At 68.7% G+C, this 54,023-nt stretch carries 55 protein-coding genes (2 of these 55 cut by a window edge); 40 read left to right on the top strand and 15 right to left on the bottom strand.

From position 1 onward, the window contains the following. On the bottom strand, positions 1-671 hold the 5' portion of the coding sequence (locus tag GGQ59_RS01255; RefSeq protein ID WP_183815104.1) for a TerC family protein. Its footprint begins 76 nt before the window's first position; the window shows 671 of its 747 coding nt (coding positions 1-671); the start codon lies at positions 669-671; its stop codon lies off the left edge, out of view. Between the two features lie 123 nt (positions 672-794). Between GGQ59_RS01255 and GGQ59_RS01250 the strand changes: the two genes are divergently transcribed. Further along, a complete protein-coding gene (locus GGQ59_RS01250; protein WP_183815102.1) occupies positions 795-1,628 on the top strand; it encodes a class II aldolase/adducin family protein in 834 nt (277 codons plus the stop codon). A gap of 54 nt (positions 1,629-1,682) precedes the next feature. On the opposite strand, the gene GGQ59_RS01245 is transcribed toward GGQ59_RS01250, so the two are convergent. After that, complete coding sequence (locus tag GGQ59_RS01245) at positions 1,683-2,405, bottom strand: Bax inhibitor-1/YccA family protein (protein ID WP_183815100.1); 723 nt, start codon at positions 2,403-2,405, stop codon at positions 1,683-1,685. A gap of 115 nt (positions 2,406-2,520) precedes the next feature. Here GGQ59_RS01245 and GGQ59_RS01240 point away from each other — a divergent pair, with 115 nt between their 5' ends. Genes GGQ59_RS01240 through GGQ59_RS01225 form a run of 4 tightly spaced genes read left to right on the top strand, consistent with a single transcriptional unit; the run spans position 2,521 to position 6,264 of the window. Next, a complete protein-coding gene (locus tag GGQ59_RS01240; protein WP_183815098.1) occupies positions 2,521-3,675 on the top strand; it encodes a chorismate-binding protein in 1,155 nt (384 codons plus the stop codon). Then, positions 3,672-4,238: an anthranilate synthase component II gene (locus tag GGQ59_RS01235; protein ID WP_183815096.1), complete on the top strand. Its 567-nt coding sequence runs from the start codon at positions 3,672-3,674 to the stop codon at positions 4,236-4,238. Before GGQ59_RS01240 ends, GGQ59_RS01235 begins: the two co-directional genes overlap by 4 nt. Beyond that, on the top strand, positions 4,235-5,047 hold the full coding sequence (locus GGQ59_RS01230; RefSeq protein WP_183815094.1) for an aminotransferase class IV: 813 nt from the start codon (positions 4,235-4,237) through the stop codon (positions 5,045-5,047). Before GGQ59_RS01235 ends, GGQ59_RS01230 begins: the two co-directional genes overlap by 4 nt. Further along, on the top strand, positions 5,044-6,264 hold the full coding sequence (locus GGQ59_RS01225; protein ID WP_183815092.1) for an acyl-CoA synthetase family protein: 1,221 nt from the start codon (positions 5,044-5,046) through the stop codon (positions 6,262-6,264). Before GGQ59_RS01230 ends, GGQ59_RS01225 begins: the two co-directional genes overlap by 4 nt. On the opposite strand, the gene GGQ59_RS01220 is transcribed toward GGQ59_RS01225, so the two are convergent. After that, complete coding sequence (locus GGQ59_RS01220; protein ID WP_183815090.1) at positions 6,174-6,725, bottom strand: pilus assembly protein N-terminal domain-containing protein; 552 nt, start codon at positions 6,723-6,725, stop codon at positions 6,174-6,176. The two genes, GGQ59_RS01225 and GGQ59_RS01220, sit on opposite strands and share 91 nt — an antisense overlap. Positions 6,726-6,899: 174 nt before the next feature. Between GGQ59_RS01220 and GGQ59_RS01215 the strand changes: the two genes are divergently transcribed. The 11 genes from GGQ59_RS01215 (at position 6,900) to GGQ59_RS01165 (ending at position 16,874) form a co-directional block, all read left to right on the top strand. After that, positions 6,900-7,574, top strand: coding sequence for a Crp/Fnr family transcriptional regulator (locus GGQ59_RS01215; RefSeq protein WP_183815088.1), 675 nt, complete (start codon positions 6,900-6,902; stop codon positions 7,572-7,574). A 136-nt stretch (positions 7,575-7,710) separates the two neighbouring features. Further along, on the top strand, positions 7,711-7,902 hold the full coding sequence (locus GGQ59_RS01210) for a Flp family type IVb pilin (RefSeq protein ID WP_183815086.1): 192 nt from the start codon (positions 7,711-7,713) through the stop codon (positions 7,900-7,902). Positions 7,903-8,020: 118 nt separating this feature from the next. Beyond that, positions 8,021-8,221, top strand: a complete 201-nt coding sequence (locus GGQ59_RS01205) for a Flp family type IVb pilin (RefSeq protein WP_183815084.1) — start codon at positions 8,021-8,023, stop codon at positions 8,219-8,221. 76 nt (positions 8,222-8,297) lie between these two features. Next, positions 8,298-8,783 (top strand): A24 family peptidase, encoded by a 486-nt coding sequence (locus tag GGQ59_RS01200; RefSeq protein WP_183815082.1) that lies wholly within the window; start codon positions 8,298-8,300, stop codon positions 8,781-8,783. A gap of 99 nt (positions 8,784-8,882) precedes the next feature. Then, positions 8,883-9,632 carry a Flp pilus assembly protein CpaB gene (gene cpaB / locus GGQ59_RS01195; RefSeq protein ID WP_183815080.1) on the top strand — a complete coding sequence of 250 codons (750 nt, stop codon included), beginning with the start codon at positions 8,883-8,885 and terminating at the stop codon, positions 9,630-9,632. 50 nt (positions 9,633-9,682) lie between these two features. Beyond that, the gene (locus GGQ59_RS01190; protein ID WP_183815078.1) at positions 9,683-11,155 is read left to right on the top strand and encodes a type II and III secretion system protein family protein; all 1,473 of its coding nucleotides are present in this window, start codon (positions 9,683-9,685) and stop codon (positions 11,153-11,155) included. Between the two features lie 14 nt (positions 11,156-11,169). Continuing rightward, positions 11,170-11,781, top strand: a complete 612-nt coding sequence (locus GGQ59_RS01185) for a CpaD family pilus assembly lipoprotein (protein WP_183815076.1) — start codon at positions 11,170-11,172, stop codon at positions 11,779-11,781. Between the two features lie 58 nt (positions 11,782-11,839). Beyond that, a complete protein-coding gene (locus GGQ59_RS01180) occupies positions 11,840-13,324 on the top strand; it encodes a CpaE/TadZ family protein (protein ID WP_221400818.1) in 1,485 nt (494 codons plus the stop codon). A 9-nt stretch (positions 13,325-13,333) separates the two neighbouring features. Beyond that, positions 13,334-14,833: a TadA family conjugal transfer-associated ATPase gene (locus GGQ59_RS01175; RefSeq protein WP_183815074.1), complete on the top strand. Its 1,500-nt coding sequence runs from the start codon at positions 13,334-13,336 to the stop codon at positions 14,831-14,833. Between the two features lie 3 nt (positions 14,834-14,836). Then, positions 14,837-15,823 (top strand): type II secretion system F family protein, encoded by a 987-nt coding sequence (locus GGQ59_RS01170; protein WP_183815072.1) that lies wholly within the window; start codon positions 14,837-14,839, stop codon positions 15,821-15,823. A 46-nt stretch (positions 15,824-15,869) separates the two neighbouring features. Continuing rightward, the gene (locus GGQ59_RS01165; RefSeq protein WP_183815070.1) at positions 15,870-16,874 is read left to right on the top strand and encodes a type II secretion system F family protein; all 1,005 of its coding nucleotides are present in this window, start codon (positions 15,870-15,872) and stop codon (positions 16,872-16,874) included. Positions 16,875-17,228: 354 nt separating this feature from the next. Here the strand turns inward: GGQ59_RS01165 and GGQ59_RS01160 are convergent, their stop codons facing one another. Then, the gene (locus GGQ59_RS01160) at positions 17,229-18,242 is read right to left on the bottom strand and encodes a tetratricopeptide repeat protein (protein ID WP_183815068.1); all 1,014 of its coding nucleotides are present in this window, start codon (positions 18,240-18,242) and stop codon (positions 17,229-17,231) included. Between the two features lie 90 nt (positions 18,243-18,332). On the opposite strand from GGQ59_RS01160, the gene GGQ59_RS01155 reads away from it, so the two are divergent. The 3 genes from GGQ59_RS01155 (at position 18,333) to GGQ59_RS01145 (ending at position 23,299) form a co-directional block, all read left to right on the top strand. Further along, a complete protein-coding gene (locus tag GGQ59_RS01155) occupies positions 18,333-19,655 on the top strand; it encodes a leucyl aminopeptidase family protein (protein WP_246408227.1) in 1,323 nt (440 codons plus the stop codon). A gap of 177 nt (positions 19,656-19,832) precedes the next feature. Continuing rightward, a complete protein-coding gene (locus GGQ59_RS01150; RefSeq protein ID WP_183815064.1) occupies positions 19,833-22,472 on the top strand; it encodes a PAS domain-containing sensor histidine kinase in 2,640 nt (879 codons plus the stop codon). 371 nt (positions 22,473-22,843) lie between these two features. After that, the gene (locus GGQ59_RS01145) at positions 22,844-23,299 is read left to right on the top strand and encodes a hypothetical protein (protein ID WP_183815062.1); all 456 of its coding nucleotides are present in this window, start codon (positions 22,844-22,846) and stop codon (positions 23,297-23,299) included. A gap of 3 nt (positions 23,300-23,302) precedes the next feature. On the opposite strand, the gene GGQ59_RS01140 is transcribed toward GGQ59_RS01145, so the two are convergent. Beyond that, complete coding sequence (locus GGQ59_RS01140; protein WP_183815060.1) at positions 23,303-24,103, bottom strand: DUF1338 domain-containing protein; 801 nt, start codon at positions 24,101-24,103, stop codon at positions 23,303-23,305. A 1-nt stretch (position 24,104) separates the two neighbouring features. After that, positions 24,105-27,149, bottom strand: coding sequence for a helicase-related protein (locus GGQ59_RS01135; protein WP_183815058.1), 3,045 nt, complete (start codon positions 27,147-27,149; stop codon positions 24,105-24,107). 159 nt (positions 27,150-27,308) lie between these two features. On the opposite strand from GGQ59_RS01135, the gene GGQ59_RS01130 reads away from it, so the two are divergent. Together GGQ59_RS01130 and GGQ59_RS01125 are read left to right on the top strand one after the other, a co-directional pair. Next, the gene (locus GGQ59_RS01130) at positions 27,309-28,412 is read left to right on the top strand and encodes a sensor histidine kinase (RefSeq protein WP_183815056.1); all 1,104 of its coding nucleotides are present in this window, start codon (positions 27,309-27,311) and stop codon (positions 28,410-28,412) included. 47 nt (positions 28,413-28,459) lie between these two features. Further along, positions 28,460-29,188, top strand: coding sequence for an alpha/beta hydrolase (locus GGQ59_RS01125; RefSeq protein ID WP_183815054.1), 729 nt, complete (start codon positions 28,460-28,462; stop codon positions 29,186-29,188). Between the two features lie 9 nt (positions 29,189-29,197). Here the strand turns inward: GGQ59_RS01125 and sciP are convergent, their stop codons facing one another. Further along, positions 29,198-29,488: a CtrA inhibitor SciP gene (sciP, locus tag GGQ59_RS01120; protein ID WP_183815052.1), complete on the bottom strand. Its 291-nt coding sequence runs from the start codon at positions 29,486-29,488 to the stop codon at positions 29,198-29,200. Between the two features lie 289 nt (positions 29,489-29,777). On the opposite strand from sciP, the gene aspS reads away from it, so the two are divergent. Both aspS and GGQ59_RS01110 read left to right on the top strand, forming a co-directional pair. Next, a complete protein-coding gene (aspS, locus tag GGQ59_RS01115; RefSeq protein WP_183815050.1) occupies positions 29,778-31,601 on the top strand; it encodes an aspartate--tRNA ligase in 1,824 nt (607 codons plus the stop codon). Positions 31,602-31,745: 144 nt separating this feature from the next. Next, the gene (locus tag GGQ59_RS01110) at positions 31,746-32,435 is read left to right on the top strand and encodes a hypothetical protein (RefSeq protein WP_183815048.1); all 690 of its coding nucleotides are present in this window, start codon (positions 31,746-31,748) and stop codon (positions 32,433-32,435) included. An 88-nt stretch (positions 32,436-32,523) separates the two neighbouring features. Here the strand turns inward: GGQ59_RS01110 and GGQ59_RS01105 are convergent, their stop codons facing one another. Together GGQ59_RS01105 and fdxA are read right to left on the bottom strand one after the other, a co-directional pair. Continuing rightward, entirely contained in the window at positions 32,524-33,399 is an 876-nt protein-coding gene (locus GGQ59_RS01105; RefSeq protein WP_183815046.1) for a CarD family transcriptional regulator, read from the bottom strand. 256 nt (positions 33,400-33,655) lie between these two features. Further along, the gene (fdxA, locus tag GGQ59_RS01100) at positions 33,656-33,994 is read right to left on the bottom strand and encodes a ferredoxin FdxA (protein ID WP_183815044.1); all 339 of its coding nucleotides are present in this window, start codon (positions 33,992-33,994) and stop codon (positions 33,656-33,658) included. 108 nt (positions 33,995-34,102) lie between these two features. Between fdxA and GGQ59_RS01095 the strand changes: the two genes are divergently transcribed. From GGQ59_RS01095 to scpB, 7 genes are all read left to right on the top strand, one after another. Continuing rightward, the gene (locus GGQ59_RS01095; protein ID WP_183815042.1) at positions 34,103-34,381 is read left to right on the top strand and encodes a succinate dehydrogenase assembly factor 2; all 279 of its coding nucleotides are present in this window, start codon (positions 34,103-34,105) and stop codon (positions 34,379-34,381) included. 98 nt (positions 34,382-34,479) lie between these two features. Further along, complete coding sequence (locus GGQ59_RS01090) at positions 34,480-35,055, top strand: outer membrane beta-barrel protein (protein ID WP_183815040.1); 576 nt, start codon at positions 34,480-34,482, stop codon at positions 35,053-35,055. 59 nt (positions 35,056-35,114) lie between these two features. Beyond that, positions 35,115-36,335 (top strand): deoxyguanosinetriphosphate triphosphohydrolase, encoded by a 1,221-nt coding sequence (locus tag GGQ59_RS01085; RefSeq protein ID WP_183815038.1) that lies wholly within the window; start codon positions 35,115-35,117, stop codon positions 36,333-36,335. Positions 36,336-36,437: 102 nt separating this feature from the next. Continuing rightward, the gene (locus GGQ59_RS01080; RefSeq protein WP_183815036.1) at positions 36,438-37,238 is read left to right on the top strand and encodes an SPOR domain-containing protein; all 801 of its coding nucleotides are present in this window, start codon (positions 36,438-36,440) and stop codon (positions 37,236-37,238) included. Continuing rightward, a complete protein-coding gene (nagZ, locus tag GGQ59_RS01075; RefSeq protein ID WP_183815034.1) occupies positions 37,238-38,257 on the top strand; it encodes a beta-N-acetylhexosaminidase in 1,020 nt (339 codons plus the stop codon). The genes GGQ59_RS01080 and nagZ overlap by 1 nt, the downstream gene beginning before the upstream one ends. Continuing rightward, complete coding sequence (locus GGQ59_RS01070; protein WP_183815032.1) at positions 38,257-39,033, top strand: segregation and condensation protein A; 777 nt, start codon at positions 38,257-38,259, stop codon at positions 39,031-39,033. Before nagZ ends, GGQ59_RS01070 begins: the two co-directional genes overlap by 1 nt. Continuing rightward, the gene (gene scpB / locus GGQ59_RS01065) at positions 39,026-39,730 is read left to right on the top strand and encodes an SMC-Scp complex subunit ScpB (protein ID WP_183815030.1); all 705 of its coding nucleotides are present in this window, start codon (positions 39,026-39,028) and stop codon (positions 39,728-39,730) included. The genes GGQ59_RS01070 and scpB overlap by 8 nt, the downstream gene beginning before the upstream one ends. Here the strand turns inward: scpB and GGQ59_RS01060 are convergent. Together GGQ59_RS01060 and GGQ59_RS01055 are read right to left on the bottom strand one after the other, a co-directional pair. Beyond that, positions 39,709-40,659, bottom strand: a complete 951-nt coding sequence (locus GGQ59_RS01060) for a DUF3137 domain-containing protein (RefSeq protein WP_183815028.1) — start codon at positions 40,657-40,659, stop codon at positions 39,709-39,711. The genes scpB and GGQ59_RS01060 overlap by 22 nt on opposite strands. After that, on the bottom strand, positions 40,656-41,228 hold the full coding sequence (locus GGQ59_RS01055; protein WP_183815026.1) for a LemA family protein: 573 nt from the start codon (positions 41,226-41,228) through the stop codon (positions 40,656-40,658). The genes GGQ59_RS01060 and GGQ59_RS01055 overlap by 4 nt, the downstream gene beginning before the upstream one ends. A 169-nt stretch (positions 41,229-41,397) precedes the next feature. Here GGQ59_RS01055 and GGQ59_RS01050 point away from each other — a divergent pair, with 169 nt between their 5' ends. From GGQ59_RS01050 to tatC, 3 genes are read left to right on the top strand one after another with little or no spacing between them, the layout of a single operon-like run. Further along, positions 41,398-41,637, top strand: a complete 240-nt coding sequence (locus GGQ59_RS01050) for a twin-arginine translocase TatA/TatE family subunit (RefSeq protein ID WP_183815024.1) — start codon at positions 41,398-41,400, stop codon at positions 41,635-41,637. Between the two features lie 6 nt (positions 41,638-41,643). Further along, on the top strand, positions 41,644-41,964 hold the full coding sequence (gene tatB / locus GGQ59_RS01045; RefSeq protein ID WP_183815021.1) for a Sec-independent protein translocase protein TatB: 321 nt from the start codon (positions 41,644-41,646) through the stop codon (positions 41,962-41,964). Between the two features lies 1 nt (position 41,965). Beyond that, entirely contained in the window at positions 41,966-42,790 is an 825-nt protein-coding gene (tatC, locus tag GGQ59_RS01040; RefSeq protein ID WP_221400817.1) for a twin-arginine translocase subunit TatC, read from the top strand. Between the two features lie 16 nt (positions 42,791-42,806). On the opposite strand, the gene GGQ59_RS01035 is transcribed toward tatC, so the two are convergent. After that, positions 42,807-43,271, bottom strand: coding sequence for a Ros/MucR family transcriptional regulator (locus GGQ59_RS01035; RefSeq protein ID WP_281373691.1), 465 nt, complete (start codon positions 43,269-43,271; stop codon positions 42,807-42,809). A gap of 299 nt (positions 43,272-43,570) precedes the next feature. Here GGQ59_RS01035 and glyA point away from each other — a divergent pair, with 299 nt between their 5' ends. From glyA to thiL, 5 genes are read left to right on the top strand one after another with little or no spacing between them, the layout of a single operon-like run. Continuing rightward, the gene (gene glyA, locus GGQ59_RS01030; protein ID WP_183815019.1) at positions 43,571-44,860 is read left to right on the top strand and encodes a serine hydroxymethyltransferase; all 1,290 of its coding nucleotides are present in this window, start codon (positions 43,571-43,573) and stop codon (positions 44,858-44,860) included. Positions 44,861-44,870: 10 nt separating this feature from the next. Beyond that, entirely contained in the window at positions 44,871-45,656 is a 786-nt protein-coding gene (locus GGQ59_RS01025) for a DUF481 domain-containing protein (RefSeq protein WP_183815017.1), read from the top strand. A gap of 41 nt (positions 45,657-45,697) precedes the next feature. Further along, positions 45,698-46,159, top strand: a complete 462-nt coding sequence (gene nrdR / locus GGQ59_RS01020) for a transcriptional regulator NrdR (RefSeq protein WP_183815015.1) — start codon at positions 45,698-45,700, stop codon at positions 46,157-46,159. After that, positions 46,156-46,647, top strand: coding sequence for a transcription antitermination factor NusB (gene nusB / locus GGQ59_RS01015; protein ID WP_183815013.1), 492 nt, complete (start codon positions 46,156-46,158; stop codon positions 46,645-46,647). Before nrdR ends, nusB begins: the two co-directional genes overlap by 4 nt. Continuing rightward, complete coding sequence (gene thiL / locus GGQ59_RS01010; protein WP_183816638.1) at positions 46,644-47,594, top strand: thiamine-phosphate kinase; 951 nt, start codon at positions 46,644-46,646, stop codon at positions 47,592-47,594. Before nusB ends, thiL begins: the two co-directional genes overlap by 4 nt. A 16-nt stretch (positions 47,595-47,610) precedes the next feature. Here the strand turns inward: thiL and gltA are convergent, their stop codons facing one another. Further along, positions 47,611-48,900, bottom strand: a complete 1,290-nt coding sequence (gene gltA / locus GGQ59_RS01005) for a citrate synthase (RefSeq protein WP_183815010.1) — start codon at positions 48,898-48,900, stop codon at positions 47,611-47,613. Positions 48,901-48,994: 94 nt separating this feature from the next. Next, positions 48,995-50,383 (bottom strand): glutamate--tRNA ligase, encoded by a 1,389-nt coding sequence (gene gltX, locus GGQ59_RS01000; RefSeq protein WP_183815008.1) that lies wholly within the window; start codon positions 50,381-50,383, stop codon positions 48,995-48,997. 46 nt (positions 50,384-50,429) lie between these two features. Here gltX and GGQ59_RS00995 point away from each other — a divergent pair, with 46 nt between their 5' ends. Further along, complete coding sequence (locus tag GGQ59_RS00995; RefSeq protein ID WP_183815005.1) at positions 50,430-52,529, top strand: ComEC/Rec2 family competence protein; 2,100 nt, start codon at positions 50,430-50,432, stop codon at positions 52,527-52,529. A 7-nt stretch (positions 52,530-52,536) separates the two neighbouring features. On the opposite strand, the gene ubiG is transcribed toward GGQ59_RS00995, so the two are convergent. Further along, positions 52,537-53,322: a bifunctional 2-polyprenyl-6-hydroxyphenol methylase/3-demethylubiquinol 3-O-methyltransferase UbiG gene (ubiG, locus tag GGQ59_RS00990; protein WP_246408223.1), complete on the bottom strand. Its 786-nt coding sequence runs from the start codon at positions 53,320-53,322 to the stop codon at positions 52,537-52,539. Positions 53,323-53,413: 91 nt separating this feature from the next. Here ubiG and GGQ59_RS00985 point away from each other — a divergent pair, with 91 nt between their 5' ends. After that, positions 53,414-54,023, top strand: the beginning of a protein-coding gene (locus tag GGQ59_RS00985; RefSeq protein WP_183815003.1) for an aspartate kinase. 677 nt of this gene lie beyond the right edge of the window; only the first 610 of its 1,287 coding nucleotides appear in the window; it begins with the start codon at positions 53,414-53,416; the stop codon falls past the right edge of the window.

Raw genomic sequence — 54,023 nt, 5'->3', positions numbered from 1 at the left:
AAGGCCATGGCGGCGTAGATGTAGCCCTTGGGCACGTGGAAGCCGAAGCCGTCCGCGATCAGCGTCATGCCGATCATCAGGAGGAAGCCGAGCGCCAGCATGACGACAGTCGGGTTGCGGGCGATGAAGTTTCCGAGCGGGTCGGCCGCGAAGAACATGACGCCCACGGCGACGATCACGGCGATGAACATGACGGGGACGAAGTCTGTCATGCCGATCGCGGTCAGGATGGAGTCGATCGAGAATACCATGTCGAGCAGCAGGATCTGAACCACCGCCGCGCTGACGCTCATCGTGGCCGTGGTCTTCGCGACGCCCGCCGTGTGCTCGGTCTCAGGCTCCATCGATTCATGAATCTCGCGCGTGGCCTTCCAGACGAGGAACAGGCCGCCCGCGATCAAGATAAGGTCCCGCACCGAGAAGCCGTGGCCGAACGCCTCGAACAGGTCCTCTTCGAGCGCAATGATGACGGTGATGAGGGAGAGAAGGGCGAGGCGCAGGATCAGCGCGGCACCGATGCCGATCCTGCGCGCGGGGCGCCGCTTCTCCTCCGGCAGTTTGTTGGTGAGGACCGAGATGAAGACGAGGTTGTCGATGCCGAGCACGACCTCCATCACGATCAGCGTGGCAAGCGCCGCCCAGGCGGCCGGGTTGGTGAGAAGGTCGAGCATGGCGTCCCTTGCGTCAGAAGCTCGCGAACGGCCCCATCGCCGGGCCGGTTCCGTCCGCAGCGAGAGGCGTTTGGCGAGGCCCGACGGCAGGCGTAGCGTTTCTCGAAAAAGGAGGACGCGATCATGGAACACCACGCCGCCAACGTGCTCGCCGGGGTCGGGGCCGGCTTCGACCTGCCGGACCCTGCGAGCCTGCCGAGCCTGAATGGGAAGGTCTCGGACCATGAGTGGCAGATCCGGTGCGAGCTCGCCGCGACCTACCGCCTCGCCGCGCTCTATGGTTGGGACGACCTCGTCTTCACGCACATCTCGGCCCGCCTGCCGGACGAGGACGGGGAAGCGCGGTTCCTGATCAACCCCTACGGCGCCCTGTTCGAGGAGATGACGGCCTCGTCGCTCGTCAAGATCGACATGGAAGGCCGGAAGGTCGTGGACAGCCCGTACTTCACGAACCCGGCGGGCTTCGTGGTTCACTCCGCCGTTCACCTGCACCGGCACGATGCGGGCTGCGTCCTCCACCTCCACAGTCCCTACGGCGTCGCGGTGTCGGCGCAGAAGGGCGGGCTTCACCGCTACACGCAGTTCGCGATGATCGTGATCGGGGACCTTGCTTATCACGACTACGAAGGCATCGCCCTGGAGAGTGAGGAGCGCGAGCGGCTCGTCCGGGACCTCGGGCAGCGGCACATGATGATGCTGCGCAACCACGGCACGCTGACGCTGGGCGAGAACTGCGCGCTCGCCTTCTTGCGCATGTACATCCTCGAGCAGGCCTGCCGGACGCAGATCCTGGCGCAAGCGGCGGGGGACGACGCGCTCCTCGAGGATACGGAGGAGATGGCGGACCTCGTCGGGCGGCAGGGCGCGCCGGGCTTCACGAAGGGCCTCGGCGACAACCTCACCTGGCCCGCCCTGATGCGGAAGCTCTCGCGGCAGAACCCAGGCTGGGACCGCTGAAACGAAGAAGCCCCCGCCGGGGCGGGGGCTTCGATCGCAGTAGAGGGCCGACGCTTAGTCGCGCATGATGCCGAGGATGTTCAGCACGTGCACGAAGAGGCTGATGAAGGAGCCGTAGAGCGCGAAGGCGCCGAAGATCGAGGAGCGCTCGTTCATCTCGCCCGCGCCCTCGACGTAGAGGTTGCGGATCATCTGCGTCTCGAAGGCGGTGATCGCCGACATCAGGAGGACGACGCCGAACGAGATGAGCAGGCTGAACATGGTCGAGGCGAGGAAGAAGTTCACCACGATCGCGACCAGGAAGCCGATCGACGCCATGAACAAGAACCGGCCCCAGCCCGACAGGTCCTTCTTGGTCGTGTAGCCGTAGAGGCTCATCGCCGCGAAGATCGAGGCCGAGATGAAGAAGGCCTGCGCCACGAGGCCGGCCATGCCCATGCCGATGTACCCGGCGACGAAGGGTCCGATCAGAACGCCCCAGAGCGCGACGTAGGCCCAGTAGGCGCCGTGCGCGGTCGCCTTCGAGCCGTTCATGATCAGACGCGGGGCGAACCAGCCAAGCGCGATCAGCGCGATGAAGGGAATGAACGACAGGCCCGCGACGGTCTGCATGGCCGCCGGGCTCATCAGGAAGCCGAAGGCGATCAGCGCGGTCGCGGCGACGCCGAGCGCCATGTAGTTGTAGACGCCGATCATGTAGCGGCGGAGGCCCTCGTCGAAGGCGACGACGCCCGCGGTGCCGGCGTTCTTCTTGTAAAGACGATCCGTCTCTGACATCTCAAACTCCCTTGGTTCGGCGGTTTACCTGGAGACGCCGAACGGTTCCGCGACGAATGTAGCGATGACTTGCCGCCATTCAATCGCCTCAGACCGCGAAAGCTGAGGGGAAAACGTGAACGATTCTTTCTCGAGCGTTCTTCTGGGGCCAGGCTTCCTGGGGGCGTGGCGGCGAGGCGAAGGACTTCTGGCGGTCAGCCGCGGCGAGGGCGGCGTGTTCGCCCCGCTGCGCGAGGCGGTCCGCGCCTGTCCCGATGACGGGCTCGTCGCGGGCTATATCGGCTACGAAGCGGCGGCAGAAACGGAGCCGTCCCTGACGCTGCCGCCCCCGCCGCTCCATGAGGGCCGGTCCCTGCCGCGCGCCTGGATCGGCACCTTCGAAAGGGTGACGCCCGCCGAGCCGCCGAAGACGGCGGCCGCGCCCGTCCCGCTCGGAAAGAGCGGAACGGACGCGCGCGACGGGTATGAGCGCAAGGTCGCCGAGGTGATCCGGCGCATCCGGGCGGGCGACCTCTTCCAGGCGAACCTGTCCCGACGCCTCAGCGCCTCGTTCGCGAAGGAAGAGCGCCTCGCCGACGCGCTCTTCGCGCGCCTCTGCGACGCACGCGCCGCCGACTACGCCGCCCTCCTGCAGACCGAGGAGGGGGCGGTCCTGTCCAACTCGCCCGAGCTCTTCTTGAGGGTCGAGGGTTCTCGCGTGACGGCCGAGCCGATCAAGGGCACGCGGCCGCGCGGCGGCACCGACGACGAGGACCGGGCGCTCGCAGCAGCGCTCGCCTCGGACCCCAAGGACCGGGCCGAGAACGTCATGATCGCCGACCTTCTGCGCAACGACCTCTCGAAGGTCGCGCGAGACCGGAGCGTCGAGGCGGGGCCGGTTTGCGCCCTGCGGACGCTGCCGCACGTCCATCACCTCTACAGCCGTATCACGGCGGAGCTTCGCCCGGGACTGGGCCCCGTAGACGCGCTCGAAGCCGCCTTCCCCTGCGGCTCGGTCACGGGGGCGCCGAAGCCCGAGGCGCTGAGCGTCATCGCCGCGCTCGAAGGCGAGGGGCGGGGACCTTACTGCGGGACGGTCTTCGCGATCAGCAAAGACCGCGCCGTCTTCTCCGTGCCGATCCGCACCGGCGTTCTGACCTATGGCGCGCGGATGGCCCGGCTCGACGTGCGCGCGGGCGGCGGGGTGACGGTGCTCTCGGACCCTGCGGCCGAGTGGGCGGAGACCGAGGCCAAAGCCTACCCGTTCCGCGCGATGGCGGGGCCGGGATGATCCTCCTCCTCGACTGCCGCGACAGCTTCGTCGAGACGCTCGCCCGCTACGCCCGCGAGGCGGGGGCCGAGACGCGGGTCGTTCGGGCGGACGCGATCACTCTGGACGAGGCCCGCGCGCTGCGACCGGAAGGCGTCATCCTCTCGCCGGGGCCGAAGCGGCCCGCGGATGCGGGCATCGCTCTGCCGCTCATCGCCGCCTTGCCGGACACGCCCATCCTCGGCGTCTGCCTCGGCCACCAAGCGATCGCCGAGGCCTATGGGGGGCGGACCGTCGTTTCCTCCGAACCGGTGCACGGCCGGGCGAGCCTCGTCCGCCATGAGGGTGACCCGCTCTTCGCGGGCGTGCCGAGCCCCTTCGCTGCGGCCCGCTATCACAGCCTGATCGGCGTTGCCGGCCCGGCGCTGCGCGAGGTCGCCTGGACGCAAGACGGCCTGCCCATGGCCTTCCGCCATGAATCGCGCCCGCATGTCGGGGTACAGTTCCACCCCGAGAGCCTGCTGACCGAGGGAGGTCACTGCATGATCGAGAACTTCGTCGCGACGACCCGGGGACCGGCGTGATCTGGGCGGACGGCGCCGTCGTCGCGGAGGACGCGCTCGTCTTCGCGGCGAACGACCGGGGCGCCACGCTCGGCGACGGCCTCTTCGAGACGCTGAAGGCCGTGGAGGGTCGCCCGGTATTCCTCTCCGACCACCTCGAGCGGATGGCCGCCTCCTCTGCGCTCCTCGACCTGCCCTTCGACGAGGCGGCCGCGAGGGCGGGCGTGGCCGCCGTGCTCGAAGGGAGGGCGGGGCTCGCCTCGGTCCGCATCACCCTGAGCCGGGGGCCAGGCCCCCGCGGCACGGCGCCGATCCCGCGTGCCGAGCAGCGCCCCGTCCTGGTGGTCGCCTCGGCGCCGATGGCAGCGTCGCCCGGCGGCCCCATCCGCCTCGCCCTTGCCGCCACGCGGCGAAACGAATGGAGTCTCGCGAGCCGGATGAAGACTCTGAGCTATCAGGACATGATCCTCGCCCGCGCCGAGGCCGCGCGGGCAGGGGCCGACGATGCGCTGGTCCTGAATACGGCCGGGCGGCCGGTCTGCACCACGATCGGCAACCTGTGGCTCCGCACCCGCGAAGGCTTCGCTACGCCGCCGGTCGGCGAGGGCGTGCTGCCCGGCATCGTGCGAAGCCGCCTCCTCGCCGCCGCGCCGTCCGCAGGGATCGAAGTCGAAGTGCGGCCGCTCCTTATGGAGGAGGTGGAGAGCGGCACGCTCTTCCGTACGAACAGCCTGACCGGGGTGCAGCCCGCCGGCCTTTCGCTGCCGCCATCCTCTGACAACCCGCTCGGGAGGCTCTACGACGTCCTCGAACGGGAGGCCCTGTCTTGAGAAGCTTCACCCTGACGCCGGAGCAGATCGTCTCGATCTTGACCGCGCTGACCGCGGACGAGCTCGCGCGCAGCTTCGGCCGCTACGTCGAGGGGCTGACCCAGGCGAGCTGGACCGCCGACACGCGGCTCGGCGTCGAAGGCGCCGACGTCACGGCGGAACAGGCGAGAGCCTGCGCGCGGCGCGCTGCGATCTTCTTCGGCATGCCGGAGGACGCGGTGCGGGTGGGGCCGAACGACCGGTTCGGCGACTGGGCGGGGCAGGTCTCCGCGATGATCCGAGCGGAGATGACCGCCTTCCGCTTCCACCCCGCAACCCATGGCGGCGCGGCGGATACCCGGCACGCCGCAGACGACATCTGGCAAGACGCGCGCGGGGTGGCGGGCCTCCTCCAAGGTCGGCGCCGGGCCGCCACGCTCGTCTCCCGCGGGAGCCTGATGGGCCTCGTCAGCGCGGTTCTGGCCCCGAACCTTCAGCGGCTCGAGGTGGTCGACGCGCGAAGGCTGACGCCGGACGAGATGGCGGAGTCCTTACGCTTCGGCGACGTCGTCATCGCGACGCCGACCCTGTGGCGCTACCTCGCCGACACGCTGCCCTCGATCCCGTCCAACGTGGTCGGGCTCTCCTTCGGCGAGGCGCTGACGCCCGACCTCGCCGAGCGGCTTCGGGGCCGAGGGCTCGGCGCCATGCGCGAGCTTTACGGCTCGACCGAGACCGGCGTCGTGGGCTGGCGCGACTCGCCGTCCGATCCCTTCTTGCTCTTCGATCATTGGAGCCGGTCGGGGCAGGGCCTGATCCGGCACAGGCCGAACGGCGCTACGCTTCCCGCCCTCCCGATGGACGACCTCACCTGGCAGACGGACCGGTCGTTCCGCCTGGGCAAGCGGCGGGACGGGGCCGTGCAGATCGCCGGCATCAACGTCTTCCCCGTCAAGATCGGCGAGATGATCGCGGAGCACGACGCGGTCGAGAGCTGCACGGTGCGCCTGTCCCAGCGGGCCGGCGCGCTCGACCGCCTCATCGCCTCGATCAAGCTGCGCCCCGGGTTCGAAGCGAACCAGGACCTCGCCTGGACGATCGACGAGTGGTGCAGAGCCCGCCTGCAGCCGCCCGAGCGGCCGCGCATCTACACCTTCGTCGAGGAAGCGGGCGCCGAGCCGGCGTCGGCGGCTTCCGCCGGCGGGGTCTCTTCGGGTTCGGCCACGGCGACGGCCTGAGCGCCGAACTGAGAGGGTTGCGAAGCGGCAGCCGCGCGCGCTTGCGCCATCCCCATCAGAGCCTGCGCCGGCAGGAGGGCGCCATCGCCATAGACGGGCGTCTGCTCGCAGCGGTCGGTGCAGGAGAAGGTGTAGCGTTGCGGCCCGTTCTGCAGCGTGAGACGGCCCTTACGGCTGTTCCCGACACGGACGGTCACGTCGTCGAGGCGCTTGCCCGCCCGATCGTAGAAGGAGATGGCCGTGTCGCCGGGCATCTTCCCGAACATCAGAAGCTCGGTCGACGAAAGCACCTGAACGTCGGCCACGGCGGGGTTCGCGATCACGATCTTACCGACCGGCACGGGCAGGGTGAACGTCCGGTTGGTATCGAGGGAGAGCCAGACCTCGCCGGCGTCCGCGACGCTGGGCGCCGATGCCAGGACCGCCGCGCCGAGGCAGCTAATAAGAGCGTGTCGGTTCATCTCGTCACCGCGTCTTGCGCCCGCCGGAAGGCAGGCTCGTTGCCCGAAGACAAGCAGCTTTTCGTTGCCAAGCCGTGAAGGCGCCTCGCCTTTACGGTGATGCAAGGTTTCAGCTCCTACCTTCGCGTCTCGCCGGAAGGGCACCGGCATGGACATTCAGGGTAGGAACCGATGATGCAGGACGCGTTGTCCGTGATCGCCGCTCTGTCCCACTGGGACGCCTTCGGCGAGCTCGACGAAGGAAGCCGTCAGGCGCTCGCCGGTCTCTGCGAGCCGCTGGTCTTCGCGGCGGGCGAGACGATCTTCACGATGGGACAGAACGACGGCTCGGTCGTCTACGCCGTCCATGACGGCAAGGGCCGCCTGACTTCCGCGAACGGCGAGCGGGGGGACGTCAGCGTCGAAGAGGTCTCCGCGGGCGCGCTTCTCGGCCTCGGCGCGCTGGCGTTCAACGACGACAGCATGGCGACGAAGGCGCTGCACGCGGTCACCGAAGTGCACGTCCTGGCCATAGAGACGGCCGATCTGCGCGCCTTGTGCCGTGAAGAGGCGAGCCTGGCCTGGGCCTTCTTCCAGCTCGCTATGCGAACCAACGGAACGCTTCAGGCGACTTCGCGCCCCGAAGCGCGCGTCTACCGGCACCTCCTGACCCTGGTACGGCGCGATGCGGCCGGACTGAGCATCCCGGAGATGCCGCGGCACGCGGCGCTCGCGGAGGCGGCGGGCGTCACGGATGTCGAGGCGGCAGGGGCAGTGGCGACCCTGATCGGCGAGGGCATCGCGCGCCGCGCCTATCCTGGCCTCACCGTGCTGGACGGCGATGCGCTGCACCGCGCGGCGTATCGTTGATGCAGGCCGAGTCTACTAACGTGCGTTTACTGTATAAATCGGAATCCGAAGACTCTTTGTTTACGGAGCGAGCTTAGAGTGACTGTATCTGGAGAGTGCAAGACCAGATTGTGGGAAGGCTAGCAGGAGAACCGACATGACGAACCTCTTCCAACGTTTCATCAAAGACGAAGACGGCGCGACCGCCATCGAATACGGCCTCATCGCGGCCCTGATCGCCGTCGCGATCATCGGCGCGGTCACCGCGCTGGGCGACACGCTGAACGCCAAGTTCAACGAAGTTGATTTCTGCATCAACAACCCTGACGATGCGACTTGCAAAGACTAACTCTGATTAGTCCGGAACGGGCCTGATAGGCTTGTTCTGCGGGGAGAAGAGTTCTTGCTCTTCTCCCCGTTTTTCTTCCTCGACCCATCGGGGGGTCGCAGAGGGTTTGGAGGATCAAATGGTCAACCGTTTGAAAGCCATCGCTGGGTGGTTCTCGCAAGACGAGGACGGTGCGACGGCCATCGAGTACGGGCTGATCGCGGCGTTGATCGCCGTCGCCATCATCGGGTCGCTGAGCGCGCTCGCGACGACGATGAACAAGCAGTACAACGAAGTCGACCTGTGCTTGAACGATCCGACCCGCGCCGAGTGCCGTTGATCGTCCCGAAGACGCGGTTAACGCTCGGGCAATGCTGAGCGCATAGTCTGGGCGTACGTATCCCGGGTCCTGCTCAATGCTTATCGTCGCGGCCGTTCCAATCGCAGTGCTCGTCATCTGTGCGCTGCACGACGTTCAGCGCTTCAAGATTCCCAACGTCTACGTGGCGGGACTTCTCGCCGCTTGGCCCATCGCGGCCTTGTTGTGCGGCCTCAGCGCCGGCGAGGCGATCAGCGCGGCCGGCGTGGGCGGCATCTTTCTCGTCGTCGGCTTCGCGCTGTTCTCCTTCCGGCTCCTCGGTGCGGGCGACGCGAAGCTGATGGCTGCGCTCGGGCCCTGGCTCGGCGTGCAGGCCGTCATGCCATTCGTTCTTTATACGACGCTATCGGGCGCGGTGCTGGCCTTCCTGCTCGTGAAGTTCAGGAGCAGGCCGATGCCGGTCTTTGCATACACCCATGCTTGGCTAGTGCAGATGCACGACCGCACCAAGGTCATGCCTTACGGCGTCGCGATCGCTATTGGCGGCATCGCCAGCTTGTCCAAGAGCCCGCTGTTTTCGTAAACAGCGGCCCTGACAGAGGGCGACGCGCTTAACACTGTTTTGATTGTTCCGGCCTAGGGTTCGAGCAGAGAGCCGTGCTGGTGGCCGGAGGAGTTGACGGTGAACAAGAGTCGTTTGTTACTGTTGGGTGTCGCCGTCATCACCGGTGGTGGTGCGTTCTTCATGGTCGCAACCGGCGGCAAGGACAAGGCCGGGTCCGTCCAAGCCGCCATACCGCAAGCCAAGCAGATGGAGACCGTCCGCGTGCTCGTCGCGGACCAGACCTTCGAACGGGGCACGGCGATCGACCCCGCCTTGACGACCTGGCTCAAATGGCCGGCCGACAGTGTGCCGCCCCATCTCATCACCGAAGACGACGAAGAGTTCTACGAGAGTCTGTCTTCGCGCCGAGCCCGGACGACCATTCACGAGGGCGAGCCGATCATCGAAGCGAAGACCGTACAGCAAGGCGATAGCGGCCTGATGGCCGCGCTCCTCACGCCCGGCATGCGCGCGATCAGCGCGAACCTCTCGGGCGACTCGACGACGTCCGGCTTCGTGCTGCCGGGCGACCGTGTGGACATCATCGCCACCGGCCGCGAGGGCGCGGAGACGGTCACGCAGACCATCCTGTCCAACGTCCGCGTCATCGCGATCGATCAGACGCTGCGCGAAGAGGGCGGCCCCAACTCGATCAAGGGATCGAGCGTCACCTTCGAGCTCAGCCCCTCCGAGGTCCGTCCCTTCCTCGTCGCGCGGGAGGGCAAGGCGCTGACCCTCGTCCTGCGATCGATGTTCGATGGCGAAGTGCAGGAACGAAAGAACGAATCGAGCAGCGAAGTCATCGTCCTGCGTTACGGCCAGGGCTGAGAAGTGAACGGAACGAAGGCGCGCCGGGCAGTCGAGCCTAGGGGAACGGAATGAGCAAGATCATCGCGAAGCGGACGGCCCGCCTCCTCCTCGGCTGGGCCAGCGCCCTGACCGTCGCCACGACCGCGCTCATGGGCGCGATGAACATGGCGCATGCGGCCCAGGACCCAGAAGTGACGACCGGCGGCGACAGCATGACCTCGCGCAGCCTGGTCCTGCCGCTCGGCAAGGCCGCGATCGTCGAGCTGCCGCGCTCCGCGTCGGACGTGCTCGTGTCCGACCCTGCCGTCGTCGAGACGGTGATCCGCACACCCCGCCGCGTCTACGTCATGGGCCGGACCGCCGGTCAGGCCAACGCCTTCTTCTTCGACGCGCAGGACGAGCAGATCCTGAACCTCGAGATCCGGGTCGAGCAGGATGCGGACGTGATCGAAGACCTGATCGCCAAGCTTCTTCCCTCGAGCCGCGTCACCGTCGAGACGCTCGGCGAGAACATCGTGCTGCACGGCTCCGCCGACACGCCCGCCGACGCGCAGCGCGCCGTCGAGATCGCGAGCCGGTTCACCTCGGGCAGCGCCGACGGCGAAACGGTCATGAACATGATCAGCGTGCGAGAGCCCGGCCAGGTCATGCTGAAGGTCCGCATCGTCGAGATGCAGCGCTCGCTGACGCGTCAGCTCGGCGTCGACCTCGACGGGATCGCGCGCATCAAGGACACGGATATCGGCTTCGCGGTCCAAACGGCGGGCCCCGCGGGCAACGGCCTTTCGACGGATGTCGGGACGCCCGGCTTCGGTAAGATCACCGACCTCAACTACGCCTTCGACGCCTTCGAGCGGAACGGCCTGATCAAGACGCTGGCCGAGCCGAGCCTGATCGCGATGTCCGGCGAGGAGGCCGAGTTCCTGGCGGGTGGACGGATCCTCTTTCCGGTGGCCTCCCAGGACGGTGTGATCACCGTCAGCGAGGAGACCTTCGGCGTCGAGCTGAGGTTTCAGCCGGTCGTCCGCTCCAAAGGTTCGATCTCCCTCGACATCGAGACTTCGGTCTCGGAGGTGAACTACGCCCTCGGCGCCACGATCGGCGGCGGCATGATCGAGGATCCGGTCACAGGCGAGTTCGTCCGGGCCGCGACGACGCAGATCCCCGGCTTCAACACGCGTGAGGCCAAGACGACGATCGAGCTGTCCTCGGGCTCGAGCTTCGCCATCGCAGGCCTCCTGCAGGAGAACATCCAGGAGACGATCGACGGCGTGCCGGCCCTGAAAGAGGCGCCGGTGCTCGGACAGCTCTTCCGCAGCCAGGAGTTCGTCAACAACGAGACGGAGCTGGTCATCATCGCGACCCCCTACCTCGTCGAGCCGACGACGCTGGCGCAGCTGACCGACCCCGCCGACGGCTTCGCGCCGCCCGCCGCGCTGGAGCAGGTGCTGCTCGGCCGCCTCGAATCCGTCTTCGGCGTCAGGTCGCGCGGCGTGGACGAAGCCGGCCTGCAAGGCCCGCTGGGCTTCATTCTCGACTGATCAGGAGACCGCTCGTGAGACACGCATCCCGCCTCGCCGCCGCGGCGCTCCTTCTCGGACTGCCTGCCTGCGGCACGCTCGTCGCCAGCCCGGAAGCCCGCCTGCCGGTCGAGGAGCGTCACCCGGTGACCGTCGATCAGCAGACCATGGCGCTCCGTGTGCCTCTCGATCCGGAGGCGAGCGGGTTGAGCCGTGCGGCGCTCGCCGACATCGACGCCTTCGTGAATGCCTACCGGACGCGGGGACACGGCCCGATCACGGTCACGGCGCCTTCGGGCGGCAATGACCGCCTCGGCGCGCAGACGGCCGCCGACGTTCGCACGGCGCTCTTCGCGTCCGGCATCCCGTATGAGGAAATGCGCGGCGCCACCATGCGCGGCGGCAACGGCCGCGAGGTCGTTCTTTCCTTCACCAGCTACGTTGCGAGCGGACCGGCATGCGGGCGCTTCGGCGGCGAGGTCGGCCGGCGGCTCAGCAATGGCGTTTCGAACAATTTCGGCTGCGCGGCGCAGAGCAACCTCGCGGCGATGATCGCGGACCCGCGAGACCTGCAACGGCCGGCCGCGCCGGACGGATCGGGCGATGCGGGCCTCGTCTCGGCGGTCGCGGACACCTCAGAGGACTAACAGGAGAGACGGGGTGAGGAGAGCCTTTCCCCGTTCCGAACCATCAGGAGAAGACGAGATGACAGCCAACGTTGCAAAGGCTCTTCCCCCGGTGGACGAGCTCGACGAATTCGACGACCTCGACCTTTCGGCGCTCGACGACCTCGACGAGGCGGAGCTTCAGAAGCTGCTGGAGGAGGAGGACGGCCTCGACGCCTTCCTGCCGCCGCTCACCGCCGACGTTGCCGAAGAGGCGAAGCCGGAACCCGCCTTCGACGTGCCGGTTCCGCCGGCGCTCGAGGCGATCGAGCTCCCCGACGCTGCCGCGCCCGTCGCCGAAGACCTCGGCGATCTCAACCTGTCGCCCGTCCCGCGGATCAACATTCATGCCTTCTGCAACACCGAAGGCCTGACCACGCTGGTGGGACAGGCGGCGGCGGATCGCAGGCTCGCCAAGGCGCATGTGACGATCCAGAGCGGCGACGCGTTCACCGCGGCGCAGATCTTCGCCTCGCAACCGACGCCGAACCTGATCGTGCTCGAAGCCGACAGGTCGGCCCAAGACCTCCTCGAGGGCCTCACGGCGCTCGCCGAGGTTTGTGATCCGACGACCCAAGTCGTCGTCGTCGGCGCCGTCAACGACATCAAGCTCTACCGCACGCTGATCGAGCGGGGCGTGAGCGACTATCTGGTCGCGCCGCGCTCGCCGCTTCAGATCATCTCGATGATCAGCGGCCTCTACGCCGATCCGTCGGCGGCGCCGGTCGGCCGGACCTACGCCTTCGTCGGCGCGCGGGGCGGGGTCGGTTCCTCGACGGTCTGCCACAACGTGGCCTGGGCGATCGCGGAGCAATGCCTGTCCGACACCATCCTGATGGACATGGACCTCGCCTTCGGCACGGGCTCGCTCGACTTCGAGCAGGACCCGAGCCAAGGTTTGGCCGAAGCGCTGAGCGCCCCCGACCGTCTCGACGACGTCCTCCTGGACCGGCTGCTGCAGAAGTGTACGGACCGCCTATCGCTGTTCGGCGCGCCGAACCTGCTCGAGAGCGACTACGACCTTCCGATCGAGAGCTTCGACCGGGTCGTCGACATCGTCCGCAGCGCCGCGCCGTCCGTGGCGATCGACCTGCCGCACGTCTGGAGCGGCTGGACCCGGCAGCAGCTTCTGTCCGCGGACGAGATCGTGGTGACGGCCACGCCCGACCTCGCGGCGTTCCGCAACGCGAAGAACATCTTCGAGACGGTGGGGCCCGCCCGCAGCAACGACTCCAAGCCCATCCTGGTCTTGAACCAGACCGGCGTGAAGGGGCGCCCGGAGGTCAGCGCCGACCAGTTCGCCGACGCGCTCGAGGTCGAGCCCTTCGCCGTGCTGCCCTTCGAGCCGCAGGTGTTCGGGACCGCCGCGACCAACGCGCAGACCCTGTTCGAGTCCGCGCCCAAATCGAAGACGACGGGCGTCCTCTCCGACCTCGCGCAGAAGCTGACCGGCCAGGCGCCGGCCAAGGGCAGGGGCAAGGGTAAGTCCGGTAGCGTTAAGTCCCTCTTCGGCATGCTCGGGTAAGATCGATCCATGTTCGGAAAGCGTAGCGACTCCCCCGCGCAACAGACGGCAGCGAAGCCCGCGGCTCCCAAGCCCGCAGCGCCGAAGCCTGCCGCCGCGAAGCCCGCCGCCAAGGTGCCGGCGACCAAGCCTTCGGCGAAGCCGGGCGCGGGCAGGGGCGACGGTCCGCCCAAGAGCGCGCCCAAGGCGCCGCCGCCCAAGGTCGAGGTCCAGATCGACAACGGCCAATCCGAGACCTACTTCAAGACGAAGACGACGATCTTCAACGCGCTGATCGACACGATCGACCTCAGCCAGCTCGCCCAACTCGACATGGAGTCGGCGGCCGAAGAGATCCGCGACATCGTCAACGAGATCATCTCGATCAAGGGCCTCCAGATGTCGATCTCGGAGCAGGAAGCCCTGCTCCAGGACATCTGCAACGACGTCCTCGGCTACGGCCCGCTCGAGCCCCTGCTCGCCCGGGACGACATCGCCGACATCATGGTCAACGGCGCGAGCCGGACCTTCATCGAAGTCAACGGCAAGATCCAGCTCACCAACGTCCGCTTCCGCGACAACGCGCAGCTGATGAACATCTGCCAGCGGATCGTCTCTCAGGTCGGCCGCCGCGTCGACGAGAGTTCGCCGATCTGCGACGCGCGCCTGCCCGACGGCTCCCGTGTGAACGTGATCGCGCCGCCGCTGTCGATCGACGGGGCCGCCCTCACCATCCGGAAGTTCAAGAAGGACAAGCTGACGATCAACAACCTGGTCGAGTTCGGCTCGATCAGCCCGGAAGGCGCGCAGGTCCTCGGCATCATCGGCGCCTGCCGGATCAACACGCTGATCTCCGGCGGTACGGGCTCGGGGAAAACGACGCTCCTGAACTGTATGACCTCCTTCATCGAGGAGGACGAGCGCGTCATCACCTGCGAGGACGCAGCCGAACTTCAGCTGCAGCAGCCGCACGTGGTCCGGCTCGAGACGCGCCCGCCGAACTTGGAAGGGCAGGGCGAGATCACCATGCGCGACCTCGTCAAGAACTGTCTCCGTATGCGTCCCGAACGCATCATCGTCGGCGAGGTTCGTGGTCCCGAGGCCTTCGACCTCCTGCAGGCGATGAACACCGGCCATGACGGCTCCATGGGAACGCTCCACGCCAACTCCCCGCGCGAGGCGCTTTCGCGTCTTGAATCCATGATCACCATGGGCGGGCTCGGCTTGCCGTCGAAGACCATCAAGGAGATGATCGTCGGCTCCGTCGAGGTCATCATCCAGGCCTCGCGCCTGCGGGACGGCTCGCGCCGGATCACCCACATCACGGAAGTGCTGGGTACGGAAGGCGACACGATCATCACCCAGGACCTCTTCGTCTACGACATGGACGGCGGCGAGGACGAGAACGGAAAGATCCTCGGCCGGCACAAGTCGACCGGCATTGCGCGTCCCGGCTTCTGGGACCGCGCCCGCTACTACGGGCGCCACGGCGAGCTGGCGGAGGCGCTAGACGCCGCCGGGGCGGGCTGACCGATGGATCAGCAGACCCTGATCATCGGCGCGGGGCTGCTCGTCGCCTTCGGCATCCTGGCCTTCGTCCTCCTCGCGCCTTCCGAGAACGACAAGGCGAAGAAGCGCGCGAACATGGTGACCGGCACCGGCCGGCAAACCAAGAAGTCCGCGCAGGGCGGTCAGGACGCGAGTAAGGAGCGGCGCAAGCACGTCGCCGACAGCCTCAGGAAGATCGAAGAGGCGGCCGCCGCCGAGAAGAAGAAGCGGGTCGGCCTCGAAGCGATGATCGCGCAGGCGGGCCTCGATCTCACCGTACGGAACTTCTACATGATCTCGGCCGTGGTGGGGCTCGTCTTCGCCGCGATCGGCATCATCACGGGTCAGAAGCCCTGGGTCATCGGCGCCATGCTGATCGTCGGCGGCCTCGGCTTCCCGCGCTGGTTCATCGCGAAGAAGCGCAAGACCCGCCAGAAGAAGTTCGTCGAAGAGTTCTCGAACGCGATGGACGTCATCACGCGGGGCATCAAGTCGGGCCTGCCGGTCAACGAGTGCCTCAAGATCATCGCCCGCGACGCGCAGGAACCAGTCCGGACCGAGTTCCATCTCCTGACCGAAGGCCTGCGTCTCGGCCTCAGCCTCGAACAGTCGCTCGACCGGATGTACAAGCGCATGCCGGTGGGCGAGGTGAACTTCTTCTCGATCGTCCTCCTGATCCAGCAGCAGACCGGCGGTAACCTCGCCGAGGCGCTCAGCAACCTCTCCAACGTGCTGCGGAGCCGCAAGTCGATGCTCGGCAAGATCGCCGCGCTCTCGATGGAGGCGAAGGCCTCGGCCGCGATCCTAGGCGCCATGCCGTTCATCGTCTCGACGCTCGTCCACCTGTCGAGCCCGGAATATCTCGAGCCGCTGTTCACGACCAAGTTCGGCAACATGCTGCTGCTCGGGGCGGGCCTGTGGATGAGCTGCGGCGTCCTCGTCATGAAGAACATGATCAACATCAAAGTGTAATCGGCTGCGGCGCCGCGCCGCGGTCTTCAGTCTGAGCGGAACAAAGATGAGCTTCGTCGACACCGTCACGGACCGGCAGAACCAGATCGCGGTGCTCGCGGCCCTCGCGACCGCCGCGACCGCGTTCACGCTGCTGGCGCCGCTCCTTCAGACCGATCCGATGAGGGAGCGCGCGAAGCGCGTCGCGGACTACAAGGAGAACCTCCGCCAGCAGTCCCGCGCCGAGATCGCAGGCAAGAAGAGCCCCACGCTGCGCAACGCGGCGGCGGGCGGCGCCGCGAAGAGCCTCGTGCAGCAGTTCAAGCTGCTCGAGGTCTTCGACGCGAACGCCGCCCGTGCGCGCTTGACCATGGCGGGCTTCCGCGGCGAGCGCCCGGTCGTCACCTACATGGCCGCGCGCGTGGTCATGCCGGTCATCATGCTGATCGCGTCGGCCTTCTACATGTACGTGTTGAACGTGGGCGAGCTCAGCAACTTCATGCGCCTGCTGATCACCGGGGGAAGTCCCGTGCTCGGCTTCTACCTGCCGAACATCTACGTCACCAACGCGGTCCAGAAGCGTCAGCAGAAGGTCCAGCTCGCCTTCCCTGACAGCCTCGACCTCCTCCTGATCTGCGTCGAGAGCGGCATGTCGATCGAGGCCGCGCTGCAGAAGGTGACGCAGGAGGTCGCCGCGAGCAGCCCGGAACTCGCCGAGGAGTACGGTTTGACGACCGCGGAGCTCAGCTACCTGTCCGACCGCCGGATCGCCTACGAGAACCTTGGCAAACGGACCGGCCTGGAAGGCATCAAGGCCGTCACCACCGCGCTCATCCAGTGCGAGACCTACGGCACGCCGCTCGGCTCGTCCTTGCGGGTCATGGCGGCGGAGAACCGCGAGATGCGCATGCAGGAGGCCGAGAAGAAGGCCGCCGCGCTGCCGCCGAAGCTCACCGTGCCGATGATCTTGTTCTTCCTGCCCGTCCTCTTCGTCGTCATCCTCGGCCCCGCGGTCATGACCGCGACCGGCAAGGGGATGGAGAGCGAAGAGACCGCGCCGATGGATCGATAGGCCGAAGCCCGGCCTCTCGGGGCGCGTCCGCTTAGTCCCCGCATGCGTCCTGGTACATCGTCTCGGCTAAGGCCGGGGGGCCGCGTCCTCCGCTCTTCCTCCGGCCTTCGCGGCGTTGGCCGTGAGCGGTGCCTCAGCCGAACTACGGTTCGCCAAGGCACCGCAGAGGGGCCCTTCGCACGGCGGCGCTCGCCTCCGGGCCCGTGAGACGTCACCGGCCGGGAAGAGCAGGGACACCGGATGTCCTCGTCGATCGCAGAGCTAAACACAAAGGCCGAACCGCCCTCAGGAGCGATCCGGCCTTTGTGTTTAGCTCTGCCCGATCTCGGCGGGAACGGCGCGCGGGACGGAGGGTCAGACCCCGTCTTCGGACGACAGCGCCATCGGCGCTTCGGTCGCGGCGACCTGCGTGTCGGCCTTCGCGTCGGCGCTCGCGCTGACGCCGGCGGCGGGCTTGCCTTCGGCGGGTTCGAAGGGTTCGACCTCGTTCGGCGCGTCTGCGGGCTTGGGCTTGCCGGCGGGCTTCGGTGCCGTGTTGGCGGCCGCGGCCGGTTCGTAGGTCGGCGTCTCCGGGCCGAGCTCGTCGAAGTTCGGCAGGTCCGCGTTCTGGTGCGTCAGCCCCCCCCAATAGGAGGGCTGCGCGACGAGGCTGCGGAAGTAGGCGACGTTGCCGTCGGCGACGCGCGGCGGCAGGTCGGAGCGCGCCAGCATCTCGGCCTCGCCCGTCTTGCCGTTGAGGCCGAGGACCAGGGCGAGGTTCTGGCGCATGCGCGCCGTGCCGCCCGGGCCGCCCGTGGCCGCGCGCAGCGTGCGCTCGGCCATCCCGCCGTCGCCCTGCAGCGCGTAGGAGAGGCCCTTATTGTTCAGGACCTGCGCATTGCCCGGCGACAGGGCGAGGGCGCGGTCGTACTGCTCGCGCGCGTCGCGGTGCCGCCCGGTCTTGTCCAGCGCCACGCCGTAGGCGGAGTAGGCCGACCAGTCCTCGTAGAGGCCGAGCTCGATCGAGCGTTCGATGGGGCGCACCGCTTCGTAGGGGCGTTCGTTCGCGATCAGCGACTTGCCGTATTCGAGCTGGACGCGCGCGTCCTCGGGGGCGCGCTGCGCCATCTGGCCCATGACGCGCAGGGATTCCTCGTTGTTCTCGATGGAGCGGAGCGCGCGCGAGAACGAGGTCGCGATCGTTGCGTCGGACGGGTTCCGGTCGTAGCGCGTGCCCCAGAAGGCGGCTTCGGCGATGGGGTCCAGGCCGTCGGGACCGCTTTCCTGGCCGATCACGGTCAGCTCGTCGGGCGACAGGCCGCTGCCCGACACGCTGGCGCAGGCGCAGAGCGCGGCGAGTGAGGCTGCGGCGAGAAGGCGCGGAATCATGGCTGTCCCTCGGACGGTCTTCGCTGCGCACTATCGCCAAGAGGGCCGAAGGAAGTCTTAAAGGGAGACATGCATTCCCAAGGAGCGCCCATGCCCCGCCTGCCTGACTGCCTCGTCGCCCACGATCACGACCGCTACGAGGCGGCCGTGCCGCTTCGCCTCGTGCCCGCTGCGCAGGGCTCGGACCTCGGTGCCGTCGCGGCGCGCGCGCGCTTCGAGGGCGGGCTCGGTCAGGTCCTCGCGCTTCAGGACGAGGTCCTGGTCGGCACGGGCGACGGCAGCGAGCCTTTGGCCCTCGGGGCGGCCGCGGCAGCGCTCGGAGAGGGCGACTACCGCGTCGAGGGCGAGACCGGCCACCTCGATCTGCTCGCCTGGGCGCTCGGCGCCTACCGCTACGAGCGCTACAAGAAGGGCGCCCCCGTCCCGACCCTGATCCTGCCGGCGGGCGCGGACACGGACCGCCTCGCCCGCGAGGTCGAAGCCTCCTACCTCGTCCGCGACCTCGTCAACACGCCGACCGAGGACATGGGCCCCGCCGACCTCGAGGCGGCCGCCCGCCGCCTGGCAAAGACGTACGGTGCCGACATCGAGGTGACGGAAGGCGCGGCGCTCGAGGAGGGCTTCCCTCTCGTCCACGCGGTCGGCCGCGCGGCCGCGACGCCGCCGCGGCTCCTCGACCTGCGCTGGGGCGAGAGCGGTCCCTCGGTCACCCTCGTCGGCAAGGGCGTCTGCTTCGACACGGGCGGCCTCAACATCAAGACGGGCAAGGGCATGGGGCTGATGAAGAAGGACATGGGCGGCGCCGCCAACGTCCTCGGCCTCGCCACGCTCGTCATGGCGGCGGGCCTCGAGGTCCGGCTGCGCGTCCTCGTCCCGGCGGTCGAGAACGCGGTCGCCGGAAACGCCTTCCGGCCGGGCGACGTCTTCTGCGCCCGGGACGGCCAGACCGTCGAGATCTCGAACACCGACGCGGAGGGACGTCTCATCCTCGCCGACGCGCTCGCCTACGCGGCGGAGGAAGCGCCGGACCGCATCGTCAGCTTCGCGACCTTGACGGGCGCCGCTCGGGTCGCGCTCGGTCCGGACCTGCCGCCGATCTACGCGACGGACGAAGACTTCGCCCACGCCGTGAGGCGGGCAGGGGACGAGGTGGCCGACCCCGTCTGGCCGATGCCCTTCTGGTCCCGCTATCAGGACTACCTGAAGAGTCCGATCGCCGACGTGAACCACGCCGCCGACACGCCGTTCGCCGGTTCGATCACCGCGGCTTTGTTCCTGCGCCGCTTCGTGGGCACCGTGCCCTACGCCCACCTCGACATCTACGCCTGGACCCCCTCGGCCCGGCCGGGACGGCCCCTGGGCGGCGAGGCGATGGGGATGCGCGCCGTCTTCGGCGTGCTGGCGGCGGGTTGAGGCGCGCCGGCGGCACAACCCGGACTGGCTTCCGTGAAGCGTTCTTTAGAGTTAGACCGTTTACCGTTAACCTTTCATTGACCGATGGATCCGAGGGTGCCCCATTGGTTAATGACCTCTTGCCATCGGCGGCGTCCGGACCGCCGAGGCATCGACCTTGAGCGGGGCGGAGCTTCTATGCGGCGCGGGTTGAGATGGGCGTTGGGCTGCGGCGCGTCGGCGATCGCGGGCCTCGCCGCGCAGGCATGTGCCCAGGAGGCAGGCTTCGCGCTGCCGGGACTGCCGGTGCTCGACCCGACGATCGCGGTGACGGGCGGCGCGGTGCTCTTCGCGCTCGCCACCGGCCTTTGGGGCGTGCGCATGTCGGCGGCCTCCCGCACCGCGACCGTCGACTGGTCCCGCCGCCTCGCCACCATGGAGGCGCGGCTGGAGCGCTCGGAAAGCGTGCTCGCCAGCCACCCCGGCCTCGTCCTCGTCTGGGACGACGCCTTCGAAGACATCAAGGAGGGCTGGGGCAACCCGCGCGTCCTCGGCGGGCCTGCGGCGCTCGCGAGCCTTCTGACCTTCGCGCGCGACGACCCCGAAGCCTTCTTCCGTCCCGCCGACGCGCTTCTCGACGCCTTCGGCGACCTGCCCGTCGACGAGGACGCGGACTCGATGAAGCCGCTGCGCGAGAAGGTCCTCGCGCTTCGCAGCCACGGCGTGAGCTTCTCGGGCTCGGTCGTCACGGACGAGGGCCGCTCGATCGACTGCGACGGCCGCGTCGCAGGCGACCAGGTCACGCTGTGGCTGACCGACCCCGCCGTGCGCCTCGCGGAGGAGGCGGGCGTCGTCGGCCACGCCCGCGACAGGGCCGCCGACCTTCACGGCGCCCTCAACCAGCTCGACCGCGCCCCGCTCGCCGCCTGGCGCCGCGGCTCCGACCTCAAGCTCGAATGGGTCAACAGGGCCTATGTCGAGATGGTCGAGGCCGTGAACATGGATCAGGTCATCGACGAGCAGATCGAGATCGATCCCGCCTTCCGCGCCCTCGCCGAGCGCGCCGAGAAGGAGATGAGCCGCTCGGGCCGCAGGGCCGTCGACGACGTCGCCACCGTGATCGTGCGCGGCCAGCGCCGCGTGCTGCGCATCATCGAGACGGCGATGCACGGGGCAGGCGACGCGGCTTTGGGCGGCGTCGCCATCGACGTGACCCGTCAGGACCGCGCGCAGGAGGACCTGCGGCGCCACCAGGACGCCCACCGCAAGACGCTCGACCAGATCCCCTCCGCCGTCGCGGTCTTCGGCGGCCAGCAGCAGCTCGAGTACTACAACCAGGCCTTCCTCGACCTCTGGCGTTTCGACGACGCCGAGCTTCGCGCGCGGCCGAGCCATGGCGAGGTCCTCGACCGGCTGCGCCACAAGGGGCTCCTGCCCGCGCAGGCGGACTTCGGTGCCTGGAAGAAGAGCCAGCTTCGTCTTTACACAGAAGAGGCCTCCGACACCTCCTCCGCCGCCGAAGGCGCGCTGCCCGACGAGATCTGGAACCTGCCGGGCGGCGTCACCCTCAACGTCAAGGCGCAGCGGCACGGCCTCGGCGGCGTCACGGTCGTCTTCGAGGACGTGACCGAGAAGCTGACCTTGCGCTCTTCGCTTCAGGCGCAGATCGACGTCTACCGCGCGACCCTGAACAACCTCGCCGAGGGCGTCGCCGTCTTCGGTGCGGACGGCCGCCTCGCGCTCTACAACAAGTCGTTCCGGGCGATGTGGTCGTTCGAGAACGCGCAGATGGCGAACCGCCACTTCGACGAGATCACCGAGCACCTCCTCCAGCACGCCCCGGGGGCCGAGGGGACGTTCTCGAAGATCAAGACCCGCATCGTCTCCTTCGCGCCCGAGGACCGGGTCCTGATGGTCGGCCAGGAGATCCCGCTCAAAGACGGCAAGACCTACCTCTACGCGACCACGCCGCTGCCGGACGGCGCGACGCTCCTCACCTTCCTCAACGTCACCGACAGCCGCGAACGTCAGAAGGAACTCGAGGTCCGGAACCGCCTCCTCGAGGACACGGACCGCATCAAGACGAAGTTCGTCGACAACGTCTCGCGTCAGCTTCGCGACCCGCTCAACACCATCATCGGCTTCTCGGAAGTCCTCGAGATGGGCATGGCGGGCGACCTCTCCGACCAGCAGAAGGACTACGCCGCTTCGATCCTGATGGCGTCTCACCGCCTGCTCGACCGCATCAACGAGCTCCTGGACCTCGCCGCGATCGATGCGGGGCAGATGCATCTCGACATGCGCGAGGTCGGCGTGCGCGGCCTCTTGGAGAAGGCGGCGACCTTCGCCACGTTGAAGGCCGAGGACGCCGATGTCCGCCTCAGGGTCGAGTGCGCGCCCGACGTCGGCTCGATCATGGCCGACGAGAAGCGTCTGCGTCAGGTGGTCTTCAACCTCCTCAACAACGCCTTCTCCTTCACCGAGCCCGGCGGCGAGGTCGTGCTCGAGGCGCTGCGCGAGAACGACACGGTCTCGATCTCCGTGCGGGACACGGGCCGGGGCGTCAGCCTCGAGGACCAGGGCAAGATCTTCGACCGGTTCGAGGTCGCGGGCCGGAACGCGGGCGCCGGGCTCGGGCTCACCCTCGTCAACTCCTTCGTCAAGCTCCATGGCGGCCTCGTCCGCCTCTCCTCGGCCGAAGGGTCGGGCACGACCGTATCGTGCTACCTCCCCGTCGCAGGCCCCGGCCAGGACGCCGGCCTCGTCCTGCCGGACGAGGACGAGGACGATGCGGTCTCGCTCGACGTGATCGAAGAGGCGGCCCGGGCGGCAGGCTAGCCGGGCTGCGCGGCGCCTCCTGCCCGGAAGCAAGGCGATGGCGCGGCGGCTGCCGGACGCGGTCATGACCGGGCAGTCGGAAGGCACGTCCACAACCCCGACCTCGCCTCTTCGAGCTTCGGCCCGCCTGCCGCCGGGCTCGCGACGGACGGAGAAGGCGCGATCGCCGGCATGCTGCTCGCCGCCGCCACTACCGTGCGAGTCCTTCACCGGCTCGTCGTCGGCTTGCCGCCCGAAGCGAAGAACAGTCGGCGGCCGCGCCGCGACCCTTGGGCGTCCGCGAAGAGAGTGATGGGTGAGACCCGCTGCGTTGCCGATTCGACTCGTCCGCAGGACAGAGTCATCCTTTCCCTATAGAAGGGGAGGAGAGCATGCGGCCTGGTGTTTGGTTCTGGATCGTCGGCGCCTTTGCGTTGTTTTGGAACGGCTTCGGCTTGTTCGATCTGGTCATGACTGTATCGGACGACGAGGCCTACCTGTCGAGCTATACGCCTGAGCAGATTGCCTATTGGGACGCGCTCCCCTGGTGGCGCCTGACGCTGTGGGTCGTCGGGGTCTGCACGGCGCTCCTCGCCTCGATCCTGCTGCTGCTGCGCCGGTCGGCTGCGGTGCCGCTCTTCATGGTCGCGCCCGTCGCGATGGTGATCGGCCTGCTGCACGACGCGGTGACGGGCGGTTTTGCCGTCTACGGCGCGTCCGGCGTCGTGATGTCGATCGTCATCCTGGCGATCGCGATCTTCTTCGTCTGGTACGCCGACCGGCAGCGTCGCCGGGGCGTACTCCGAAGCGGGGCGCGGGCCGGCACGCCGGTGGCGCCGGCGACCTGACGCTTACCGCTGCCGGTCGGTCGACTCGAAGATCTTGTCCGCCGAGGCGGCGACGAAGCCCTGGTAGAGCGTGCCGTCTTCGCGCTCGAAGCGCTGCGCGAACTCGTAGTAGCAGGACGGCACCGTCTTCTCGCCGTCCGAGAAGGCGACAGGGACTTGGCTTGCCAGGGTCGAGCACTGGGCCAACGCGACCTCTTCGGAACCCTTGATGAGGCCGCCCGAGCGGTTCATCGGGTAGCCGTTCTCCTCGATGAAGGCAGCCAGATCCTCGATCTTGTCGAAGCCCTTCAGCGCGTTGACGAAGACCGTGAAGTGGTTGGCGCAGAAGCCGAAGGCGGCCATCCAGCCCGCATACTCGGACTCCGCCGCGAGGCGTTCGTAGGTCTCGCTGTCCACGGACCAGGGGCGGCCCATGGTGAGGCCTTCTTCCTTGCCCATCACCCCGTCCGGCATCTGATCGATCAGGCCCCGGACGGTGTCCTGCAGCTCTTGCGAGAACTCCGACAGGAGCAGCTCGGAGACGAAGACCTTGGGCAGGCTCGGGTCCGGATGCTGATAGTACCGGGCGAAGAGCTTCTTCTGCTCGAAGCGGTAGGTGTCTTTGGCTTCGTAGCCCAGATGCAGGAACGGCTTGGCGATGCGATCGATGCCGAGACGCGGGTCGTCGAAGGTACGGAAGGCGACGTGGTCGTTGACGACCATCTCGCCGCGATCGACGAGAAGGGTGCGGATCTCGTGCGCCTGCGGCGTCAGCGTCGCGTACTGATCCCAAAGCGCCGCGAAGACCGTTTCCAGAGCGTGCATCTCAGTCGTCCTTCAAGCTGGCGAGGACCGCGAACGGGCTGTCCGGATCGGCCTTCTTCTCGCGGCGGGGCGGGGCGGAGGAGTAGGTGCGGGGTCCCTTGTCGCCGCCCTTGCGGGGGCCGCCGGGGCCTTTCCCTTTTCCTTTGCGCGGGCCGCGCTGGTCCTGACGGCCGTCGCTTCTGTCGCTACGCTGACCTTTGCCCTGCGGCTTGCCGGAGCGCTGGCCGCGCGGTTGTCGCTGCGGCGGCGCCCAACGCCAAAGGGTGACGGTCTCGGTCTCGGTCTCGGCCTCGGCCTTCGTCTGAGGCTCGGCGTCGGCTTGCCCTTCGGCGAGGCTTTCCTCGACGGGCGCAGCTTCCGTCGGTGCTGCGTGAGGCGCCTCCGCGGCCGGGGCGCTCGTCTGCGGCGCTTCGGGCTCAGAAGGCGTGCCGGCGGGCGGGCTCGCCTCGTCCGCCTGTTCCTCCGTCATCGGACCGACGTCGGGGACGGGTTCGGCGGGCGGCTGCTGGTTCGGCGCGTCCTGCACGGCCGGGTCGGTGGCGACCGTCTGGGCGGAGGCGGCGTCGGCCGGCGGCGTCTCGCCTTGCGGTGCCTGCGCCTCCGGCGCGGGCTTGGCCTCGACCGGGCGGGTCACCGTGTCCTTCTTGTAGCCGAGGCTCTTGAGGACGCCCTCGAAGGGCTCGCCCGACACGCCGACGAGGCTCATCATGCGCGAGGACGCCTCGAAGCCCTGCTTGCCCGCGTCCTCTCGCGCCTTGCGGATCTCCTGGGCGAGGCGCTCGAGCATGTCGATCCGCACGGCCCGCTCGCCCGACGGCCGGTAGCCATAGGCGTAGTAGAGCGCGTGGGGGACGGCCTCGTCCGCCTCGATGCTCGTCGCCCCGGCCTTGGGCGCGGGGTGCGTGCCGACCGGCGTGTCGGTCCAGAGCGACCAGAGGAGCGCCAGGAACTGCGCGGGCGCGGGCTTGAGGAGCGCGGGCAGGAAGATCGTGTACTCGCCGAAGCGCACGCCGAGGTCGCGCAGCTTGGCCCGCTCGGCCTGCTCGAGCGCCTTCACCTCCGAGGCGATCTGGCGGCGGCTGATGGCGCCGAAGTTCTCGATCAGGCGGAAGGCGACGCCGCGCGCGCCGGGGGTCAGGACGCCCTCGCCCTCACCGCCGCGGTTGACCGCCTTCTGAAGCGCGACGAGCGGCCCCGCGAGCCCTTCGACCCGGTCCGCGATCCAGTCGCGCAGGCGGTCCTCGATCGCGGGCAGGGCGCCTGCAGGCAGGTGCTCGACCGCCACGAGGCGGAAGTCGGGGCGCAGGGGCTGGGGCCCCTTGCTGAGCCGCGCGACCTCGGAGCCACGCCAGGTGACCGTGCCGTGATCGGTCAGCGTGAACTCGTCCGGCTTGGCGCTGGCGAGCTGGGCCGCGCGGGCCGCGAGCTCAGGCCTGAGGGCCTTGAGCGCCGCGAAGCGGACGGACTTGGCGTGGGGCCCCTCGGCGCGGGGGTCCAGGATGAACTGGAACCCCAAAAGCCGGCCTACGAACTCGCCTTCCACGATGACCTCTCCGTCCTCGGTGACGCCCGCCAGGAGGGGCGCGTCGTCTTTGAGCCTCTTGAGCAGAACCGAGGTGCGCCGGTCAACGAAACGCGCCGTCAGCTTCTCATGCAGGGCGTCGGACAGCGTGTCCTCGATCCTGCGCGCCTCGTCCTGCCAGTGGCTGCCCCGTTCGATCCAGCCGGGGCGGTGGGAAAGGTAGGTCCAGGTCCGCACGTGGGCGATCCGGGTCGACAACGCGTCGACGTCGCCCTCGGTCGAGGTCAGGCGCGAGAGCTGACGCGCGACGAACTCCTCCCGGATGCGGCCCTGGTCCAGAAGCTGATGGTAGACCTCGCCGAGCATGACCGCGTGCTGGTCCGGCGTCACCTTGCGGAAGTCCGGCACTTGGCAGACCTCCCAGAGGAGCTTGAGGGCGGCGCCGCCCTTCGCCAAGTCGCGGATGTCGTGCCGCGAGGAGAGGCGCCTGAGCGCCTCCTCGTCGTCACCCATCCGCGCGCGGACGAGCTCGCGCCGAGGCGGGGGCTGCTCCAAGCTGCGCAGGAGGGCGGGGAGGCTTCCGAAGTGCAGGCGGTCGTTGCGCCATTGAAGGTGGGTGACGGGATCGAAGCGGTGCGTCTCGACCTGCTCGATCAGCTCGTCGGGAAAGCCGGGGCAGTCCGCGGTCGGTCCCCAGGTTCCGTCCTTCACGTGCCGTCCGGCACGCCCTGCGATCTGCGCGACCTCGGCGGGGGTGAGGTGGCGGCTCGCCCGGCCGTCGAACTTGCGGGCGCCCGCGAAGGCCACATGGTCGATGTCCATGTTGAGGCCCATGCCGATGGCGTCGGTCGCCACGAGGTAGTCGACCTCGCCCTCATTGTAGAGGGCGGCCTGGGCGTTGCGGGTCCGGGGGGAGAGGGCGCCCATCACGACGGCCGCGCCGCCCCGCTGGCGGCGGATCAGCTCGGCGATGGCGTAGACGTTGTCGGCGGAGAAGGCGACGACGGCCGAGCGGCGCGGCAGCCGCGTCACCTTCTTGTAGCCGACATGCTCCAAATGGCTGAACCGCTCGCGGCTGACGAAGCCGATGTCCGGGATCAGCTTCGACAAGATTCCGCGCATCGTGTCCGAGCCGAGGAGGAGCGTCTCGTCGCGGCCGCGCGCGTAGAGGAGGCGGTCGGTGAAGACGCGGCCGCGCTCGGGGTCGGCGGCGAGCTGCACCTCGTCGATGGCGAGGAAGCTGACCTCGCGCTCGAGCGGCATCGCTTCGACCGTGCAGACGAAGTAGCGCGCCGAGCGGGGGATCACCTTCTCCTCGCCGGTGACGAGGGCGACGGCCTGGGCGCCCTTGCGCGCGACCATCTTGTCGTAGACCTCACGCGCGAGCAGCCGCAGCGGCAGGCCGATCATGCCGCTCGCATGCGCCGACATGCGCTCGAGCGCATAGAAGGTCTTGCCCGTATTCGTCGGGCCGAGCACCGCCGTGACAGGGCGCAGGGAGAAAGAGGAGGGCGGCAGCTGCATGGGCAGGCCGTTCGTAAGTAGCGTCTTCGCTGCCGTCTTGCCACCACCATGCCATCGGCTCGCGCGGAAGCTGCGGCACGACGCGTCCCTCGCGCATGCCGCTAGGCGGAAGGTGTTGTTTGTGTTATGTTCGCGCCTGCGCGACCTTGGGAGAGGGGCATGCCCGTTCAGAATCGAAAACCCGACGATGCGAACGAGGCAGCGCTCGCGCTGCTCGGCGCGAACTCGACTTCCTTCCTAAAAGGCGTGCTCGATGCGAGCCCCGATTGCATCAAGATCGTCGAGCTCGACGGCACCTTGTCCTTCATGAACGAGAACGGCCGTTGCGCCATGGAGATCGACGACTTCTGCGCCGTTGACGGGGCGGAGTGGCCGTCGCTTTGGCCCGACGATCAGCAGCCCCTCGTCGAGAGCGCGATCAGCGCGGCCCGGCGGGGAGAAGCGCGCCGTTTCGAAGCTTTCTGTCCGACCGCCAAAGGAGCGCCGCGCTGGTGGGACGTCTCGGTCGCGCCGGTCTTCGGCAAGGACGGCACGCCGGAACGCATCGTCTCGATCAGCCGCGACGTGACGAACCGCGTCGAACGCGAGCGGGCGGTCGCGGCGCACGAGGCCGGGTTGGAGCGACTGGCGCTCGCCCAGGCGACCACTCTGCAGGAGAAGGAACAGCTCCTGCGCGAGAAGGACCTTCTGATGCGCGAGGTCGATCATCGCGTGAAGAACTCACTCGGCCTCGTCGGCAGCCTGCTCGGCATGCAAGGCCGGACCGAGGAAGACACGAAGGTGCGCGGCGCGCTGTCCCGCGCGTCGCAGCGCGTCGGGACCATCGCCGCCATCCATGATCGGCTCTACCGCTCCGAGGCGTCGGGCGAGCTCGACTTCGCGAGCTATTTGAATGGTCTCTGCGCCGACCTCGCCGCCTCCGTCGCCGGCGCCGACGTACGCATCGAGGTCACCTGCGACCCGGTGACGATGCGTGCCGACAGAGCGACCGTCCTGGGACTCATCGTATCGGAGTTCGTGACGAACGCCGTCCGCCACGCCTTCGGCCCGGACGGCGGAACCATCCGCGTCGTCCTGCAGAAAGCCGCGGTCGGATACCGTCTGACCGTCGCCGACGATGGCTGCGGCCTGCCCGATGGGTTCGATCCCGCCGCGGCGCACGGGCTCGGCATGCGGGTCGTCGCGAGCTACGCGGCCCGCAACGACTGGCACTTGGAGGCAAGCAACCAGGGCGGCGCCCGCTTCTCGATCACCCTGCGCTGACCGAGTTCCGTCAAGTCGCGCTACCGGGCGGCCGCAGGCTTGCCTTCATGGGCGCCGCAGCGCCGCGCGTGTTGTTCGATGCCGGTGCCTTCGGCCTCTACGTCGACGGCGCGAACCTGGTCCGGGCACTCGCGGCGCGCGGCGTCGCGGCGGCGAGCTTCACGAGGGCAGGCCTCTACGGCAGCGACCCCCTGCCGGAAGGCGGGGTGCCGAGCCCCGCCTTCCATGCCGGCGACATGGCGCGGCTGCTGGGCGCGGTCGGGGCGGCAGGGCCGGTCGTGCTGGTCGGCCACTCCATGGCGAGCCTCAGGCTCTTCGAATTCGCGGGGCGCCATCCGCAGCGCGTGCGAGGCCTCGTCCTGGTGGACGGCGTGGTGCCGGATGGCGGGCCGGTCGGCCCCGCGCTCACGGCCTTCTCTGCCGCTTGCGCGCCTATTACCCCCGTGCTGCCGAGCATGGCGCGGTGGGCGAAGTACTATCCGAACGCGATGGCGCTTTCGGGCAGGGAACGGGCGGACAAGCTCGCCTCGATCACCTCGCAGGCCCATTGGCGGGCCGCCCGGCGGGAGGTGCGCGAAGCCGCCCGGGCGAAGGCCCCACCGGTGCCGCGCCTGCCGACGGTCTTGATGCCGGCGACGATCATCTCGGCAGGCACGTCCCGGCTCGCGCGCCGTACGGAGGCGTCGCTGCAAGAACTAAGGGCCTGGGGACACGCCAGCGTGCTGTCCCCAGGCCCTTGCGGAGCGATCGCGGAGGCCGCGCACAGCCTCCTCTGACTCGCTTCGTTAACGGTACTGCTGAACCCGGGTCGCCCGGAGGCCTTGCATCCCGTGCCGGTCGATCGCCTTCTCCCAGGAAAGGTACTCCTCCTCGGTCAGCGTGTATCGATCGCAGGCGCTCTCAAGGCTGAGGAGACCGCCGCGTACGGCGGCGACCACCTCGGCCTTGCGGCGGATTACCCAGCGCTTCGTCGTGCGCGGGGGCAGATCGGCGATGGTCAGCGGCGTACCGTCCGGACCAATCACGTAGGGCGCCTTCGCCGCCGCATTCGTGCTGCTTCTTTGAATTCCAGACATCAACCCAACCACTCCCAAGACTGCTCTTGTTGCCGGGAACAGTAGTATGTCGGTCTGAAGAAACGCCTAAGTGCAAAGGTGAACAGGCCATTACCGTAAACGAAGAAAATCGGATACAAACGATCTATTCTGTTCAGAACTGGAACAAACAGACCGTTCCGGCACGGAAAACCCGCTCTTCGCGGCCGCGCCGTGCCACTCCCTTGACGGGAGTCGGGCAGGAAGCCATGCGGTCGCCTTTCTTTCGTCCGAGGCGTGAACGCCCGAGAACGCTTCATCAGGAGACCCGATGTCCGTCTATCGCACTCACACCTGCGGCGCGCTTCGCGCGGAGAACGTCGGTGAGGACGTGGTCCTGTCGGGCTGGGTCCACCGCAAGCGGGACCATGGCGGCCTGCTCTTCATCGACCTGCGCGACCATTACGGCCTGACGCAGATCCTGTGCGAGCCGGAGGAGCCGTTCTTCGCCGAGGTCGAGGCCGTGCGGGCCGAGAGCGTCATCCGCGTCCATGGCCGGGTCGTCGCGCGCGACGAGGCGCAGGCGAACGCGAACCTGCCGACGGGCGCGATCGAGGTGCGGATCACCAAGTTCGAGGTCCTGTCGGCGGCCGGCGACCTGCCGCTGCCGGTCTTCGGCGAGCCGGACTACCCCGAAGACATCCGCATGAAGCACCGCTACCTCGACCTGCGGCGCGAGACGATGCATTCGAACATCATGCTGCGCAGCCGGGTGATCTCGGCGCTGCGCCAGGGCATGGAGAAGCGCGGCTTCACCGAGTTCCAGACGCCGATCCTGACGGCGTCGAGCCCGGAAGGCGCGCGGGACTTCCTCGTCCCCTCGCGGCTTCACCCCGGCCGCTTCTTCGCGCTGCCCCAGGCGCCGCAGATCTTCAAGCAGCTGATCATGGTGTCGGGCTTCGACCGCTACTTCCAGATCGCGCCCTGCTTCCGCGACGAGGACGCGCGCGCTGACCGCTCGGCGGGCGAGTTCTACCAGCTCGACGTCGAGATGAGCTTCGTTACGCAGGAGGAAGTCTGGGACACGACCGGCCCGGTCGTGGCGGACGTCTTCGACGCCTTCGCGGGCGAGCGGAAGGTCGACGCCTACGACAGCTGGCCGCGCATTCCATACGCGGAGTCGATGCTGAAGTACGGCACCGACAAGCCCGACCTCCGCGTGCCGCTCGAGATGCAGGTCGTCACCGAGCACTTCCGCGGTTCGGGCTTCAAGATCTTCGCGCAGATCGCCGAGGACGAGGCCAAGCAGATCCGCGCGATCCCGGCGCCCGGCGGCGGCTCCCGCGCCTTCTGCGACCGCATGAACTCGTGGGCGCAGCGCCAGGGCCTGCCCGGCATGGGCTACATCATGTTCGACGAGGGCGACGGGAAGGGCCCGCTCGCCAAGAACATCGGGCCCGAGCGCACCCACGCCATCCGCGAGCAGCTGGGCCTGAAGGCGGGCGACGCGGCCTTCTTCGTCGCAGGCAAACCGGCCGAGTTCGAAGCGGTGGCGGGGAGAGCCCGCGTCGTCGTCGGCGAGGAGCTGGACCTGATCGAGCGGGACCGCTTCGCCTTCTGCTGGATCGTCGACTTCCCGATGTACGAGTGGGACGAGGACAACAAGAAGGTCGAGTTCGGCCACAACCCCTTCTCCATGCCGCAAGGCGGGATCGAGGCCTTGAAGGCGGCGAGCACAGAAGAAGAGAAGCTGGCGCTCAAGGCGAACCAGTACGACCTCGTCTGCAATGGCTACGAGTTCGCGTCGGGCGCGATCCGGAACCACATGCCGGACCTCATGTACGAGGCCTTCGCGGTGGCGGGCTACGGCCGCGAGGTCGTGGAGGAGAAGTTCGGCGGCCTCTTGAACGCCTTCCGCTACGGCGCGCCGCCCCATGGCGGCATCGCCTACGGTGTGGACCGGATCGTCATGCTGCTCGCCGAGCAGGAGAACATCCGCGAGGTCACCATGTTCCCGCTGACCCAAGGCGCGGAGGATCTGCTCTTGGGCGCGCCGGCGGAGGTGAGCCCGCAGCAGCTCAAGGACGTCCACATCCGCGTGGCGAAGGGCATCAAGGAGATGGCGGCGGCACCGATCGACGTGAAGGACGCCTGAGGAAGCAGCGAAGCGTCACGGCGGCGCTTCGCGCCCTCGCCAGGGCGTCGAGCCTTAACGAAGCCCTAAGTTTGGAACGTCTCTTGCTCAACGGTTCGTGAACCCGTGCCGTTGGGGCGAACGGGTATGGGCGAGACGAGAGACATGACCACAACCAAGATCGCAGCGGCGCTGGTCGCTGCCATCGGCTTCGCGAGCGCATCCGCTAGCGCAGCCAGCCTGACGGCTTCCGCCACCGACCTGTTCGACGGTGCCGTAATCACCAATGTCGGCGATGCGGGCACGCTCGACGATGCCCGGGCGATCCTCGGCGCGACGCTGGATCGCGGTTTCGAACCGACGGTCGGCTTCTTCGGCAACGGGGCGCCGGGCGACACGTCGTTCTTCGAGTTCACCACGGCAAACGCCGTGAGCCTCGAAGGCATCAACCTCATCGTCGGCCAGGACACGGTCGGTGACCTGCGCCGCGGCATCGTCGCCTTCGACCTGCAGGCCATGAACGCCTTCGGCGAGTTCGACAGCGTTTACTCGTTCTCGTTCGACGACGGCGTCCAGAACTACAACGACGTGACGGGCGAGATGGTCGGGGGCACGGTCGCGGTGAGCGCGTCGGACCAGAACGTCCTCGCGGTCAGCGCGGCGTTCACGCCGGTCGTCGCGCAGACGTTCAGGGCGGTCTTCACGGCCAATGGCAGCTGGAACCCGTATAACGGGCCGCGCGTGATCGAACTGGACGGCTTCGGTTCGGCCGCCCCGGTCCCGCTGCCGGCGGCGGCGCTGCTCTTCCCGATCGGCCTTGGCGGCCTCGCCGCCGCCCGCCGCAAGCGGCGCTAAGCCGCACCTCCCGCGAACCGTCGCTCGGTTCGGGACAAAGAAAAGGGGGCGCCGAGGCGCCCCCCGAACCTTCGAAGGAAAGCCTGGCTCAGCTCGCGGCTGCGGCGGCCTTTTCCTTCTTGTCGAGGTGAGTGTGGATCTCCTTGATCGCGCTCTCGAGCGACTTGCGGCGCACCGCGGCGACTTCCCGGCCGAGTCGTTCGCGCGCCTGCTCGAAGAGCTGGCGTTCGGAGTAGGACTGCTCGGGCTGGTCGTCGGCGCGGAAGAGGTCGCGCACGACCTCGGAGACCGCGGTCAGGTCGCCGGAGTTGATCTTGGCCTCGTACTCCTGCGCGCGGCGCGACCACATGGTGCGCTTCACGCGGGCCTTGCCCTCGATCAGCTTCATCATCTCGTCGATCTGCTCGGCGCTGGCGAGGTTGCGCATGCCGGAGGCGGCGGCCTTCGCGACGGGCACGCGAAGCTTCATCTTCTCGTGCTCGAAGTCGATGACGAAGAGCTCGATCGCATGACCCGCGATCTCCTGCTTCTCGATCTCGGTGATGTAACCGACGCCATGGGCCGGGTAGACGATCTTGGTCTTCACCTTGAAGGTCTGATTCTTGTCCCGGTTCGCCTCGGCGCGGCGCTGAACCCGCAGGGCGGGGCGCAGGGGCGCGGGGGCGATCTTCGGCTTGTCGTCTTCGGCAGACGTCTCGACCTTGGTCTTGGTAGCTTTGGCGACGGCTTTGCTTGTCACGCTCTTCTCGTTCTTCGGTTTGGGGGAAGCCTTCTTCGGCGCGGTCGCGGCCTTCGTACTCGCAGCCTTCTTCGTGGCGGTGCGCGTCGCGGTGGTCTTCTTCGCTGACGTGCGGGCTTTGCTCGTCGCGCGGGAAGACTTCGCGGCGGGCTTGGCGGCCTGCTTCGCGGCAGCGGGCTTGGCCGCCGCCTCGGACGGCTTTTCAGTCGGAGTCGTCTTGGTCACGGGACCGGTCCTTTCTCTGACCCGCCGCCCGTGCGGGGGCACGGTGTCAGCGGTACGAGTGCGGGCCTGCGGTCTTCCTGCACGGAAGCCGCTCAAGAAAAAGACCGCCCGTCAGGCGGTCTCCCCAGCCACGCTCTTCGTCACGAATACGTAGCACAAAACTGCACAAAGTTCCAGTGCGCACGCGGGTCCGCCTATTGAAAAACGGCAAAGAGCGGGCTCTGCCCCGCGGCAGGACGTCGCGCCCGAAGGCGATTCAATCCCCGGTTCCGGGCTTGGTGCTGAAGTGGGTCTCCAGCTTGTTTTCGACTTCCGCCATCTTGTCGGCGTCGGGCAGGGCGGGCTTGGCGCGCGTGATGTTGGGCCATTCCTCGGCGTACTTGGCGTTCAGCGCCGTCCACTTGCCGTCGGGATCCTCGGTGTCGGGCTTGATCGCCTCGACGGGGCACTCGGGCTCGCAGACGCCGCAGTCGATGCACTCCTCGGGTTTGATCGCGAGGAAGTTCTCGCCCTCGTAGAAGCAGTCGACGGGGCACACCTCGACGCAGTCGGTGTACTTGCAGGCGATGCAGGCGTCGGTGACGACGTAGGTCAATTCGAATCACTCCGGCAGGCAGGCGGTGACTTAACGGCCGCGGCGCGAAAGGGAAGGCCGCTATCGGTCGCCTTCGCGCCCGCCGTCAAACCCGTTATGGTGAGGCCCATGACAGAAACGCTAAGCCCCGAAAAGCGGCGGCTCCTCTACCGCGCCATGCATCGCGGCTTCAAGGAGGCCGACATCGTCGTCGGCAAGTTCGCCCAAGACAACCTGGCCGGCATGACCGAGTCGGAAACCGAAGAGTTCGCGCGCCTGCTCGAAGTGCCCGATCAGGACCTCTACGTGTGGATCATCAGAGGCGAGGGCGTGCCGGAGAACTACCGCGGCCCGGTATTGGCGCGGATGCAGGCCTTCGACGTAGCGGGCGCGATGCCGCGGCGGTGACTGTCCGAGACGTGTTTGCCGCCTAAGGTTCGGTTAAGAGGTTGTTCGGTAGGCCCAATCCGCTTCGCCGCCTCGGCCGGAGCGCAAGGGGGCAGGCCATGAACAAACGTCTCTTCATCGCTTCGGCGGCAGCTTCGGGCCTCTTCGTGCCCGGCATCGCGGCGGCGCAATCCGACGACGGCGGCGCGTACTTCCAGGTCCACCTTGGGCCTGCCTTCGGCATCGAAGGGAAGTACCCGTCCCTGTACGGCGCCCGGTTCGACCTCGACTTCGACGCCGGGGGGGCTCTGGGCCTCATCGGCGGCTACCGTGCGGCCTCCGGCTTCGGCGCGGAGATCGAACTCGGCAGTCGCGCTCACGACACGAATCAGATCGGCGATTTCGGGGTCAGCTTCCTCATGGCGAACGCCGTCTACGAGTTCGTGCAGGACGGCCGTTGGCGCCCTTACGTTGCCGGGGGGATCGGCATCGTCGGCAGCGATGCTTTCAACTATGAGGACACGAGCCTGGGTGGTCAGTTGAAGGGCGGGCTTCGGTACCGCTTCGGACAGACGCAATCCGTCGGGCTTGAGGCCAGCTACTTCGGCGCGCACGGCCTAGGCAACGATACCTACCCGATCGATTACGGGTCTATCAGCGTGTCGGTCGCCTACCGGATCGGCCTAGGCAGCTGATTTCCGCCGCTCGGCGGCCCAGGCTTGAGAATCGGGACGCATCGGCGCAACCACGCCCCATGCCGCTCGCCTTCCCAGCGCCGCTCGCGCCCTACGCCGAACGCGCCGACAGGACGCGCGGACGGCTCGTCACCGAGCCCGTCTCCGACACCCGCACGCCGTTCCAACGCGACCGGGACCGGATCATCCACTGCGTCGCCTTCCGAAGGCTCAAGCACAAGACGCAGGTCTTCGTCTTTCACGAGGGCGACCACTATCGCACGCGCCTGACGCACTCCTTGGAGGTCAGCCAGATCGCGCGGTCGCTCTGCCGCCTCCTCAAGCTCGACGAGGATTTGGGCGAGCTCGTCGCGCTCTCTCACGACATCGGCCATCCGCCCTTCGGGCACACGGGCGAGGACGTGCTCGAGGACTGCATGAAGGCGCATGGCGGCTTCGATCACAACGCGCAGACCCTGCGCGTCCTGACCAAGCTCGAGCGGCGCCACGTCGCCTATGACGGGCTCAACCTCACCTGGGAGAGTCTCGAGGGCGCGGTGAAGCACAACGGTCCCTTGACCGGGCCGATCGCGGAGGAGCGGGCGCGCAACAAGGGGCAGGTCCACGCCAAGCCGCTGCCCGCCGCCATCGAGGAGTACGCGAAGACGCACGACCTGTGGCTCACGACCTTCCCGAGTCTCGAGGCGCAGGTCGCGGCGATCGCCGACGACATCGCTTACAACAACCACGACACGGATGACGGCCTCAGGGCCGGGCTCTTCACCTTCGAAGAAGCCCTCGACGTACCCCTCATCGGCGAGGCGCTGCACGCCGCGCGGACGCAGTACCGGGACGCGCCGCAGGGGCTTCAGATCGCCGAAGCCGTCAGCTTCCTCATCGGCCGAATGGTGCGCGACGTTTGGGACGAGACGCGGCGGCGGCTCGAGGAGGCGAAGCCAGGATGTGCCGACGACGTCCGGCACGCTCCCCATGCCATGGTGGCGTTCTCCGAAGCCCTCGAGCCCGACATCGCGCAGCTTCGCGGCTTCCTTTACGAACGCATGTACCGGCACTGGAAGGTCAACCGGGCCCGCAGCCAGGCGAAGCGCATCGTCCGTGCGCTCTTCGACCTCTTCATGGCCGAGCCCGAGGTGCTGCCTCCTGAGTGGTTCGCGCGGCAGGAAGGCAAGGACGAGGACGGCCGGGCGCGCGTCGTCTGCGACTACCTCGCCGGAATGACCGACCGCTACGCGATCGAGGAGCACCGGAAGCTCTTCGACATGGAGCGCTGGTTCGCCTGATCGCAGCCGGTTCATCAGGGTTAACGACGCGTTTACTTTGAACGGCTGTAATTCCTCCTTAAGGATCACGTGCGCCCTGACGCACCACACGGAGCCTGCCTCATGTCAGTCACCGCGGACCAGTTCGACGACGCCTATGACGACGGCGAGGAGGGCGGCCTTTCCGGCTTCTACGTCCTTGCCATCTTCCTCGCGCTGCTCGCGGTCTTCGCCGTGGTCGTCTACTTCGCCTATCAGCGCGGCCTCGCCAACGCGCGGCTGATGGATTCGGACCTGCCGGTCGTGGCCGCGAACCCCGCGCCCGTGCGCGAGGACGTCCCGCTGACGACCGAAACGTCGCGGCGCGAGGTCTATGACCGGCTCGAGGGGGTGACGCCGACCACCGTGGTCGCCGACGCCGATCCGAAGCGCGATCCGCTCGAAGGCTACGATCAGGCGCCCGCTGCGACCGCGCCGGCGGAAGCCAAGCCCGAGCCTGCGGTCCGCACGGCGGAGGCGACCCCCGCGCCCGTCGCGACGGCGCCTGCGACGCAGAAGCCCGCCCCCGCCAAAGTCGAGCCCGTGAAGGTCGCCGAGGCGAAGCCAGAGCCCAAGCCGGCCGCCGCTACGCCGATGCCGGCCAAGCCCGCACCGGCTCCCGCCCCAGCCGCAGCCAAGGGCACGCACGTCGTTCAGGTCGGCGCCTTCGGTTCCGACGCGGAGGCGACGCGCTTCTTCGACACCCTGTCGAGCAAGTATGGCAGCTTCGTCTCGTCGAAGTCGCCCGACATCCAGGTCGCCGAGGTGAAGGGTACGACCTATCACCGCCTGCGGATCGGTCCCTTCACGTCGAAGTCGGAAGCGCAGAGCTACTGCAACGACCTCAAGGGCCGCGGTCAGGACTGCCTCGTTCGGGGCCTCTGATGGCCACCGCCGCGATCTACGGCTGCGCCGGAGAGACGCTCTCCTCGGACGAGGCGGCGTTCTTCCGCGACGCGGACCCCTGGGGCTTCATCCTCTTCGCGCGCAATTGCGGCGGCACGAAGCAGATCGTCCGCCTGTGCCACCAACTGCGCGAGACCGTGGCGCGCAACGCGCCGATCCTGATCGACCAGGAGGGGGGGCGCGTCGCTCGCCTCAAGCCGCCGCTCGCCCCGCGCCGCCCGCCGATGGACCGCTTCGGCGAACTCGCGAAGCTCGACCCGGAGAAGGCCAAGGAAGCGGCCTTCCTCGGCGCGAAGCTCCTGGCAGAGGACTGCCGGAACCTCGGCATCGACGTGAACTGCGTGCCCGTCCTCGACGTGCCGCAGCCGGGCGCCCACGACATCATCGGCGACAGGGCGCTCTCGACCCGCGCCGAGATGATCGGAACGCTCGGCCGCCAGGTCGTGGACGGCTCGCTCGCGGGCGGCTGCCTGCCGGTGATCAAGCACCTCCCCGGTCATGGCCGTGCGCTCGCCGACAGCCATTTGGAGCTGCCGCGCGTCACCGATGATCGCGAAGAACTCGAAGAAGTCGACTTCGCGCCCTTCCGCGCGCTGGCGGACGCGCCGCTCGGCATGACGGCGCACATCGTCTTCGACGCGCTCGATCCCGACCGTCCCGCGACCCTGTCGGGCACCGTGATCCGCGACGTGATCCGTGAAGGCTTCGGCTTCGACGGCCTCCTGATGACGGACGACCTGTCGATGAAGGCGTTGACCGGACGCTTCCGCGACCGGGCAGAAGCAAGCCTGAACGCCGGATGCGACGTCGTCCTGCACTGCAATGGCGAGATGGCCGAGATGACGGACGTGGCCGAGGGCGCGAAGGCGCTCGAAGGCGAGGCCGCCCGCAGGGGCGACGCCGCGTTGGCGCTCATTCCGCGGGACAGGCCCGACTTCGACCGCGACGGGGCCGAAGCACGCTTCTCAGAGCTCCTGAGGCCCGTTATCACGGTCTGATGCGACCCAAGGAAGACGACTGGGAGGAAGGCCCCGCGCGCGAGACCGCGCCGGAAGACGACCTCGTCGTCACTTTGAACGGTTACGAAGGCCCGCTCGCGGTGCTTCTCGACCTCGCCCAGAAGCAGAAGGTCGACCTTCGCGAGGTCTCGGTCCTGGCGCTCGCCGACCAGTACCTCGCCTTCGTCGAGGACGCCCGGCGGCGCGACCTGTCCCTCGCCGCGGACTACCTCGTGATGGCGTCCTGGCTCACCTACCTCAAGTCGCGCCTCCTCCTGCCCGAGCCGCAAGGGGAGGGGGACGAGCCCACCGGCGACGAGATGGCGGCGCAGCTCGCCTTCCAGCTTCAACGCCTCGACGCGATGCGCAAGGCGGCCGAGGCGCTGACCGCGCTGCCCCAGGCGGGGCGGGACGTGTTCCCGCGCGGCCGCCGGGCGCTGAAGGTCCGGCGGGAGACCGAGTGGCGCGCGGGGCTGATGGACCTGCTCAAAGCCTATTCGGGCGTTCGCGTCCGGACCCTGCCGCAGGTCCACGCGCGGGAGCTGCCTCGCGTGATGACGGTCGAAGCGGCGCGCGAGTCGCTCGGGCGGCGCCTGCCGGGCGTGACCGAGTGGACGAGCCTCGCCGAGCTGTCCGAGGGGGAAGGCGACCTGCCCGCCTCGTCGATCCGCGCCTCGCTCTTCAACGCCGCGCTCGAGATGGCGAAGGCCGGCACGGCCGACATGCGCCAGGAAGGCTCCTTCGCGCCTTTGTACTTGCGGGCGCACCGTGACTGAAGAACGGCCCGAAGAGCTCGAAGAGGAGGCCGCCGACCTCGATACCGAGGTCTCGCGCGTCGTCGCGGAGGCGACGGCGCTTCGTCGCCTCGAAGCGCTGCTCTTCGCCTCGCCTGAGCCCTTGTCGCGCGCGGAGATCGCCGAGCGCCTTCCGGGCGCGGACGTGGCCGCCCTGATCGAGGTCCTGATCGAGCGCTACGCCGACCGGGGCGTCAACGTGCGCACCGTGGCGGGCAAGGTTCAGATGGTCACCGCGCCCGACTGCGCCGACGTCCTCGTCGCCTACAGGACCGAAGGCCGCCGCCTCAGCCGCGCGGCGCTGGAGACGCTCTCGATCATCGCCTACCACCAGCCCTGCAGCCGCGCCGAGATAGAAGAGGTGCGCGGCGTCGCGGTCGCCAAGGGGTCGCTCGACCAACTCTTGGAACTCGGCTGGATCAAGCTCTCGGGCCGCAGGGACGCGCCCGGCCGCCCGCTCCTCTACGCGACGACCGACGCCTTCTTGGAGCAGTTCGGCCTCGACGACGTCAGCCACCTGCCGGGCCGGGCGGACCTCGAGGCGCAGGGCCTCCTCGATGCCCGCCTGCCGCCGGGCTTCGCCGTGCCGAGCCCCCGGGCGGTCGAAGGCGAGCTGACGGGCGAGGACGCGGCGGACGCGCCGGACTTCGTCACCGACTATGACGGCGAGGCGGGCTGATCGGTCAGGCCGAGCGTGTCGGCGACCGACAGAAGCCTCGCGAAGGCGGCGGCAAGGCGTGTCGTTTCCCTCTCGGCGTCTCCTGGCCCGCGGATCTCGCCGAGCCCGAGCGAGAGGTCCGGGCGCGGTATCCGCACCAGGATCTCGTCGCCTTCGAAGGTGGCTGCGAGGCGCCCGTTCTGCGCGATCTCGGCCGCACGCAGGACCCGCGCCATGAAGGTCGTGGTGAAGAGCACGCGGGCGCCGACCTGATCGTCGCTGAAGAGGGTGAAGCGGCGCTCGAACTCGGGGTCCTCCACCCGCACGCGCTCGCATCCCTTGGGCCCTCCGCCGAACACGCCTTCGAGGAAGCCGCCATCGCGCCTGAGGTAGACGCGGGCGGGCAGGGGGCGGGGCAGCGAGAAGCGGGCGTAGACGCCGCGAAAGACCGTCACCGTGCGGGTCTCGGTTCGCAATCGCCCGCGGCTGTCGGTCGTCGTCCGGGTTTCCCTTCGGGTCAGATGGGCGGCGCAGAACTCGGCGCCGACGCCGCGATAGGGGCCTTTGACGTGATGGGTGTACTCGGCCCGGTCGTGGGGCGGCAGGAGCCCTGCGGCCTCGAGCGTCCTCGGATCGATGCCGCCCATGGGGGCGTAGCCGAGGCCGGGCGAGGCGCGCGCCGCGGCCAGCGGATAGATCGCCGCGGCGGCCTCGCGCCGGTAGGCCCGCATCGGCGCTCTCTGCCACGTCCAGGCACCGATGAGGCAGGGAAGGGCGAGGACCGCGGCCAAGACGAAGCGCGCATCGGCGGCGGTGAGAAGGACGAGCGCCGCGCCGCAAAGGGCCAGGGCGGTGACCCCGAGGGCGCCGCCTCGGCGTCCGCGTGCCTTCACGACCGCCTGGCGGCGCGCCCCGTCGAGCGCGTCGAGGCTGCCAGGGGCAGGGGTCACGTCAGGTAGGCATCGGCGTCGATGGGGCCGCGCGCCTCGGTCTGCGCCGCGTAGGACGGCAGCGCCTTGGTCCCGGTCCGCTCGGCGATCAGCGTGCCGGGGAAGATCTGGATCGCGGTGTTAAGCTCGGCGACGGCGGCGTTGTAGTAGCGGCGCGCCGCGGTCAGCTGCGCCTCGACCTCGGCCATGCGTTCGAGCGCGGCCGTTACCGTCCCCTCCGAGCGTAGCTCGGGATAGGCCTCGACCTGCACGCGCAGCTGGCCGAGCCGCCCGTCGAGCGCCTCGGCGGCGGCGAGGTGGCGGCCGACGGCGCCGGGGTCGGTCTTGTCGTAGGGCGCTTGGGCTTCGCCGCGCAGGCGGGTGACGTCCTCGACCAAGGATCGCTCGTGCTCCATGTAACGCCGCGCGAGCTTGAGGAGGTTCGGCACCAGGTCCGCCCGCTGCTGCAGGTGCGCGTCGATCGAGCCCAAGGCCTCGGCGACCTTGTTCCGGCGCGACACGATGGCCGCGTACCAGGCGTAGCCGACGACGAGGACCAGAAGCCCCAGGACGAGAAAGACGAATTCCATACCGGACCCCCAGTGCTTGCGCCAGAAAGATGGCCTTCTTCCTCGGGGCTTAGCAAGCGCGAGGTTACATTCCGGACGGCTCGTCTTCAGGGCTAACCGAGCTTAACCTTTGCGCGCTATCCTAGGTGCTCCTAGATGCCGGTTCCGCATCGTTCCGAAGGAGGCCCCCATGGCCATCGGTTGGCAGCAGCTCCTGATCGTCCTCATCCTCGTGCTCGTCCTGTTCGGCGGACGAGGGCGGATCTCCTCCCTGATGGGTGACATGGCGAAGGGCATCAAGTCGTTCCGCGCCGGCCTCAAGGACGACGACGTGGACGGCGCCGAGGCCGAGCGCGCTCGCCTCGAAGCCGCTTCGCAGCGGCCCGTCGACCCCGCCCTGCGCTCGGAGCAGAGCAAGACCGAGGTCTAACCGCCCGTGTCGCTCGTCCCGCAGCTCGGCTTCGGGGAGCTCGTCCTCCTCGCCGTCCTCGCCCTCGTGGTGGTGGGGCCGAAGGACCTGCCGCGCCTGATGCACACGGTCGGCAAGATGGTGCGCCAGATGCGCAAGCTCGCCGACGAGTTCCGCGCCAGCTTCGATCAGATGGCGCGCGAGGCGGAGATGGAAGAGTTGCGCGAGGAGATCGAACGCTTGAAGTCTTCGAACCCCGTCCGCGAAGTGAAGCAGGCCTTCGACGAGGCCGGCGACGACGCCTACAAGGCGATGGCCGACGTGAAGTCGCACGGCGAGAAGCCCTGACGTGGCCGACGCGTCAGCCCCCGCCCCGGACATGGAGCCGCCCGACGGCGCCGACGACGAGGTCGAAGCCAGCCGCGCGCCGCTTCTCAGCCACCTCGTCGAGCTGCGTTCGCGCCTGATCTGGTCGCTGCTCGCGATCGCGGCGGGCTTCGGGCTTTGCTACGCCTTCTCCTATCCGCTCTACAACCTGCTCACCGTGCCCTACGTGCACGCGGTCGAGCGGCTGCAGGGAAACCCGCCCGTCCTCAACTACTACCCGCTGGAGCTGTTCTTCGCGCGGGTGAAGCTGTCCGCCTTCGCAGGGCTGATGCTCGCCTTCCCGGTGGTCGCCTGGCAGATGTACGCCTTCGTCGCGCCGGGCCTTTACAGGCGAGAGCGCAAGGCGGTCCTGCCCTACCTGATCGCGATCCCCTTCTTGTTCATGGGCGGCATCGCGCTCGTCCATCAACTGATCCTGCCCTTCGTCATGGACTTCGCCTTGTCCATGGAGGCACCTGCCGAGCGGACGGGCCCCGCGAGCTACAATCTGTTCGTGAAGGTGGGGGACTATTTGAACCTCGCGCTGACCTTGATGGTCGGCTTCGGCTTCGCCTTCCAGCTGCCGGTGGTCCTGACGCTGCTGGGGCGGGCGGGGGTGGTGACGCCGGAATGGCTGTCCAAGAACAGACGCTTCGCGATCTGCGGCATCTTCCTGGTCGCGGCCGTGCTGACGCCGCCGGATCCCGTCAGTCAGATCGCGCTCGGCCTGACGATCTGGGGTCTTTACGAGGTCTCGATCATCTCCGTCCGCCTGGCGGCGCGGAAGATGGAAGAAGGGGCGGCCTGAGCCGCCCCTCGGGGACTTAGGACGTGGTCGCCTTCTTGCGGGCCTTCTTGGTCGTCTTGCGGCCGCCCTGCGTGCCGAGGCCGATCTGCTTGGCGAACTCCGAGCGGCGCTTGGCGTAGTTCGGCGCGACCATCGGATAGTCGGCCGGCAGGCCCCACTTCCGGCGGTACTCTTCGGGGCTCATGTCGTACTGCGTGCGGAGGTACCGCTTCAGCATCTTCAGCTTCTTCCCGTCCTCGAGGCAGATGATGTAGTCGTCGGTGATCGACTTCTTCACCGGCACGGCGGGCTTCTGATTCGTCTGCTCCGGCTCGGCGCTGCCCGTCAGGCTGGTCAGCGTCGCGAAGGTGTTGACGAGAAGATCTTGCAGCTCGCCCGCCGGGACGGAGTTGTTGCTGACGAAGGCGCTGACGATGTCGGTCGTCAGGTGCAGCGTCTCCGACCTGTCCATGCCGGGGATGGCTTGAACTTCTTCGTCCATAATGATGTTCCTTATCCGTTCCGTCGGTTGCAAATCCACAGTCCGACTGGGCACCTCGCGAAGGTCGACTTCGCCTCTGTTTGTGCCGTGGAGACTTGAACCTGCATCAATATGATCAGTCATATGGTGATGCTCCTTGGTAGGCAAGGTGCTCCTCAAAAGAAAAGACTGCGGTTTCGCAAAATAGTCGGATCAAGAAAAGTAACCATACCCCAGAGATGGGGGCGGCATGTTGGCGGGTGGCGGCACGGGGCGGGGCCGTGTATGCGGAGCGGAACTCCGCCCCTCCGAGGCTGCCCATGTCCCAATCTCTCCCCGCCACTCCCGACAGCTTCTTCTCGACCGCGATCGAGGAGACCGACGCCGACATCGCCCGCCTGATCGGCGACGAGCTCGCGCGTCAGCAGAACCAGATCGAGCTGATCGCGTCCGAGAACATCGTGAGCCGCGCCGTCCTCGAAGCGCAGGGTTCGGTGCTGACCAACAAGTACGCCGAGGGCTATCCCGGCAAGCGGTACTATGGCGGCTGCGAGGTCGTCGACGAGGTCGAGACCCTCGCGATCGAGCGGGCCTGCCGCCTCTTCGGCGCGAAGCACGCCAACGTGCAGCCCCACTCGGGCAGTCAGGCGAACCAAGCCGTCTTCATGGCGCTCCTCAAGCCCGGCGACCGCATCTTGGGCCTCGACCTCGCGGCGGGCGGACACCTGACCCACGGCTCGCCCGTCAATCAGTCGGGCAAGTGGTTCGACGCGGTCTCCTACACCGTCGATCCGGATACGCATCGCATCGACATGGACGCCGTCATGGCGCGCGCGAAGGAGACCCGACCCAAGCTCATCATCGCGGGCGGCTCGGCCTATGCCCGCACGATCGACTTCGCCGCCTTCCGCGAGGTCGCCGACGCGGTCGGGGCCTTCTTGCTGGTCGACATGGCCCACATCGCCGGCCTCGTGGCGGCGGGCCTCCATCCGAGCCCCATCCCGCACGCCGATGCGGTGACGACGACCACGCACAAGACGTTGCGCGGTCCGCGCGGCGGCATGGTCCTGACGAACGACGACAACGTCGCGAAGAAGGTCCGCTCCGCGCTCTTCCCCGGCATTCAGGGCGGCCCCCTGATGCACGTGATCGCGGCGAAGGCGGTCGCCTTCGGCGAGGCGCTGCGGCCCGACTTCAAGCTCTACACGCAACGGGTCGTAGAGAACGCACGGGCGCTTTCGGGCGTCCTGGTCGAGGCTGGCTACGCCGTCGTCTCTGGCGGCACCGATACGCACCTCGCGCTCGTCGACCTCCGGCCCAAGGGCGTGAAGGGCAACGCGGCCGAAGAGGCGCTCGAGCGTGCCGGCATCACCTGCAACAAGAACGGGGTGCCCAACGACCCCGAGAAGCCTGCGGTTACCTCGGGCATCCGCGTCGGCACGCCCGCGGCCACGACGCGCGGCTTCGGCGTGGCGGAGTTCCAGGAGACCGGGCGCCTGATGGCCCGGGTGCTCGACACCCTCGCCGAAGGAGAAGATCCGTCGCGAATCGTATCGGAAGTTCGCGACGACGTGATGGCGTTAACCAAGCGTTTCCCAATCTACCGTTAACCCCTGGGGCATGCTTGCCCCATTCGTCCTTCTCCTCCTCGCGCCCTCCGCGTCGACGGCGAGCTCGGCGACCACGACCACGACCTTGGTGGCGCAGGACGTCGCGCAGGCCGGATATGAGCGCGGCTACTCCGGCAACTTCGACTTCTCCTTCGCCAACGCGACGGGGAACACAGAGAACATGACCCTGATCCTGCGCGGCCGGCTCGAGTCGCGCGGGCGGATCGTCAACCACAAGTTCGAGGCCGGCGCGCGCTACGCCGAGAGCGGCCCACCCGACGGCGAGCGCAGCCAGACCCAGGAGGCGGCCTTCGCCTCCTACCAGCTCGACGCGACGATCGCGGACAAGGCCTACGCCTATGGCCGGACCCGCTACGACTACGATGCCTTCTCGGGCTTCGAGCAGCGCGTCTTCGTCGGCGGCGGCTTCGGCTACCGGTTCTACGAGCGCGAGGACCTGAACTGGAACATCGAGATCGGCCCGGGCGTGCGCTGGACCGAGTATGACGAGGCGACGATGCCCGCCGACATGCGTATGAACGAGGCGGAGTTCTCGCTCTACGCGTCGAGCGACTTCGCGTGGGACGTGAACGACGCGGTCGGCATCGAGCAGGACTCGCGGATCACCTACACCGACATCAGCGCGACCTTCGAGAGCGAGTTCTCGCTGACGAGCAAGCTGACCGAGAAGCTCTCCGCCCGCGCCTCCTACCTCGTCCGGCACGAGACCAACCCGCCGGCGAACCGCGAGCCGACGGACACCCTCCTCAGCGCCGGCATCTCTCTGGGCTTCTGAGCCGTTGATTCGTCTGTCCTCACACGCGTAAGCGCTCCGTCATGCGTTGCCCCTTCTGCTCAGGCGAGGACACCCAGGTGAAGGACTCGCGTCCCACCGAGGACGCCGCCGCCATCCGCCGGCGGCGGCTTTGCGGCACCTGCGGCGCGCGCTTCACCACCTTCGAGCGCGTGCAGCTGCGCGAGCTGATCGTGGTGAAGTCTTCGGGCAAGAAGGTCCCCTTCGACCGCGAGAAGCTGGCCCGCTCCGTCGCCATCGCGACGCGCAAGCGCGAGCTCGACCCCGAAGAGGTCGAGCGCACGGTGGCCACGGTCGTGCGCGAGCTCGAAGCGGCAGGCGAGGCGGAGATACCCTCGGCCGCCATCGGCGAGAAGGTGATGGGCGCGCTCGCCCGCATCGATGACGTCGCGTTCGTCCGATACGCCAGCGTCTACAAGAACTTCACAGAGGCGAGGGACTTCGAAGCGTTCCTCGCCACAATGCAGGAACGGCGGGACCGATGACCGAAGCTGCCCGCGACGGCTACACCCAGAACGTCCACGACGCGCGCACGCTGGCGCGGCTCGCGGCGGTGCAGGCGCTCTATCAGATGGAGCATTCCGGCCAGGGCGTGGACGGCGTGATCCGCGAGTACCAGGAGCACCGCCTCGGCGGCGAGCTCGACGGCCAGGCGATCCGCGACGCGGATGACGAGTTCTTCTCCGAGCTCGTCCGCGGCGTCGTCGAGACGCAGCGCCGGATCGACCCCTACATCCAGCGCCGCCTGCGCGAAGGCTGGACGCTGAAGCGCCTCGACGCGATCGCCCGCGCGATCCTTCGCTGCGGCGTCTTCGAGCTCGTCCGCAGGCCCGACGTGCCCGCCGGCGCGACCGTGTCCGAGTACGTCGAGATCGCCGCGAGCTTCTTCGGCGAGGGCGAGACCGAGACCAAGTTCGTCAACGGCGTGCTCGACGGCGCGGCGAAGGACGTCCGGGCGGACGAGGAGCGCTGAGGCTGGACGAGTTCGGCCTCATCGCCCGCTACCTCGCGCCGCTCGCGGGGGCGGGCGCGCGGGGGCTGACCGACGACGTCGGAGAGGTCGAGGGGCTCGCCGTCACGAAGGACCTCCTCGTCTGCGGCACGCACTTCCTGCCGGACGACCCGCTGGACACGGTGGCGCGCAAGGCCGTGGCCGCGAACGCCTCGGACCTGATCGCGAAGGGCTGCGCGCCGCGGGCGATGCTGCTGGGCTGCGTCTGGCCCTCGTCGGCGAAGGAAGGCGACGTCGCGGCCTTCGCGGACGGCCTCGAAGAAGCGCTCGGCGCCTACGGACTGTCCCTCGTCGGCGGCGACACCACGCGGGGCGCGACCGGCTTGGTCGTCAGCGTCACCCTGCTGGGCAAACCCTGCGAGGGGCGCATCGTCGGCCGGGCGGGCGCGGCGCCTGGCGACAAGCTCTACCTCTTCGGCACCGTCGGCGACGCCGGCCTCGGCCTTCGGCACCTGACGGGCCAGTGGCGAGCGGGCGAGCACGCGGAGGCGGTGACCGCGGCCTACCGCTTGCCTGGGCCGCCCCTCGCGGCGGCGAAGCTCGTCGCCCACTACGCGAGCGCCGCCCTCGACGTGTCGGACGGCCTAGTCGCGGATGCGGGGCACCTCGGCGCCGCCTCGGGGCTGTCCTGCTTGGTCGAAGCGCTGACGCTGCCGCTCTCTCAGGCCGGCCGGGCCTACGTCGCGGGCGGCGGCAGCGTCACGGACCTCGCGACCGCCGGCGACGACTATCAGCCGCTGGTCGCCGTCCCGAGCGCGCAGGCGCAGCCCTTCGAAGCGGCGGCCAGGAGCGCGGGGCTGACGGTGACGCAGATCGGCCGGTGCGCCGCGGGCGAGCCGGGCTGCACCTTGCTGGACGGGGCGGGGGCGCCGGTCGAGGTCCGGTCCGGCGGCTGGTCCCACTTCTGAGACCAGCCTGGCTCGCTCAGCGAGCGTCGAGGGGCACGTAGTCGCGCTTGGCCGCGCCGGTGTAGATCTGCCGGGGACGGCCGATCTTCTGGTTCGGGTCCTCGAGCATCTCCTGCCACTGCGCGATCCAGCCGACCGTGCGGGCGAGGGCGAAGAGCGGCGTGAACATCTCGGTCGGGAAGCCGAGCGCGCGAAGCGTGATGCCGGAGTAGAAGTCGATGTTCGGGTAGAGCTTCTTCTCGACGAAGTAGTCGTCCTCGAGCGCGATCTTCTCGAGCTTGGTCGCGACGTCCAGGAGCGGGTCCTGAATGCCGACCGCTTCGAGCACCTCGTGGCAGGCCTTCTGCATGACCTTCGCGCGCGGGTCGTAGTTCTTGTAGACCCGGTGGCCGAAGCCCATCAGGCGGAACGGGTCGTCCTTGTCCTTGGCGCGCTTGACGTACTCGCCGACGCGGTCAGGCGTGCCGATCTCCATCAGCATGCGAAGCGCCGCCTCGTTCGCGCCGCCATGGGAAGGGCCCCACAGGCAGGCGATGCCCGCCGCGATGCAGGCGAAGGGGTTCGCGCCGGACGAGCCTGCGAGCCGCACGGTCGAGGTCGACGCGTTCTGCTCGTGGTCCATGTGCAGGATGAAGATCTTGTCGAGGGCGGCCGCGAGCGTCTTGTTGACCTCGTAGTCCTCGGCCGGGACCGAGAAGCACATCCGCAGGAAGTTCTCGGTGTAGTGAAGGTCGTTGCGCGGATGAACGAAGGGCTGGCCGACCATGTACTTGTAGGCCATCGCCGCGATCGTCGGGATCTTCGCGATCATCCGGTGCGTCGCGACCTCGCGGTGCTTCGGATCGTGGATGTCTGTCGAGTCGTGGTAGAACGCCGACAGCGCCCCGACCGCGCCGCACATCACCGCCATCGGGTGCGCGTCGCGCCTGAAGCCGTAGAAGAACTGCTTGAAGTGCTCGTGCACCATGGTGTGGTAGGTGATCGAGCTGCGGAAGTCGGTGCACTCGTCGGCGGTCGGCAGCTCGCCGTGCAGGAGAAGGTAGGCCGTCTCGATCGAGTCCGAGTGCTCGGCCAGCTGCTCGATCGGGTAGCCGCGGTAGAGAAGGACGCCCTCGTTCCCGTCGATGAAGGTGATCTTGCTCTCGCAGGACGCGGTCGAGGTGAAGCCGGGGTCGAAGGTGAACTTGCCCGTCTTCTTGGTGAGCGTCCGGATGTCGATGACGTCGTTGCCGTGGGTGCCGGAGTAGACCGGAAAGTCCTCGCCCTCGATGGTGGCGTTGCCGGTTTGGTTCAGGGTCGATTCCATGGCGTGTCTCCTCGAGAGCTCGGATGAAACGAACGCTTCGGGGCGCGTTTCAGTCCCGAACGGTCATCTGTTTGTGCGGCGCGACAATAACCCCCTAGAGCCTGTCCGCAAGGCGGGGGAGCGCTTCGTCGCGCCCAAGGGCGTGAAGCGTCTCGCCGAGGCTGGGGGAAGGGTTGCCCCCTGTCAGCGCCGCGCGCACGGGCGGCCCGACCTGTCCGAAGGTCAGCCCGTGCGTCTCCGCGAGGCTCTGCAGGCGAAGGTCGAGCGCCGCCGCGGACCAGTCTTGGGCTGAGGAAAGGTCGTCGTGGACGAGGCGCAGCGCTTCGGTCGCCCCCTCCTTGCGAAGCGGCTTCTCGGCCTTGCCCGTGATCTGAAGCGGACGCTCGGCCAGGAGGAAGCCGGCGGCGTCCTTCGCATCCGCGAGTAGCTGGCACCGCGGCTTCAGGAACGGCGCGGCCCGCAGCAGCATGGCGGTCTGCGCGTCCGTGACGTCGCCGAGGAAGGGCAGCGCCCGCTCGACGAACGCCTCGTCTGACAGGGCCTGCAGGTGATGCGCGTTCAGGTTCCGCATCTTGTCGGGGTCGAGGCGGCCGGGCGCCTTGCCGATGCCGCCGAGCGAGAACCATTCGAGCGCCTGGGCGCGGGTGATCACCTCATCGTCGCCGTGCGACCAGCCGAGCTTGAGAAGGGCGTTGAAGAGGCCGTCGGGAAGGAACCCCTCATCGGCATAGGCCTCGACGCCGAGCGCGCCGTGCCGCTTGGAGAGCTTCTTGCCGTCCTGGCCGTGGATCAGCGGCACGTGCGCGAAGAGGGGAGTGCCCCAGCCCATCGCCTCGTAGATGTGCTTCTGCCGCGCGGCGTTGGTCAGGTGGTCGTCGCCGCGCACGATGTGGGTGACGCCCATGTCGTGGTCGTCGGCCACCACTGCGAGCATGTAGGTCGGCGTGCCGTCGGAACGCAGGAGCACGACGTCGTCGAGCGCCGCGTTGGGGAAGCGCACCTCGCCCTGAACGGCGTCTTCGATCACCGTGTCGCCTTGAAGCGGCGCCTTGAGGCGGACGGAGTAGGGGCCTTCGCCCGGCGCGCCGTCGCGATAGGGCGAGGTGAAGCGCTCATTCGCTTCGCGGGCCCGCGCCTTCGCCGCTTCGAGGTCCTCTCCCGCGAGCCAGCACTTGTAGGCGCCGCCCTTCTCGAGCAACGCCTGCGCCACCTCGGCGTGCCGCGCCTGGCGCGAATGCTGGCTCACCGGCTCGCCGTCCCAGTCGAGGCCGAGCCAGCGCAAGCCTTCGAGGATCGCCGAGGCGGCGTCGTCGTTCTGCCGCGCCCGGTCCGTGTCCTCGATGCGCAGAAGGAACTTCGACCCCTCGGGTCCGCCCCGCGCGAGCAGCCAGTTGAACAGTGCCGTCCGCGCGCCGCCGATGTGAAGGTAACCCGTTGGCGAGGGCGCGAAGCGTGTCACGATGGGCGTGGGCGTTGCGGACATGGGGGGCCTTGAAAGGGTGGCGAGAGCCCGCGTGATAGGCATGGGGATGGGGGCTGCCAACCGCCCGGCGCGGTTCGGCCCGCTGCTGGAGGACGTGGGGGCGACCCTCGGCGCCTGGACCGAGCGGGAGCGGCATCGCTTCGTCCTGCTCGCGCCGGTGCTGATGATCGCGGGCGTGGCGAGCTACCTTTCTCTGCGGGTCGAACCCCCGCTCCTCCTCGGACCCTGCGTCGCGCTGACGAGCCTGCTCGGTTGGGGCCTCGCTTCCCGGCGAGACCGCATGAGCCTTCGCCTGGTCGCCCGCGCCGCTTTCTTCGCAAGCCTCGGCTTCGCCCTGATACAGATGCGTACTCACGCCCTGGCCGCCCCCGTCATCCGCCACGAGACGCCGCCCGTGACCGTCGAGGGCGTGCTCGAGCGGGTCGAGCGCCGCGAGCAGGGGCTCCGCTACACGCTGCGCGTCGAGCGGGTCGGCGGGTTCCGCGATGCGGACACCCCTCACCGCGTCCGGATCAGCTGGCGGGGCCGGCCCACCGGCGCGGCGCCCGGCGACACCGTCCGCCTCAGGGCAGTCCTGTCTCCGCCGCCGGGCCCGGCGCTTCCGGGCGGCTACGACTACGCCCTGGCCTTGTGGTTCGAGCGGATCGGCGGGGTAGGCTACAGTTACACCGGTGCGCGCGTCCTGCGCCGGGCCGAAGGGCTTCGCCCGGGCGCCCGCCTGGAACGCCTGCGCGAAGCGGTTGCGGACCGGATCGAGGCGCGGGCGGGGGAGCGGGCCGGCGGGCTCGCGGCGGCGCTCGTCACCGGCAAGCGGGAGCGAGTGCCCGAAGCCGTCACGCAGCGCCTTCGCGATACCGGCCTGGCCCACCTCCTCGCCATCTCGGGGCTGCATATGGGCCTCGTCTGCGGCTTCCTCTTCGCCGGGCTCCGCTTCGTGCTCGCCCATTGGGAACGGGCGGCGCTCCTCTGGCCGATCAAGAAGATCGCAGCGGGGGCGGCGATCGGGGGCGGGGCGGTCTACCTCGCGCTCTCGGGCGCGCCGATCTCGGCGCAGCGGGCCTTCGTGATGGCCGCCGTCGCCTTCGGCGCGGTGCTGTTCGACCGTCGGGCCGTGTCGTTGCGCAACGTCGCCCTGGCCGCGCTGCTCATCCTCTGCCTGCGGCCGGAGGCGGCGGCCTCGGCAGGGTTCCAGATGTCCTTCATGGCGGTCACCGTCCTCGTGGCCGCCTTCAGCTGGGCGGAGAGCCGGCGAAGGCGCGGCGAGGCGGGTGCCGGCTCCCGCCCCTTGCGCTTCCTAGGCGGTCTCTTCGCGACCTCGGCACTCGCCGGTGCCGCCACGGCGCCCTTCGCGGTCTACCACTTCGGCCGGATCGCCGTTTGGGGCCTGCCCGCGAACCTCGCCGTCATGCCCGTCGTCACCCTGCTCGTGATGCCGACGGCGGTGATGGGGCTGCTCCTCATGCCGATCGGGCTCGACGGGCCGCTTTGGTGGCTGATGGGGCGTGGCCTCGAGCTCGTGCTGGCGGGCGCGGGTTGGTTCGAGGACCTGCCGGGCGCCGTTCGCCTCGTGGCCCAGCCGCCGGCCGCGGCGTGGCTCCTGGTCATCGGCGGGATGCTGACGCTCTGCCTCTTCGCGGCACCCTGGCGGCTCGCGGGGCTTCTCGCCTTCCCGCTCGCCGCGATCGCGGCGCAGAACGCACAGCGCCCGGACGTCTTCATCGGCAGGGACGCGCGTCAGGTCGCCGTCCGCGTCGAGGTGGACGGCGAGGACCGGCTCTCCCTCCTCAGCCGCCGCCGCGACCGCTTCTCCGTCGAGACGTGGCTAGGCCATCTCGGCCTGCCGGCGGTCATCGCCGATCAGCCCAGGTTCGGAGAGTGCGGAGAGGACGCCTGCAGCGTCGCCATGCCGAACGGCGGCACGCTGAGCGTGGCGGAGACGCCTGCGGCCGCTGCGTCGGCCTGCCGGAGCGCGCAGCTCGTCGTCTATACGGGCTACGCGCCGGCGGCGCTCGGCGGCTGTTCCGCGCTCTTGTTCACGGCCGAAGCGCTGGAAGACGCGGCCCCTGTCACCCTGACCGGCGACGTGGTCCGCATCAGCGCGGCGGCGCGCGGCTGCCGCCCCTGGGCCGGCTGCGCCCGTCCTTGATCCGCCCTCAAACCACCTGCGGCTTGGCCGCGAACATGGTGTAGTTGACGCTGTCGTCCTCGGTCACGCGCCAGGCGTCGAGCACGGGCGTGTAGCTGATGCCTGCGACGCGCGTGACCGTCATTCCTGCCCCCTCGAGCGCGCGGCGCGCCTCTTCGGGCCGGACGAACTTCGCGTACTCGTGCGTGCCCCGCGGCAGCCAGCGTAGCACGTACTCCGCGGCGAACTTCGCCGTCAGTAGCGCCTTCAGCGTACGGTTGATCGTGGCGACCGCCATCAGGCCGCCCGGCTTCACGAGGCTCGCGCTTTCCGACAAGAAGAGCTCGATGTCGGCGACGTGCTCGACCACTTCGAGGTTCAGGACGGCGTCGAAGGGCGCTTCGCCCGAGGCGGCGAGCGCCTCGACCGTGGTCGCGCGGTAGTCGATGTCGAGCTTCGACTGCTCGGCATGCATGATCGCGGTCTTCACGTTGCGCTCGGCGGCGTCGATGCCGACGACCTCGGCGCCGAGCCGGGTCATGGGCTCCGAGACGAGGCCGCCGCCGCAGCCGATGTCGAGGAGCCTCAGGCCCTCGAGCGGCCTCTTCGCGTAGCGGTCTCGGCCGAACTGCGCGCAGATCTCGTCGCGGATCAGGCCGAGGCGGATCGGGTTGAACTTATGCAGCGGCTTGAACTTGCCGAGGGGGTCCCACCACTCCGCCGCCATGGCCGAGAACTTGTCGATCTCCCCCGGATCGATCGTGGTTCGTTCGGCCGCCTTCTCGTTCGCCCGCTCGTTCGCCATGTGTTCCATACCTCGCCTTGCGGGGGTTTCACGCTTTCTCTAGTCAGCCCTAGCTAGGCGGCCATGCGGGCAGCGCCAAGGATGACGTCGGAAAGAGCCGATGGAAGAGAACAGCGACAGGCTGGTCATGAAGTTCGGCGGGACCTCCGTCGGCGACCTCGAGCGCATCGAGCGGGTGGCGCGTCACGTACGCGCGGAGATCGAGCGCGGCCGCAAGGTCTGCGTCACCGTCTCGGCCATGTCGGGCGAGACCAACCGTCTGGTCGATCTGACCGAGAAGGCGGGTGGCGGGGACGTCTCCCGTACCCCGGACTACGACGCCGTCGTCTCGACGGGCGAGCAGGTGACCGCAGGGCTATTGGCCCTCGTTCTGCAGCGCCAGGGGATCCGCGCGCGCAGCTGGCAGGGCTGGCAGGCGGGCCTTAGGACCGACGACAGCCACGGTGCGGCCGTGATCGAGGACATCGACGGCGAGACGCTCGGCGCCGCCATCGACACGGGCGAGATCGCCGTCGTCTCGGGCTTCCAGGGCGTCTCGCCCGATGGGCGGATCTCGACCCTCGGACGGGGCGGCTCGGACACCACGGCCGTCGCGCTCGCAGCCGCGCTCGGCGCCTTCCGCTGCGACATCTACACCGACGTCGACGGCGTCTACACGACCGACCCGCGCATCGTGCCGGGCGCCCGGCGCCTCGACCGCATCTCCTTCG

Origin of the sequence: Parvularcula dongshanensis, assembly GCF_014199615.1 — a bacterium.
Lineage (GTDB): Bacteria > Pseudomonadota > Alphaproteobacteria > Caulobacterales > Parvularculaceae > Parvularcula > Parvularcula dongshanensis.
Note: the sequence above shows the minus strand (reverse complement) of the source record. Positions and strands in the feature narration are given on the sequence as shown.

Excerpts from the sequence above, each read along its gene's own strand:
- GGQ59_RS01190 (WP_183815078.1), top strand. The coding sequence starts at position 9,683 with ATGAGCAAGATCATCGCGAAGCGGACGGCCCGCCTCCTCCTCGGCTGG.
- nrdR (WP_183815015.1), top strand. The coding sequence starts at position 45,698 with ATGCGTTGCCCCTTCTGCTCAGGCGAGGACACCCAGGTGAAGGACTCG.
- GGQ59_RS01070 (WP_183815032.1), top strand. The coding sequence starts at position 38,257 with ATGCGACCCAAGGAAGACGACTGGGAGGAAGGCCCCGCGCGCGAGACC.
- GGQ59_RS01150 (WP_183815064.1), top strand. The coding sequence starts at position 19,833 with ATGCGGCGCGGGTTGAGATGGGCGTTGGGCTGCGGCGCGTCGGCGATC.
- GGQ59_RS01025 (WP_183815017.1), top strand. The coding sequence starts at position 44,871 with ATGCTTGCCCCATTCGTCCTTCTCCTCCTCGCGCCCTCCGCGTCGACG.
- GGQ59_RS01170 (WP_183815072.1), top strand. The coding sequence starts at position 14,837 with ATGGATCAGCAGACCCTGATCATCGGCGCGGGGCTGCTCGTCGCCTTC.
- GGQ59_RS01210 (WP_183815086.1), top strand. The coding sequence starts at position 7,711 with ATGACGAACCTCTTCCAACGTTTCATCAAAGACGAAGACGGCGCGACC.
- GGQ59_RS01095 (WP_183815042.1), top strand. The coding sequence starts at position 34,103 with ATGACAGAAACGCTAAGCCCCGAAAAGCGGCGGCTCCTCTACCGCGCC.
- GGQ59_RS01220 (WP_183815090.1), bottom strand. The coding sequence starts at position 6,725 with ATGAACCGACACGCTCTTATTAGCTGCCTCGGCGCGGCGGTCCTGGCA.
- GGQ59_RS01050 (WP_183815024.1), top strand. The coding sequence starts at position 41,398 with ATGGCCATCGGTTGGCAGCAGCTCCTGATCGTCCTCATCCTCGTGCTC.
- aspS (WP_183815050.1), top strand. The coding sequence starts at position 29,778 with ATGTCCGTCTATCGCACTCACACCTGCGGCGCGCTTCGCGCGGAGAAC.
- GGQ59_RS01080 (WP_183815036.1), top strand. The coding sequence starts at position 36,438 with ATGTCAGTCACCGCGGACCAGTTCGACGACGCCTATGACGACGGCGAG.
- GGQ59_RS01155 (WP_246408227.1), top strand. The coding sequence starts at position 18,333 with ATGCCCCGCCTGCCTGACTGCCTCGTCGCCCACGATCACGACCGCTAC.
- GGQ59_RS00995 (WP_183815005.1), top strand. The coding sequence starts at position 50,430 with ATGGGGGCTGCCAACCGCCCGGCGCGGTTCGGCCCGCTGCTGGAGGAC.
- GGQ59_RS01055 (WP_183815026.1), bottom strand. The coding sequence starts at position 41,228 with ATGGAATTCGTCTTTCTCGTCCTGGGGCTTCTGGTCCTCGTCGTCGGC.
- GGQ59_RS01180 (WP_221400818.1), top strand. The coding sequence starts at position 11,840 with ATGACAGCCAACGTTGCAAAGGCTCTTCCCCCGGTGGACGAGCTCGAC.
- GGQ59_RS01160 (WP_183815068.1), bottom strand. The coding sequence starts at position 18,242 with ATGATTCCGCGCCTTCTCGCCGCAGCCTCACTCGCCGCGCTCTGCGCC.
- GGQ59_RS01235 (WP_183815096.1), top strand. The coding sequence starts at position 3,672 with ATGATCCTCCTCCTCGACTGCCGCGACAGCTTCGTCGAGACGCTCGCC.
- GGQ59_RS01110 (WP_183815048.1), top strand. The coding sequence starts at position 31,746 with ATGACCACAACCAAGATCGCAGCGGCGCTGGTCGCTGCCATCGGCTTC.
- GGQ59_RS01215 (WP_183815088.1), top strand. The coding sequence starts at position 6,900 with ATGCAGGACGCGTTGTCCGTGATCGCCGCTCTGTCCCACTGGGACGCC.
- GGQ59_RS01090 (WP_183815040.1), top strand. The coding sequence starts at position 34,480 with ATGAACAAACGTCTCTTCATCGCTTCGGCGGCAGCTTCGGGCCTCTTC.
- GGQ59_RS01245 (WP_183815100.1), bottom strand. The coding sequence starts at position 2,405 with ATGTCAGAGACGGATCGTCTTTACAAGAAGAACGCCGGCACCGCGGGC.
- GGQ59_RS01135 (WP_183815058.1), bottom strand. The coding sequence starts at position 27,149 with ATGCAGCTGCCGCCCTCCTCTTTCTCCCTGCGCCCTGTCACGGCGGTG.
- glyA (WP_183815019.1), top strand. The coding sequence starts at position 43,571 with ATGTCCCAATCTCTCCCCGCCACTCCCGACAGCTTCTTCTCGACCGCG.
- GGQ59_RS01165 (WP_183815070.1), top strand. The coding sequence starts at position 15,870 with ATGAGCTTCGTCGACACCGTCACGGACCGGCAGAACCAGATCGCGGTG.
- gltA (WP_183815010.1), bottom strand. The coding sequence starts at position 48,900 with ATGGAATCGACCCTGAACCAAACCGGCAACGCCACCATCGAGGGCGAG.
- GGQ59_RS01125 (WP_183815054.1), top strand. The coding sequence starts at position 28,460 with ATGGGCGCCGCAGCGCCGCGCGTGTTGTTCGATGCCGGTGCCTTCGGC.
- GGQ59_RS01200 (WP_183815082.1), top strand. The coding sequence starts at position 8,298 with ATGCTTATCGTCGCGGCCGTTCCAATCGCAGTGCTCGTCATCTGTGCG.
- GGQ59_RS01205 (WP_183815084.1), top strand. The coding sequence starts at position 8,021 with ATGGTCAACCGTTTGAAAGCCATCGCTGGGTGGTTCTCGCAAGACGAG.
- GGQ59_RS01035 (WP_281373691.1), bottom strand. The coding sequence starts at position 43,271 with ATGGACGAAGAAGTTCAAGCCATCCCCGGCATGGACAGGTCGGAGACG.
- GGQ59_RS01145 (WP_183815062.1), top strand. The coding sequence starts at position 22,844 with ATGCGGCCTGGTGTTTGGTTCTGGATCGTCGGCGCCTTTGCGTTGTTT.
- gltX (WP_183815008.1), bottom strand. The coding sequence starts at position 50,383 with ATGTCCGCAACGCCCACGCCCATCGTGACACGCTTCGCGCCCTCGCCA.
- nagZ (WP_183815034.1), top strand. The coding sequence starts at position 37,238 with ATGGCCACCGCCGCGATCTACGGCTGCGCCGGAGAGACGCTCTCCTCG.
- GGQ59_RS01130 (WP_183815056.1), top strand. The coding sequence starts at position 27,309 with ATGCCCGTTCAGAATCGAAAACCCGACGATGCGAACGAGGCAGCGCTC.
- GGQ59_RS01175 (WP_183815074.1), top strand. The coding sequence starts at position 13,334 with ATGTTCGGAAAGCGTAGCGACTCCCCCGCGCAACAGACGGCAGCGAAG.
- GGQ59_RS01085 (WP_183815038.1), top strand. The coding sequence starts at position 35,115 with ATGCCGCTCGCCTTCCCAGCGCCGCTCGCGCCCTACGCCGAACGCGCC.
- ubiG (WP_246408223.1), bottom strand. The coding sequence starts at position 53,322 with ATGGAACACATGGCGAACGAGCGGGCGAACGAGAAGGCGGCCGAACGA.
- GGQ59_RS01140 (WP_183815060.1), bottom strand. The coding sequence starts at position 24,103 with ATGCACGCTCTGGAAACGGTCTTCGCGGCGCTTTGGGATCAGTACGCG.
- GGQ59_RS01250 (WP_183815102.1), top strand. The coding sequence starts at position 795 with ATGGAACACCACGCCGCCAACGTGCTCGCCGGGGTCGGGGCCGGCTTC.
- sciP (WP_183815052.1), bottom strand. The coding sequence starts at position 29,488 with ATGTCTGGAATTCAAAGAAGCAGCACGAATGCGGCGGCGAAGGCGCCC.
- nusB (WP_183815013.1), top strand. The coding sequence starts at position 46,156 with ATGACCGAAGCTGCCCGCGACGGCTACACCCAGAACGTCCACGACGCG.